The organism is Sphingomonas sp. FG14 (assembly GCF_057809675.1).
The window spans coordinates 340,438-396,945 of record NZ_JBMDKK010000001.1; the positions used below are offsets into that span (position 1 = coordinate 340,438).

Genomic DNA, 56,508 nt, shown 5'->3' on the forward strand with positions numbered 1-56,508 from the left:
GTTGCGCGATGCCTTTACGGAAGGCCAGTTCGAACTCCATTTCCAGCCTCAGATCGGCCTTGCCGATCGTCGGCTGATCGGTGCGGAGGCGCTGCTGCGCTGGCGGCATCCGGTGCGTGGGCTGCTCTATCCGCAATCCTTCCTGTCTGTCCTCGAAACCCATGCGCTCGCCTTCGAAGTTGGATCCTGGGTGCTCGATGAGGCATGTCGCTGCCTCGCCCAATGGCGCCGGGCAGGGGTTCCGGCGCTGAGGATCAGCGTCAACCTGTTCGCGGCGCAGCTTCGCGCCGGTACGCTGGTCGATGTCATCGACGACGCCCTTGCTCGGCACGGATTGGTGCCGGGGGATCTGGAACTGGAGATCACGGAGACCATCGTGCTCCGCCATGATGTCCGGATGCTGGAACCGTTGCGGGAAATCCATGCGCGCGGAGTGGGCATCGCGTTCGATGATTTCGGCACAGGCTTCGCATCGCTCAGCAGCTTGAAGGATTTTCCGCTGACGAGCCTCAAACTCGATCGCAGCTTCGTCCAGGATCTGGGCGCCGATCCGCACAGCGCGGCGATCGTGAAGGGTGTCGTGACGATCGGCCACAGCCTGGGCCTGAACGTGATCGCGGAAGGGATCGAGACTGGCGAGCAGGAAGCCCTGTTGCGCGAATGGTCGTGCGACGTCGGGCAGGGCTATCATTATGCGCGCGCTATTCCCTCGGGCGAATTCGTCGCGATGTTCGCGGAAGGGCGGAGTACCTCGATCGCGGATCGATAGCACGACCTGAGCCCACCGCACTCAATGGTCCAGTATATTGACAAGGGTGCGGATTGGGTGATGATGGCCGACGCAGCAAAGTCTGGGATGTCTGCGCGCCGGCCATCCGCGGGTATCTCTACTCGCCACGGATTGAAAATCCGTGGGCCGGCTATGACATCGCCGCCGATCGGCACCCACATATTTTCGACCAATGGCGTTTGTCGATACGCCTCTCGCGACACGTTGCCTCAAAATACCCGAAGCTGCGCGTGATCAGATGTCGGCCCTTGTCCTTTGTGCCGCGATGACGGCATGAGCATCAGCACAAGACTGGTTGACGAGGGGCGGTGATGACGAGACTGGATGCGAGCGGGTGCCTGATTGCGGTGGCCTCTGTCCTTGCGTTGGCGGCACCGGCCCAGGCCGCGTGCGGCATTGCCGGACAACCGGGTGCTCCAGTTTCGCGCGCGGCTCCGCGCGACGTTACCATCACCCGGGACACCTGGGGTATCGCGCATGTCGAGGGCAAGACCGACGCCGATGCGGTGTTCGGCATGATCTATGCGCAGGCTGAGGACGACTTCAACCGGATCGAGACCAATTATCTCGTCAATCTCGGCCGGCTGGCCGAGGCGGAGGGGGAAAGCGCGATCTGGCAGGATCTGCGCCAGCGCCTGTTTCTCGACCATGACGTGCTCAAGGCGGATTACGCCAGGAGCCCGCAATGGCTGAAGACGCTGATGATCGCCTGGGCCGACGGGCTCAACCATTATCTCGCCACGCATCCCGAAACCTGCCCGCGCGTGATCACGCGTTTCGAACCATGGATGGCGCTGTCTTTCTCGGAAGGCAGCATCGGCGGCGATATCGAGAGCGTGCCGCTGAGCCAACTCCAGGCATTTTACGAGGATCGCCCGATCCGGATGAGCGCGCTCGAACGCGGGCTGGTCTTTCGCGAACCGCAGGGATCGAACGGCGTCGCCATCGCGCCGAGCCACAGCAAGGACGGCAAGGCGCTGCTGCTGATCAACCCGCATACCAGCTTCTTCTTCCGTTCCGAACTGCAGATGAAGAGTGGGGAGGGGCTCAACGCCTATGGCGCCGCCACCTGGGGGCAGTTCTTCATCTATCAGGGCTTCAACGAAAAGGCGGGCTGGATGCACACGTCCAGCGGCATCGACAATATCGACGAGTTCGCCGAGACAATCGTCGAAAAGCCCGATGGCAGCCGCGCCTATCGCTATGGCAAGCAATTGCGGCCACTGATCACGCGTCCGGTGACTCTGTCCTACCGTGCGGCGGACGGAACGATGAAGCAGCGCGGCTTCACCACCTATGCCACGCATCATGGCCCGATCGTGCGCAAGGCCGATGACGGCAGATGGATCGCCTTCGCGCTGATGAACCGGCCGGTGGCCGCGCTCCAGCAAAGCTATCTGCGCACCAAGGCGCATGACTATGCCGGCTTCATGAAGGTGGCTGAACTCAAGGCGAATTCGTCGAACAACACGCTGTTCGCGGATTCGAAGGGCGAGATCGCCTATCTCCACCCGCAATTCGTGCCGATCCGCGACGACCGCTTTGATTATCGCAAACCCGTCGACGGCAGCGATCCCGCGACCGACTGGAAGGGGTTGCATGCGCTGTCGAGCCTGCCCCAGGCGGTCAATCCCGGCAATGGCTGGGTGTTCAACACCAACAACTGGCCATGGACGGCGGCGGGCGCGGACAGCCCCAAGGCCGAGGCCTTCCCGCGCTATATGGACCAGGTGCGCGAGAATCCGCGCGGCCCCCACGCCGAGCGGGTGCTTGCCGCCCGGCGCGATTTCACGCCGCAGACGCTGATCGATGCGGCCTATGATCCCTATCTGACCGCCTTCGCGCGCTTCCTGCCCAAGTTGATCGCCGCGTACGACCGGCAGCCGGATCCGAAGCTTGCAGGGCCGATCGAGTTGCTGCGCGGCTGGGATTATCGCTGGGGGCTCGATTCCGCGCCGACCTCGCTCGCGGTGTTCTGGGGCGAAGCCCTCTGGGCGAAGACCTCGGCGGCGGCGAAGGCCGCCGACATGACGGTGTGGGATTATATCGACGAACGCGCGACCGATGCCGAGCGGCTGGCGTCGCTCCGCGAGGCGGCGGATCGGCTGACCGCCGATTTCGGCGGCTGGCGCGTGCCCTGGGGCGAGATCAACCGCTATCAGCGCAATGACGGCGCGATCGTCCAGATTTTCGACGACACCAAGCCCAGCATCGCCGTGCCTTTCACGTCGGCGCAATGGGGCTCGCTCGCCGCCTTCGGGGCGATGCGTTATCCTGGGACGAAGCGCTATTACGGCACGCGCGGCAACAGCTTCGTCGCGGTCGCCGAATTCGGGCCAAGGCTGAAGGCGTGGGCGGTGAGCGCCGGCGGCGAAAGCGGCGATCCAGCGTCGAAGCATTTCGCCGACCAGGCGCAGCTTTATGCCGATGGCAAGCTACGGCCGGTCTATTATTATCCGGAGGATCTGGCGGGGAACATCGCGCGCCGATATCGGCCGGGGGAGCGGTAAACCCCCGGCGAGTCACCCCAGCGAAAGCTGGGGTCTGCCAACCAGATCGCGCATTGCTCCCTATGTCATTCCCGCGTGCGCGGGGATGACAGGCAGAAGGGTCTTAACCGATCATCCCGCCCAGCGTCCCCAGGTCGATATTCCCGCCCGAAACAACCGCGACGATCTTCCTTCCCGCGAATTCCGGCTGCAGCGCTGCGGCGATCGCGGCGGCACCGGCGCCTTCCACCACCAGGCGATGGCGCAGCGCTGTCTCCCGCACCGCCGTCGCGCATTCGTCGATCGAGACCACCACCGTGCGATCGATGAACCGCTCGATCAGCGGCCACATCTCTCCGAGCACGCGGAGCGAGCCGATGCCGTCGACGAAAGAGGCGGTGCGCTCGACCGCGACGGGCTCGCCCACCGCGAAGGCGGCGGTCAGCGGCGCAGAGGTTTCGACCTCGCAGGCGACGATCTCGACCTGCCGGCCCATTAGTTTCAGCGCCAGCGCGATGCCCGTCGAGAGTCCGCCGCCGCCGAAGGGGATGGTGATCGTATCGACATCGGCCCAGTCCTGCGCGATCTCCAGTCCGACTGCAGCATTACCGGCGATCACCGCCGCTTCGCTCACGGGATGGACGAAGGTCGCGTCCGCAATGCCCGCGTCGCGGGTTTCCATGATCCGCCACCATTCGGCAAAGTCATGGGCATGGACGGTGGCGCCCAGCCGTTCGAGCATCGCGAGCTTGGTCCTGGCCGCACTGTCGGGCACATGGACGTGAAGCGGCAGCCCATAGCGCCGCGCGGCAAAGCCCAGGCCTTGCGCGAAATTGCCGGCGCTTGCGGTTGCCAGCGTCCCTCCGCCGCCCTGCCGCGCGACATAAGCGGCATTGAGCCCGGCGCGCACCTTGAACGATCCGAAAGGTTGCAGATTCTCGGGCTTCAGGCGCAGGTCGCGATCCGCGCCGCCATCGCCCATCCAGGGCAGCAGCGGCGTGCGGATGATATCGGGCGCGATCCGCGCTGCGACCGCTTCGATATCGCCCAGGCCGAGCGCCGATATTTGGTCGGCGAGCGTCACTTCGCCTCGAACAGGCGCTTGAGGAACACCGTCTCCACCTCGCGGCGCAGGTCGTTATTATGCTTCTTCAGAAAGCCATGGCCTTCGTCCGCGAAGACGACGTACCAGGCATCGATGCCGTTGGCGCGGATCTTCGCGACCACCTGATCAGACTCGGACTTCGGCACGCGCGGGTCGTTGGCGCCCTGCATCACCAGCATCGGCTTGGTGATCTTGCCGACATTGGCCATGGGCGAGATCCGCGCGAAGACGTCGCGCATCTTCGGATCGCGTTCGTCGCCATATTCGGCGCGACGATTGTCGCGGCGATAGGCCTCGGTATTGTTCAGGAACGACACCCAGTCGCTGATCCCATAGCGTTCGACGCCGCCGACCAGCCGGTCCGAATAATGCGTCATCACCGCCAGCGACATATAGCCGCCATAGGATTGGCCGTAAACTGCGACGCGCTTCGCATCGAGATCGGGCTGGGTGCCGATCCAGTCGATCAGCGCGCCGATATCCTTGACGCTGTCTTCGCGCTTCTCGGCATTGTCGAGATTGAGATAGCGTTTGCCGTAACCGTCGCTGCCGCGGACATTGGGCAGGATCACGGTCGCGCCCAGCACATTGGCGAAATATTGCGCGCCATAATTCCAGATCGGGCGGGTCTGCGCTTCGGGGCCGCCATGGATATCCATGATCACCGGCGTTTTCGTACCGGCGGGAACATTGCGCGGACGATAAACGAAAGCGGGGATCGACAGGCCGTCGAAGGATTTGAAGCGCACCAGCGTCGGTTCGGACAAGGTCGCGGGATCGAGATCGCCCAGTTCCGAATTGGTCCAGCGAACGAGTTCGCCGCCCGTCACGTCCCAGCTCCAGACATCGCCCGCCGACGTCGCGTTGGTCAGGCCGATCGCCAGCTTGCCGCCATCGGGCGAGAATTTGAGCGCGGTGAGCACGCCGCGCGGCAGTTCGGGCTGGGGCAGGGCGCGCCGCGTGATCCGATCCTGCACGACGACACGCGAAAAACCGTCCTCGTTGATCGCATAGGCGAGCACGCGGCCGCCCTTGCTCAGCTCGTAGCTTTCGACGTCCCATTTGAGATCGGGAGTCAGCAATGTCTCGCGGCCGCTGGCGATGTCGATCTCGACCAGCCGGCGCGTATCGCTGTTGCCGTCCGAAATGGCGATGATGCTGCGGCCGCCGGGGAGGAAGCGCGCCTGTTCGTAACGTGCAGGCGCCGCCTTGGGCGCGATGCGGGTCGCCTTGCCCGATGCGATGTCGAGCAGGAACAACTGGCTCTCGCGATTGGAGATGCCGCGTGAGAAGAGCAGGCTGGCCTTGTCGGCCGAAATATCCTCCGGCCCGACATTGCCCGGATCGCGATAGAGCAGGCGTGGTGCGGCCGGGGCGGTGGGATCGGTGGCGAGCAGCGCGTAGCTGCCCGATCCCTTGGTCGCCTGTGCCCAGGCGAGCAGCTTGCCGTCGGCACTGAACACTGGCGACTGGTTGCGCGTGCCAGCTTCGGTCAGTTGCGCCGCTTCGCCCGTCAGGCCCTTGGCATAGAGCTGGAACCATTCGTCGCCGCCGGTATCGCGCGTCAGCACGAAACGGTCAGTGCCTGGGATGGTCGCCGCGCTCGCGACGGGCTCGGCGTAGAAGCTGATCTGCGTGCGGTCCGCGCCCGGCGCCTTGACGTGGTGCAATTGCTGGGTGGTGCCGAACCGCGTTGCGATCAGCATGCTGCCGTCGGGCAGCCAATCCTCGAACTGCGCGGCGCGGCTGTTCTGGTAGCGCTGTACCGCCGCCGTCACATCGGCAGGGATAGCGGGCACATTCTCGAGCGTCGCGGTGCCGACGTGGCGAACCCGCGGGGCAGTGGCCTGCTGGGCATGGGCGGCCATGGAAAAAACGACGGGCGCGATCGTGATCGAGCAGCGCAGCAGCAGTTTGAACATCGATGATTCCCTTGAGATGCCGGCTGATGAAGAGCAGCGACGCGGGGGGCGGTCAAGGGCGGTCGCGCTGGACATCGGTCAGCACCGGGCTCATCTCGCTCGGGCCTTGTCGCCATTGAGGAGAGTCGCGGAATGGCCGTCAAACGCATCGTCGCCAATATCGCGACCGGCGATCCCGCACATGCGGACGCTTTCTATGCCGGGATATTGGGGCTGGAGCTGGCGATGGATCATGGCTGGATCCGCACCTATGCGGGCGAAGCGTCGAGTCGCGCGCAGATCAGCTTCGCCAGCGAAGGGGGATCGGGCAGCACAGTCCCCGATCTGTCGATCGAGGTCGACGATATCGATGCGGTGATCGAACGGGTGCGCCAGGCGGGCATCGCCTTCGAATATGGACCGGCCGACGAACCCTGGGGCGTGCGGCGCTTCTATGTCCGCGATCCGTTCGGCCGGCTGCTCAACATCCTGATGCACCACGGCGGACAAGCTTAGCCCGACCAGGGGGTGGGATCTTCCTCCGCCGCGATCAGCGCCAGGCCATGCGCGATCGAGGTGAGTTCACCGCCGCTCATGATCGCATCGGCGCCGAAACGGCGGGTGAAGATGCCGCGGACGATCGGGGTGAGCGAGGTACCGCCGGTCAGGAAGACGCGGTCGATCTCGCTTTCGCGCGTGTTCGCGGCCGCCAGCGCGCGATCGAGCGTCGCCTCGATCTGCGTGACATCCTCGGCGATCCAGCTTTCGAAATCGGCGCGGTCGACATCGGTGTCGATCTCCAGCCCCGCGCCCGAAAAATGGAAATGCGCCGTGTCGTCGGTCGACAGCGCCCGTTTGAGCCGGCCGACGGCATCGTAGAGCGGATAGCCCAGCTCGTTTTCGATCACCGCGATCATCCGGCCGATCGCATCGCCATCGATCGCGCTGCGCTGGAGCCGGCGCAGTTCGTCGAGCGTGCGGCGGTTCCGCATCAGCGCCAGGCGTGACCAGTCGGCGAAATCGGCGAAATAGCCGCGCGGGATCTCCAGGATCTTGCCGAAGGATTGATAGGATCCACCCTTGCCGAGCATCGGCAGGATCAGCCGGTCGACGATGCGCTGGTCGAACCGGTCGCCGGCGATGCCGATGCCGGCATGACCCAGCGGCACGCAGCGCCGGGCGGCGCCGGGTTCGGCAAGCTGGACGATCGAGAAATCGCTGGTGCCGCCGCCGAAATCAGCGACCAGCAGCCGCGCGGGCTCGGTCAGTCGCGATGCATGGCCGAAGGCGGCGGCCAGCGGTTCGTAGACATAGTGGATCTCCGCGCCGAACTCAGCGAACATCGCGTCGTAGCGCTGCCGGGCGAGCGCCGGATCGGGCCTTGCGCCGGCATATTCGATGGGGCGGCCGACGACGACGCGGCCGGACTTTTCCTTGAGTCGCGTACCGGCATGCGCCCTGAACCGGTCGAGGAACAGCCGGCCGAGCTCCTCGAAGCGATAGCGCTTCTCGAACACCGACGCGCTTTCGAAATTCGCGCTGGCAGCGACCGATTTGAACGACTGAAGGAAACGGCTGTCCTCCGGATAGGCGAGATATTCGGAGATCGCCCAGGGGCCGGCTTCGACCGCCAGTCCGCCGCGCACATCCTCGTCATGCCAGAAGCACAGGGCGGAACGGAACACCGCGCCATCGGCTTCCGGTCCGTCGAATGTGACCAGTTCGGTGCCGCCGTCGCCCGTGGCGATCGCAGCCACGCTGTTGGTGGTGCCGAAATCGAGCCCGAGCGCGGGGCCGGCGGTGAAGCTTTGCATGAGGTCTCCGGATCGGCGCGTCGCTGCGGGGCCGCCGCCTATGCCGATGGAGGCGGGTTGGATGCAACCCCGTTGAGTTCGGCTTGGCCGGCGGCTATCCGAAGATTCCTCCGGAGTGTCCGCCCGTGATCCGTTAAGCCTCGCCCGGCCAGCCGCAAACGCCGTTTCTGTGCCCGGGCATCGCCTTGCCTGATCATATCGTCTTCGCTGAACTGCGAAGATCGGACACGGAACATCTCATATGCCATCAGCTTCCATCGATATCGCGGCGCACAACCGTGCCGCCTGGGATCGCCTTGCCTCACAGGATTGCGACTGGTCGCGTCCCGTCGGCACCGAAACGATCGCGGCCGCGCGCCGCGGTGAATGGTCGATCCGTCTGACGCCGTCGCCCTTGCCGCGGGACTGGCTCGGCGATGTCGCCGGGCGGCGCATCCTGTGCCTGGCGTCGGCGGGTGGGCAGCAGGCGCCGGTCCTTGCCGCCGCCGGCGCGGACGTGACGGTGTTCGATGCGTCGGAACGGCAGCTCGATCAGGATCGGATGGTCGCGGCGCGCGATGGGCTGTCGCTCAGCGCGATACAGGGCGATATGCGCGATCTGTCACGTTTCGGCGACGGCGCTTTCGATATCGTCTTCCATCCGATCTCGAACCTCTATGTTCCCGATGTACGGCCGGTCTGGCGCGAATGTTTCCGGGTGCTGGCGGAGGGAGGCCGTCTGCTGTCGAGCTTCTACAATCCCGTCGTCTTCGTCGGTGATCGTGATCCGAGCCATGCCGAAGCGGGCGTCATCCGCCCGTGCTTCAAGATCCCCTATGCGGATTCCAGCGATCTGGACGAACGGGCGCTTGCCGCGAAGCTGGCGCGGGGCGAGGCGCTGGTGTTCGGGCACAGCTTGGCCGATCAGATCGGCGGGCAGATCGCCGCCGGTTTCGTCGTCGATGGTTTTATCGAGGACATGCAGCCCAATCCGCGTTTCCTGATCGATCGTTATTTGCCGACCTTCATCGCGACGCGCGCGCTCAAAGTTCCATCAGATCGCGACCGATGACGAGGTTGCCCGAGAAATAGGGGCGCACCGCATCGCGCCAGACTTCCTCGGCGACCTGCGGATAGCCGCCGGGCACGAAGTGCGAGAGCACCAGCGTCTTGACGCCGGCCTCGGTCGCGATGCGGCCCACCTGTTCGGTGGAGGTATGGCTTGCGAGCAGGTGAGCGAGCAATGTCTTCGCATTGCGTTCTCCCGCCGCCATCGCTTCGAGCGAGGGCAGGTGCATCACTTCATGGACGAGGATATCCGCGCCCTTCGCCAGTGCGACCAGATTGGCCGAAGGCGCGGTATCGCCCGAGATGACGATCGAGCGATCGGGGCAGTCGAAGCGATAGGCGAAGGCGGGGCTGACTGGTGGATGCGGCACCAATGCCGCGGTGACGCGCACATTGTCGTCCTGCATTACCGGCCCGTCGGCGCGGATCTCGTGCGGCACGATCAGCTTTTTCAGTGAGGTACGCCCCTCGTCCGCCATCCGTGTGCGGATATCATAATCGTTGAGCGCCAGGAACTGCCGCGTCATCCGCTTGAGCGGCGGCGGGCCATAGCTGTCGACCGGCTTCGCCAGCGTGGTCGACCAGGCGAGCATCAGCAGATTGCCGTAATCGGCATTATGGTCAGAATGGTGATGGGTGATGAACACCGATCGGATGCTGTCGAGGCTGAGCCCGGCAAGGATGAGCTGGCGGGCGACGCCATTGCCGCAATCGACGATATAGGTCGCGTCGCCGACGACGATCGCGGTCGAAGGGGCCGCGCGATTGGGCTTCGGCGTGGGGCCGCCTGCCGTGCCGAGCAGGATCAGCCGGGATCGTCGGTTGTCGGTGGCGGCGGCATTTGTCGCTGCCAGGGATAGCAGGCCCGCCGCACCAAGGCCGAGCAGGTCGCGCCGGTTCATGAGGGATCGGGGATCGTTCATCGCATCACCGTTGCGGGCGGACGCGTTTGCGTCAACCATGCCGATCCCCGGATCACAGGGAGAGCCAGAATGAACGACCAGACGAAACGGCATTTCGGCAAATTCAGGGGCGTGGTGATCAACGCGATGGATCCGCTGGCATCGGGCCGGGTGCAGGTTCAGGTGCCCGATGTCGGCGGCGTCGATATACTGGGCTGGGCGATGCCATGCGTGCCCGTGGCCGGGCCGCATGCGGGTATGATCGCGCTGCCGCCCGAAGGGGCATCGGTCTGGGTCGAGTTCGAGCGCGGCGATCCCGACTACCCGATCTGGACGGGCGGATTCTGGAGCGGCCCCGCCGAGATGCCGGTGGCGGGCGCCTCGTCCCCGGATTTCAGACTGGCCGTCGTCACGCCGCAAGGCGCCTCGTTCCTGATCAGCGATGCGCCGGGGACGGCGGGCGGCATCGCGCTGCGAAGCGGCGGTGCGTCGCTGGTCGTCAACGAGAGCGGCATTCATATCCAGAATGGCAAGGGCGCCTCGATCACGCTGGTCGGTCCCAATGTGTCGGTCAACAATGGCGCGCTGGAAGTGATCTGATGAGCCGTCCCGCAATCACCACCGGCGCGATCCTGATGTGCCCGCACGGCGGATGGGCATCGATCATGAGCGGGACTGCGCGCGTACGTGCGGACGGCGCACCGATCGCGACGATCGGCGATGGTTTTCCGGTTTCGGGATGCGCCAATGTGGAGCAGCCGTGCATCAGGATCGAATGGCTGGTATCGGCGACGCGCGTGCGCATCGGCGGGCATCCGCCGATCCTGCAGGGCAGCACGGGCCTGGCGCTTTCAGCCGAGGGGAGCGCGGGTTCCTCGATCAGGGTTTCGAACCAGGCTCGCGTGATGATGGGCTGAGGCCGCCGGTCGGGAGATAATTCGTTTCGAAGACGAAATAGAACCCATTTTGGTTGCTTTTCTGCGGGATTGCATATCCAACATTAACCCTATCGCAAGCCCGTCCGCATAGTTTTGCGGGCGTTATGAGTGGCAAAGCGATGTTTCGGATGAAGCCCCGTCGCCGGGATCGGATCGCCAAGGTTGCCGGCCCGGCTGCGGACGGTTTCAAATGGCGAGATCTTGTGCCTGCCGCCGCATTGCTTTTCGTGGGCCTGATCGGCCTGGCCGCCGCGACTCTCAAGCCGACGGGACAGGACGGCCAATATGCCGTCGTCGCGCCGCCCTGGTACGATCTGCCTGAAACGCTGGCGCTGATCCGTACCGCCAATGGCGGGATCGTCGATGCCGGCGGACCGGACAATATGGTGATCGCGCAGTCCGACGATCCAGGTTTTGTCGATGCGGCCTATCGGGCGGGGGCCTGGGCGGTGATCGATCCGATGCGGCTTCGCGGCTGTGTTGGTTTCAGGCCGGCATCGGCGCCGGCACAGGGGGGATGATGTCAGAACTCGACAAGCTTCGCACGCGCTTCGCGCGCTTCCTTGTGCCACTGCTTTGGCTGCATGTGCCCGTGCTGGCGATCACCGCGGCAATCGTCGACCGTTCCGTGCTTGGCGCGGCACTGGCGGGCATATTGCTGGCCAGCTCCTATCATTTCGCGTGGTGGCGCGGGGGCATCGCGCCCGCGAACCGCTATTTGTCGGCGATCGCGCTGATGGGGGAGCCGGCGCTGCTCGTCTATCTGTTGTCAGGCAATCCGTGGCAGATGGACATGCACATGTACTTCTTCGCCATGCTGGCGTTGACGATCGCATGGTGCGATCGGCGTGTCATCCTGGTCGCCGCCACGGCGGTGGCGATCCACCATCTCGTGCTCGATCTGCTGCTGCCTTCGGCGGTGTTCCCCAACGGTAACGACGTGCTGCGCGTGGCGCTGCACGCCGGGATCGTCGCGTTCCAGACGGCGGTGCTCGTCTGGCTCAGCGACATGTTGGTCGAAAGCTTCGATCGCATCAGCACGATGCGCGACGAGATCATGGCGAAGAATGTCGCGCTTGAGGAGCGGACGCACGATGCCGAGGCGGCCAGCCGGGCGAAGAGCATGTTCCTGGCCAATATGAGCCATGAGATCCGCACGCCGATGAACGCCATTCTCGGTTTCTGCCATCTGGCGCTACGCACCGAATTGACGCCTCGGCAACAGGATTATGTCTCCAAGATCAACGGAGCGGGAGCCTCGCTGCTGAGGTTGATCAACGACATCTTGGATTTCTCGAAGAACGAAGCGGGCAAGCTGGAGCTGGAATCACGCCAGTTCGATATGCGGACGTCGCTCGAGAACCAGCTCCATCTCGTCGATGCCGACGCGCGGGCCAGGAGCGTCACGGTTCGCTCGATCATCGACAATGCGGTGCCTGCCCGCCTGGTTGGCGATGAACTGCGTTTCAACCAGGTGATCCTGAACCTGGTGAGCAATGCCATCAAGTTCAGCGAGAACGGCACCGTCACCGTGTCGGTCGGCACGTCGGCGCAGATCGGCAATGCCGTGACGCTGGAGGTATCGGTTCGTGACACCGGGATCGGCATGACGCCCGAACAACAGGCGTCGCTCTTCAATTCCTTTACCCAGGCCGACAGCTCAACGACGCGCCGTTTCGGTGGCACCGGCCTTGGGCTGGCGATCAGCAAGCAGATCGTCGAATTGATGGGCGGCAGCATCGCCGTCGAAAGCCGATTGGGCGAAGGCAGCGTCTTCAGCTTCACTGTCGAGATGGTGGTGGGTGACGCGTCGGCGACGCCGGCAATGCTGCCCACGCAGACCATCGCGGCGCTGCGCGTCCTGATCGCCGACGACAATCCCGCGTCGCGCCAGATCTTGGAGGAAATCTTCGCATCCTGGTCGATGCCGGTCGATCTGGTCGCATCCGGAGCGGAGGCTCTCGGCGCGATCGAGACCGCGACGGCGGCGGGCGAGCCCTATGATTTGGTCTTGCTCGACTGGAAGATGCCTGGCCTGGACGGCATGGAGACGGTGAAGGCGATGCGGGACAGCGAACGGCTGACCAGTCTGCCCGTCGTCCTGATGGTGACCGCTTATGGCAATGACGAGTTCAGAGCCGAAGTGGAAAGGGCGGACATAGCGGCCTTCCTCGCCAAGCCGGTCGAACCGACGACGCTTCTTGAGACCATCACCGGTCTGTTCGCGGGAGAGGATTCCAAGCCTGCGGAAGCCGTCGAGTCTTCGGATACGGTGCCGATGGTGTCGCCGGCATTGCGCGGGCTGCGTGTGCTGTTGGCGGAGGATAACGACATCAATCGTGAGATCGCTGTTGAGCTGCTGAGCGATGCCGGACTGGTCGTCGATGTCGCGGAGAACGGCAGGATCGCCTGCGAGCGCGTGGACGAGGCCGCCGGCCACTACGCGGCCGTGTTGATGGATGTGCAGATGCCGGAGATGGACGGGATGGAGGCGACGGTCAAGATCCGCCGCCGCTGGACCGCCGAAAGCCTGCCGATTATCGCGATGACCGCGCACGCCTATGAGGCCGAGCGGCAACGCTGCTTCGATGCGGGAATGAACGATCATATCGCCAAGCCCGTCGACCCCGCAATGCTGGTGCGCACGCTCGATCGCTGGTTGAAGCCGGGCGCTATCCTTTCAGGTGAAGCACAGACGGCGGTAGTCGCCGCGACGGAGCCGGTTGCCGAGCTTCCTGATACTTTGCCGCCTTTCAATATCGAGGCCGCGCTCCGGCGGGTCAACGGCAAGCGCGTCCTGCTGCGCAAGCTGATCACGGGCTTCGGTGACGGTTTCGCGTCCACGGTTTCGGATTTGCGCACGCAGATCGCCGGTGGAGCACTGATCGAGGCAAGGCGGCTCGCGCATACGCTGAAGGGCACGGCAGGTTCGCTGGAACTGGTCGCGGTCGCGCAGGTTGCGGCTGAAATCGAGGCGGCTATTGCTGCCGACATGCTCGACGGGCTCGGGCCTTTGCTGATGCGGCTGGACGAACATCTCTCACCGGCAATCGCCGCCGCTGCCAGCTTGTCGCCGGTAGGATCGACTGCCGCGCCTCAGGACGCGGCCGTGATCGACCCGGCCGCCGTGGAAGCGGCGCTGACCGATCTGCGCGGGCTGGTGAAGCGGCGCAGCCTGGGTGCGCGCGGCGGCTTCGAGCGCTTTGCCCAAGCGAGCGGGATGGCGGCTGAAACGATCCGCCTCCATCCGCTCAAGGCCGCGCTCGACGCACTCGATTATGACCGGGCAGCGGAACTGCTCGACGCGGAAACCGGCGATACCGCGAAACAGGGCCGGCCCGAATTGCAGGAAACACTTTCATGACCGACGTCATCATGACCCGGAAAGCCGTGGTCCTCATCGTCGACGACGAGATTTCGAACATCGAGATCATGAATGCCGTGCTCGAGGACAGTTACGAGATCTGCTTCGCGACATCGGGCGAGCAGGCGATCGAAACCGCGCGCACGGTATTGCCCGATCTGATCCTGCTCGACGTGCTGATGCCCGGCATGGATGGCTATGAGGTCTGCAAGACGTTGAAGCAGGATCGGCTGCTCGCTGATGTCCCGGTGATCTTTACGACCGGGCTCGACGATCAGGATGCCGAGGCGCGCGGGCTTTCGCTGGGCGCGATCGATTATGTCACCAAGCCGATCCAGCCGGTCATCCTGGCGGTGCGTGTCCGCAACCATATCGAGCTCAAGCGCCTGCGCGACCAGCTTGCCGAGATGGCGGTGACCGATGCGCTGACCGGGCTCAGCAATCGCCGCCGTCTCGAACAGGCGCTGGGTGTCGAGACGGCGCGGCTCGCGCGTTCGGAGGACTGGCTGTCGGTGATCATGCTCGACATCGACTTCTTCAAGGCGTTCAACGACACTTATGGGCATCCGGCGGGGGACCGCTGCATTGCCATGGTTGCTTCTGCGCTCAACCGTGCGGTGCGCCGCGCTTCCGATCTCGCCGCGCGCTATGGTGGCGAGGAATTCGCCTGCGTGCTGCCGGGCGCCGATGCCGATGCGGCGATGACGGTGGCCAGGGAAATCCAGGCGCAAATCCAGTCGCTGGGCATTCCGCACACCCAGTCGAAGGTGAGCTCGTGCGTGACGGTCAGCATCGGCATCGCGACCGCGCGTTGCCGCCCCGGCATGACGGCCGATCTCTGGATCGGCAACGCCGATCGCCAGCTCTATCTCAGCAAGGCGACCGGCCGGAACCGGATCGTGGGAGAGACTTTCCACGCGGTTCCGGTCGCGGCGGAAAAGGGCTTTCGGCTCGTCTCCGAGCGGGGCATTTGATACGCGGCGGCAGATGAGCATCGCTCATCTGCCGCTGATGTTCGGTTAGCGCACCGATCCGCTGGCGGGCAGGGCAATCGCGGCATTGCTGCCGAGCGCGAGCGAAACGACCGGAGTTTGCGCGGCGCCATCGGCATGGTCGAGCGTCAGCGTCGCCGCCATGCGCTTGCCCGCCTTGTCCTTGAGGATCGCGGTCAGGCTGGCCCAGCCCTTCGTCGTTTGCAGCACGCCCAGCCGGTCGGCGGTCCAGACCGTCCGAGATTTCACGTCGGTCAGCTTGATCGTGCCGGTGGCATAGGCCTGACCCGCGCGCTGATCGGCTTGGATGGAGACGGTATAGTCCGCGGACTTGGCGGTCGCGGTCATGCCGCGCGCGGCGCTCACTGCATTCATCGGACGGCTCGGCATATGCGTGTCGCGTAGCAGGACCGCGCCCGATTTCGCTCCGGTGGCGGCGCCATCGACAAAACTCGCGACGCCGTTGACGATCACGTGGCGAATGCCGTCTGAGGGGAGTGTCGGCTTGTCGAAGGTGGCATGGTCGCGCACCGTTTTCGGATCGAACAGCGTCACGTCGGCGCGCATGCCCGGCGCGATGCGGCCGCGATCGACCATGCCGATGATGGCGGCGGGCAGCGCGGTCATCTTGCGCACCGCATCCTCCAGCGTGATCGCGCCGGTATCGCGGACATAATGGCCGAGCACCTTGGGGAAGCTGCCATAATAGCGCGGATGGCCACGATTGGTGATTGCCGCGCCACAATCGCAGGCGACGGCGGTGTCGGGATATTTCAGGAAGGTGATCACGTCATCTTCCAGCCCGAAAGTCATGTTGGCGCGGACAAAGGGTTCGCGTTCCAGCGTACGGAGCACGGCTTCACCAGCGCCGATCTTCTCCTCGGCCATGATGTCGGTCAGTCGCTTGTTGAGATCGGGCAGGGCGATACCTTCGGCGCCGCCCAGCCGCGTCGCCATCGCATATTCCGCTGCCTCGACGAGCTTGGGGCGGATCGCCGGATCCTTGAAACGGGCAAGCATCGCATCGCGCCCGCCATCGGCGGCCCAGCCGGGGACGAGAAAGGCCTGGAGCGCGGTCTGGCCGGCGAGATAGGGATAGATGTCGATCGCGGTCCAGGCGCCGCGCGCAGTGGCGGCGGACACCATCTTGAGCACATTCGCGGCATTGCCGCGTTCCTTGCCCGCACTCTTGATGTGCGTGATCACCGGCACCAGCCCGGCCTGCTCCGCGACGGAAACAGTCTCTTCCATGCCCTTGAAGGAACTGAGGTTATCCTCCGGGCGCAGCCGGTCGTGATTGGGGAAGTTGGTCCGCCACGGCTTGGCGACCGAGACGATGCTGATCACTTCCTCGGGCCTGGCATAATAGGCCGGGCGATAGTCAAGGCCGGAGGATACTCCCCAGGCGCCGGCCTTGAGGTTCTTCTCCAGCGCGGCGCGCATCGATGCGATCTGCGCCCCGGTCGGTCGCAGGTCGCGATCGCCCATCGCATCACGCCAGACCGCGTTGAAGCCGGTATAGGCGCCGATATTCTCCGCCAGCCCCTTGGACGCATAGTCTGGAAGCTGCTTCGCGATATCGCTGCCGCCGCCGCCATCGGCATTGATCATTTCGGTGGTGACGCCCTGGGTCAGCATGTTGACCGCGGTCGAGACCGCATCGGGTTCGGCATGGCTGTGCAGGTTGATGAAGCCGGGCGAGACCACCAGCCCCGCCGCGTCGATCGTCTTCACCGCCTTGGCCGGTCCGATATCGCCGACCGCGACGATATGCCCGTCATCGATCGCGACGTCACCGCGATAACCGGGCAGGCCGCTGCCGTCGACGATCGTGCCGCCCTTGATGACGATGTCGTATTCGGGCGTATCCTTGGCCATCGCCGGCGCGGCGAATGCTAGCACGGCCGCTGACGACAGGAACGAGAGAGTCGCGATCGAGCGCATGGTTGTTCTCCTGATCATTGTTTTGCCGCTCCACCCTGTGAACCCAGCCACGCTTGCGCGACCTTCCAGTAAAGCTCGTTCGCGCCGCCATCGGTGTTGGTGAGCAGCACGATCGACGTTCCGTCATCGGGATAGGTGTAGAGCATGGCGTTGAAGCCGTTGATCGCGCCGCCATGGCCGATCAGGCGGTGGCCGTCGCGCGTGCCCACGCCAAGGCCCAGGCCGTAATCCATCGGCGCCCGGCCATCGGGGCCGGGCTTGCGCGCCTGGCTGGTCAGGCGCCCGTCCTTGAGCTTGGCGGGCTCGATCATCAGCGCCAGGCTTTCGGGCTTCACCACCTTGCCGGCGAACAATGCCTCGTGCCAGCGCAGCATGTCGGTCGCCGTCGAGCGGATCGCGCCCGCACCGCCGGAAACGCTGACGGACAACGCCACCGGATAGGCGAGCTTGCCGTCGCGCAGGCCATAGCCCTTGGCGCGACGCGGCACGATCGTGCGCTCGTCGTCATAAACGGTATCGGTCAGCCCCAGTGGCTTCACGATCATCTCGTCGAGCGCGACCGCATAGGGCTTGCCCGTCAGCTTCTCGACGATCGCGCCCGCCATCACATAGGCTGAGTTGTTGTAGCGATACTCGGCGCCGACCGGGAAATCGGTGAGATTGTCCTGCCCCGCGATATACGACACCATCTCTTTGGTGTCGTGCTCGCGCCAGCCGCGCGATCCCATGAAGACCTTGTCGGTATAGCTGTGGATGCCCGATGTGTGATCGAGCAGGTGGCGGACGGTGATGCCGTCCGCCTTCGGGAAATCGGGGAAATATTTGCTGATCGGATCACTGAGCGAGAGCTGGCCGCGCTCGACCAGCATCATCAGCATCGCGCTGGTGAACTGCTTGGTGATCGATCCGATGCGGAAGATCGTGTCGGGCTTCACCGCCTGATCGTCTTCCAGGTCGGCCATGCCATAGCCTTTGATCAGGACGATCTTGCCATCCTTCATCACGCCGACCACGCCGCCCGCGAGCTTCTGGGTGGCGAGGCTGTCGGCCATCACCTTGTCGATCGCAGAGCTATTGATCGCCGCCGCCGCGCGGGGCGCGCCCGCCAAGGCAGGCGCAGGCAGGACCTGCGTCATCAATAGCAATAGAGGCGCGGCGCCCAGCCAGCGCGCGATCTTTCGATTCCTCATGTTCTTGTCCCTCCCAACCCCGCCGGCATGATTCGCCATATCGGAAAGTGTGAAATCCTGATCAGGATGTTTCAACCTGAATGGGCTCTTGGCAAGAAGAAAAAGTTGCAGAAGAAACGAATTCTGGCCAAGCGCCTATCGCTGGAACGCGAACTCCACCGCCCGGCCGATGGCGGGCCAGACCGAGATGCCGTGCCCCTGATCGGCGAAGACCGCATAGTCCGCCACTTCATATCCGGGCGCGCCCTTCACCGCCTTGAGCCGGGCGATCAGATCGCCCGCATTGGCGACCATGTTGGATCGGGCGATCATCGCCGCCACGGTCGCCGCATCCATGCCGGGGATCGGCGTCCTGGGCGGCGTGCTTTCTTCCGACCCCATGGTGACAAGCACCCTTGGCGTTGCCTTGCCGGTCTTCACCGCCTGGACGAACGCGGCTTCACCCGCCAGCACGACGCGATTGCTCCACCAGATCGACGGGCTGGCGATGATGAAACTGCGATAGGCCTGCGGCCGGGTGAACAGCGCGCGAAGCACCGCCAGTCCGCCCAGCGAATGGCCGAACAGCGCCTGGTTCGATGCATCGATGCTGGTCAGCTTGGCGATGCGAGGTTTCACATCGGTCTCGATCGTCTGGAGGAACTGATCGAGGCCGCCGACATTGGCGGAGTTGTAGGGCGATGGACCCGATGGAGATTGCGCGGCGAGTTCCGCATCGGTCGCGGGCAAGGTCAGGTCATAGGGCCGCTCGCGCGATCGTGCGCGCGGCAGCGGATCCATCGCCGCCTGCGCCGGGTTCGGCGGACCGCGCCGTCGTTCGGAATCGGCGATGAATTCGGCGCTGTCGGGATAGCCGATGCCGACCACGACGACGTCGGTGGCATTGCCGTTCACCCGAACGGCCTCGGTCATGCTGCCGAAATAGCTGTTCCCGTCGAAGATATAGATGACGCGGTAGCCGGTGGACGGCGGCGGCCGCAGCGGGAGCGCGACATTGAGGCGATAGCGATGGCCGTTCACCGAGGAGACGAAGTCGATCACGCGCGTATTGGCGATCGTCACTTCCGTTGGCAGCGGCTGTTGTTGTGGCTGGGCCTGTTGCGCTTGTGCCGCTGCCGCCACGGAAATGCTTCCTAGAGCAATGCCGGTGATCAGGCCCGCGATCCGCTTCATCTTCACCCCTTCGACTCGTTGCGGGGCAGACCGTGCAATTCCGGTCGGCGATATGCAACCGCAGCGGCGGATGCGACGCGCAAGCCCATTGCGCACCGCGGGACGACGGGCCAATGTCCCGGCGATGGTCCGGTTCCTTCTTCGATTGCTCGCGATGGTTTCGGCGGCGGGCATGTGGCTCATGCCCGCCGCCGCGCAGGAACGCGCGCCGCTGGTGCTGGCGGCGGCGAGTCTGCAGGAATCGCTCAGCGAAGCGGCCGATGCCTGGGCGGCGCGCGGCAATGCGCGCCCAGTGCTGTCCTTCGCCGCATCTTCGGCGCTGGCGCGTCAGATCGGATCGGGCGCACCGGCCGACCTGTTCATCTCGGCGGACGAACCGTGGATGGACGATGTCGCGAAACGCGGACTGCTGCGGCCACGCACTCGGATCTCTTTCCTGGCGAACCGGCTGGTGCTGGTAGCGCCGGCGGCGCGCCCGGTGCGGCTGACGATCGCGCGCGGCTTTCCGATCGCGCGGGCGCTTGGCGGCGGGCGGCTCGCCATGGCCGATCCCGATACCGTGCCGGCGGGCAAATATGGTCGTTCGGCGCTGACCGCGCTCGGCGTCTGGCCGCAGGTACAGGCGCGGGTGGCACGGGCCGAGAATGTTCGCGCCGCGCTGGCGCTGGTCGAGCGTGGCGAGGCGCCGCTCGGCGTGGTCTATGCGACGGATGCGCGTGCCTCGCGCCGCGTGGTGGTGGTCGGCACATTTCCAGCCGCCAGCCATCCGCCGATCACCTATCCCGTGGCGGCGCTGAAGTCCGGACGCAATCCGGTCGCCACGGAGAGATTCCGCCGCTTCCTGATCTCGCGCGACGGCCGGGCGATCTTCGCGCGCTACGGCTTCGTGTCACGCTGATCGCCGGACCATGTCGTCCTTCCTTGCCCTCACGCCCGATGACTGGGAGATCATCCGGCTGTCATTGAAGGTCAGTCTGGTCGCGGTGGCGCTGACCATGCCGATCGCGTTCGGCCTGGCCTGGGTCCTGGCGCGGCTGCGCTTCCCCGGCAAGCTGCTGCTGGACGGCCTGGTCCATCTGCCTTTGGTCGTTCCGCCCGTCGTGACCGGCTGGCTGCTTTTGCTGGCGTTCGGCGCGAACGGCCCGGTGGGGCGGTGGTTCGCCGAATGGCTGGGCATCGAATTCATGTTCCGCTGGACAGGGGCTGCGCTGGCCGCCGCGGTGATGGCGCTGCCACTGATGGTGCGCGCGATGCGGCTGTCGATCGAAGCGGTCGATCCGCGACTGGAGGGCGCGGCGCGGACATTGGGCGCCACGCGCTGGCGCAGCTTCCTCACCATTACCCTGCCTTTGTCGTTGCCCGGGGTGCTGGCGGGGGCGGTGCTGGGTTTCGCCCGATCGATCGGAGAGTTCGGCGCGACGATCACCTTCGTTTCCAATATTCCCGGTGAAACCAGAACCTTGCCGATCGCGATTTATTCGGCGTTGCAGGTGCCGGGCGGCGAGGGGACGGTGACGCGGCTCGCGGTCATCTCCGTGCTGCTGTCCCTGGGGGCCTTGATCGCTTCGGAGGCGCTGTCGCGCCGCGCCGGGGCGGGGCGGGGCGGCCATGTCCTTTGAGATTTCGATCAGCCGCAGGCTCGGCGACGGCCTGATCGCGCTCGATCTGGAGGCTGGCGATGGCGTCACCGCATTGTTCGGTCCGTCGGGCGCGGGCAAGACGAGCATCCTGAACATGGTCGCCGGATTGCTCAGGCCTGATCGGGGCCGGATCGCGGTGGCGGGGCGGATCCTTTTCGATGCCGATGCCGGGATCGATCTACCCCCCGAACAGCGCAGCGCCGGCTATGTGTTTCAGGATGGCCGATTGTTCCCGCATCGCCGGGTGCGCGCGAACCTGCTTTACGGAACACATCTCGCCACGCCGGCGGCGCGGGCGACCGGGCTCGATCTCGCGCTCGACGACGTCGTCGCATTTCTCGGCATCGGCCATCTGCTCGACCGCTGGCCACGCACGCTCTCCGGTGGAGAAGCGCAACGCGTCGCGATCGGCCGTGCGCTGCTTGCCTGTCCGCGCTTCCTGCTGATGGACGAGCCGCTCGCATCGCTCGATGCCGCGCGGCGCGACGATATCATGGCGGTGATCGAGCGCGTCCGCGACGAATTCGGCCTGCCGACGCTCTATGTCAGCCATGATCGCGCCGAGGTCGAAAGGCTGGCGACGCGGATCGTCGTGATGCCGCAGCGAGACGGGACATGAAGGAACTGATCCGGTTCCTGCTGGCGCCCTTGCCGGCATCGATCGCGGCGGCGTGCATATCCGTCGCCACCGGAGCCTATCCCTGGCCGCTGTCGATCGTGATGCTGGTTTGCTTGCTGCTTTATGCGGCGCAACTCGTTTTCGGCTTTCCCATTCGTGTGCTGCTCATCCGCCAGGCCCAGCGTTCGGCGGCAAGCCATGCGATCGGCGGGTTCGCGATGACCGCGATCCCGGCCGCACCCTATGCGATCTGGGGCATGGCGGAGCATGGCCAGACCTTGACGTCCGCCGCCGTCTTCTTCTGGCTGATGGGCTGCTACGGTGCGCTGACCGGGTTTACCTACTGGCTTCTCGTACGGGGTGAGCTGCGCCGGCGGGCCTGATCGTTTCGTGGATCAGGTCTCGATGGTCAGATGGCCGATCGCCCGGATCGGGGAGAGACGTTCGCGAACCGCCGATGAGGATGGGACGCCGGTGACGCGGACGATCGCGGCATGGGCGGACGGGCCGATGCGCCAGACATGAAGGTCGGTGATGCGGGCATCGCCCGGCGCTTCCACGCGCGTGCGGATCTCGGCGGCGAGCGCCGGTTCGGTGCTGTCGAGCAGGACATGCGCGCTGTCGCGCATCAGCGACCATGACCAGCGGGCGATGACCGCAGCGCCGACCAGCCCCATCGCCGGATCGAGCCAGACCCAGCCCAGATAGCGCCCGGCCAGCAGCGCTGAGATCGCGAGCAGCGATGTGAGTGCGTCCGCCAGGACATGGAGATAGGCGGCGCGCAGATTATTGTCCCGTCCATGATGGTGATGGTCGTGGTCGTGACCATGCGCGTGGCCATGATGGTGATGCGCGTGCCCGTCCGATAGCAGGAGGGCGCTGATCAGGTTCACCGCCAGTCCGGCGATGGCGACGATGGTCGCTTCACCAAACGCGACGCGCGCCGGTTCGGCAAGGCGCATCGCCGATTCCACCGCGATGCCCAGCGCGATCAGCCCGAGCGCGAGCGCCGAGGCGAAGCCGGCGAGATCACCGATCTTGCCCGTGCCGAAACTGTAGCGGGGGTCGGCGACATGGCGGCGGGCATAGCCATAGGCGATCGCCGCGATGCCGAGTGCGCCCGCATGGGTGGCCATATGAAAGCCGTCGGCAAGCAGCGCCATCGATCCCGTCGCATAGCCGGCGGCGATCTCCGCGACCATCATCAGCGCGGTGATCGCGACCACCCAGGCGGTGCGTCGCGCATTGCGATCATGCGCGGCGCCCAGAAAGTCATGGCCGTGATCGGCAAAGATGGGGTGGAGCGCGGGGCGTGGGTCAGCGGACATGGCGGCGCAGCAGCACGGTGAGTTCCTCGGCGGCGGCGGCGCGCTCCGCATCGGAGAGGCCGGGCGCCGCGACATGCGCCTGAAGGTGATCCGCGACCAGTTCGTCCATCAGCCCTGCCACCGCGCCGCGCACGGCGGCGACGAGATGAAGCGTTTCGGCGCAGCCGGCATCGGACTGGACTGCGCGTTCGACCGCGCCGACCTGCCCCGCGATTCTTTTGATCCGGGCGAGGATGGCATCCTTGTTCTTTGATATATGCATAGGATAGGGGGGTATCCTATATTAGCCTGGTCGACAAGACCGGCTCACGTCGCGATTTCCCGCGCTGAAAATATCCTGGCGCCTGGCCCTTGCAATCAATGATACAAAGTATCATCTGCCGGGCATGCGACGGAACGGTATCGGACAAGGCTGGCTCGACGGCCTCTCGATAGGGGCTTCGGCATTGTGCCTGATCCATTGTCTGGCGCTGCCGATCCTGATCGCCGCATTGCCGGCGCTCGCGCGCGCGCTCGATCTGCGCGAGGGTTTCCATCTGCTCGTGCTTGCCGCCGCCATCCCGACCAGCGCCGTCGCATTGATGGCCGGGCATCGCCGTCACGGCGCGCTCGTGCCCGTCTTCACCGGCATCGCCGGGCTCGTGCTGATGATGATCGGGGCGCTCTTCACCAGTCGCGCCGCAGCCGAAACCGCGCTGACCGTCGCCGGCAGCCTTTTGCTCGCGAGCGCGCACATCGCCAATTGGCGCCTGCGCGCTCGCGTCACGGGTTAAGCCATCAAGGCTGCTTGTCGAGCGAGATCCAGTGCGTCAGCGCGTTGCGCACGCGCTGATTGTCGCCGTCCCCCGCTGCGGTCGCCGCGCCGTTGAGCGTGGTGCCATGCAGCTTGAGCGCGAGATGGACCGAATAGCTGTAGCGCAGCGTCTCCGGGTTCGGGATGCGCGCATTCAGGTCGCCGTCGAAAAAGCCCTTGTCGAAGCGGGCGCGTGAAACGATCGTCGGCAGTTGATCGCCGAACTTCGCGCGGATCAGGCCGTCGGGTTGGAAGGTCAGTTCGACGGGCATGTCCTTCGCGGAGGTGTGCAGCGTGCCTTTCCAGGTGCCGACAAGCTCGGCCGAGGGGGTGAAGGCGGGCGCCTTGGGTTCTTCGGTCGGGATCGGGGTGGGCTTCCAGCCGGGCAGCACCACGGCGGCGATCTTGTCCGCGATGATGCGGGGGGCCGGGCTGCTCGAATTGGCCAGCACGACGATGGCGGTATTGCGATCGGGGAAAAGCTGCATCAGCGTCGCGACGCCCGCCATGCCGCCCGAGTGGGAAACGATGCGATATCCGTCCTTGGTGCGCGTGCCGAAGCCCAGGCCATAGGCGCTGCCCTCGTCGCGTATCGCCTGGGGGTCGACGCCGCGATGCATCTCTTCGATCGATGCGTCGGAGAGGATCGCCTTCTGGCCCGAAAGATGATCCTTCAAATGAAAGCCGGCGAAGCGGATCAGGTCGTGCGCGCTCGAATAGACCGCAGAGGCGCCGGGATGGTCGAATTCGTAGAAGGGCACCGGTTCGCCGTCCCGACCGTAACGCATTGCCGCGAAACGCTCGAGCCCGGGGCCGATATCGACCGATGTGTGGGTAAGGCCAAGCGGCACGAACACCTCGCGGCGCATGAAGTCCGCATAGCTGACGCCCGAAACGCGGCTGATGATCGCATCGAGCACGCCATAGCCGAGGTTGGAATATTGATAGCGTTCGCCAGGCGCGGTGAAGAGATTGCCATAGGTCTGGATCGTGTAGTCCATGGGCGGGCGGGCGACGGGCTCGTCTTCGTAGAAGAACTGGTAATGGAGCGGCAGGCCGGCGGTGTGTCCGGCGACGCGGCGCACCGTCGCGTCGCGCGCATCGCCGACGCGCGCGGTGAGCTTTCCCGCGCCCAGATAGTCGTTGGCCGGCTTGTCGAGATCGACCTTGCCGGCCTGCACCAGCGTCATCAGGCCGGTCGCGGTGATCGGCTTCGAGATCGACGCGAGCGAATACATGGTGTGTTCGTCGGCCGCGATCCGCTTTTCGCGATCGGCCCAGCCAAAGCCTTCCTCCCAGACGATCTTGCCGTCCTGCATCACCGCGACCGCGATCGAAGGAACCGATTTCTCCTCGATCTGCTCGCGGATCGCGGCGCGCACCGTATCGAAGCGATCGGCCTGGGCCGGCGTCGCGGCTCCCGTCAGCACCAGCGCGCCCAGCACCGCGCGCGTCATCGTCAGCGTCATGATATCTCCCCTCGCTCTTTCGAGCGCCTGTTTCGAATTTCGGAATTGATTCGCCAATTATGAAAACTGCAATCCCGCATGGAAAAGCGCAACGGAAATGCTAAGGATGACCGATCAACGCATCACTTCAATAAATGACAGGGGGAAGATCCGTGCCGATCCGATCGCAGACATTCCGGGGATTCATCGCGGCGACCTTGCCCGGCATGGCGATGATCGCCGCGCTTCAGCCGGCGGAGGCTCAGGCGCAGGGCAAGCGCATCTTCATCTCGATCGACATGGAGGGGATCGCGGGCGCGGTGACGCCTAACCAGATCAGCGGCACGGGCATCGACTATCAGCGCCAGCGCAAGATCATGACCGACGAATTGCTGGCCGCGATCGCGGGCGCGCGTGAAGGCGGCGCGACCGAGTTCGTCATCGCCGATGCGCATGGCGACATGCAGAATATCCTGATCGAGGAATTGCCCGCCGATGTTCGCCTGATCCGCGGCAGCCCGCGACCCTTGATGATGATGGAGGGCATTCAGAACGGCCGCTATGACGGCGCGATCTTCATCGGCTATCATTCCAGTGCCTCCAATCCACGCGGCGTGCGTGCGCACACCTTCTCCAGCGCGCGCATCTCCGAAGTGAAATTGAACGGTGTGCCGGCCTCCGAAGGATCGATGAACGCCGCGCTCGCCGCCCAATATGGCGTACCGGTGATCCTGGCGACGGGTGACGACGCGGCGGTCGAGGAACTCGCGCCGGTCATTCCCGGCGCCGAGACGGTGGCGGTCAAGCGCAATATCGGTTTCCATGCCGCCGAAAATCTCGTCCCGGCGGAGGCGCAACGGCAGATCCGCGCCGCCGCGACCAAGGCCGTCCAGAAGAGCGCGCAGATCAAGCCAGCCAAGGCCGCGCAGCCCGTGACGATCGACCTGACCTTCCATTTCTATCGCCCCACCGAACTTCTCGCCTATCTGCCGAATGTCGAGCGCACCGGCGCGCGTTCGGTGCGCTGGAAATCGGCAGATATGGCATCGGCTATGAAGTTCATGGAATTCGCCATGTCGTATAATGTGGAACTGCAACCCTGAATTGATTCCGGCCGATCGGCGCCAGGCCTTGCTGTGCAACGTCAAGTCGGCCGGCGCCGTCGCCACCAGAGCAGGATACCGGTGAGGCAGAGCGCTGCGGTCGTCAGGCCGGCCACGAATATCGCGATCCGGCCGGCCATGCCGAACGCCTTTCCCGAATGCAGCGGATATTGCCAGGCGAAGAACAGGTCGCCCGCGCTTTCGCCATTGTCGTGCCGCTGCCCGACGACCTGCCCGTCGGACATGCGGATATAGGTCCAGAGCCGCCCCATCCCGTCCAGGTCGCGCGGATCGAAGCTGCGCACGCCATAGACCCCCTTGCCGGGGATCGGCGCGACGCTGTCGACCGGTCCGGCGCCATATCGGCGTGCGATCGCGGCGGCATGGGCGATGCCGATGGCTCGGGCGGCCGGGGGCTTGTCGGCGAACGCATAATGCAGCCGTTCCGATACCGGGGAGAACAGCCGGACGGCATCGCGGCTTTCCTCCTGCCAGGTCAGGCAGCCGCCCGTCACCGCCAGCGCCAGCGTGACGGGATAGAGCCACATGCCGGGCGCGCGGTGCAGGTCGAACAGCCGGCGCAGCCCGCGCCCCTGGACGAGAAAGGCCGAACGCAATGCCGCCAGTCGCGGCACCGCGAGCAGCGCGGCGGGGATGTGATCGATCACCCAGAGCAGCGAGACCAGCCCCAGGAACCATGCCATGGCCGGGCCCAGCATCAGATCCATATGCAGCGCGTACAGGCTGTCCATCAGATGGCGGCGATCGAACGCCGGCGATCCGCCGATCCGCCAGCCGAGGAGCCCTCCGCTTTCCGGATGCGCGAACATCTGCACCGGCGCGCAGGTGCTGTCGGTTCCGAGCAGCATGATGGTATCGCCTGGCTGGTCCGGCAGATCGACATAACGCACGGAAAAACCGGGCAGCGCAGCGTGCGCGGCGGCAAGCGCCGCGTCGGCGGCGTGCCCGGTGCCCGCCGACGCGACGGACACCGAATACCAGTCCGAATTGAGCCAGCGATCGAGTTCGTCGTAGAAGACGATCGCCGAACCCGTCAGCGACAGGACGAGCAGCCACAGCGCGGCGAACAGGCCGAACCAGCGGTGCCACAGGCGCAGCAGCCGTCGCGGCGACACCGTCCGGCGCGCGGCGGACGCCATGATCAGAAGCGGACCGAAACCGTCAGCCTGATATCGCGCCCCGGTTCGCGCACGCCGACCACGCCCTCATAATCGGGGATGCCGCTGTAATCCGCCACGCTCGAATGCGCGCGGTAGCGTGTGTCGAACAGATTGTAGACGCCGGCGAGAAGAGTCAGCCGGTCGCTGCCCAGCGGCTGCCAGCGGCCGAACAGATCGACGACGGTATAGCCGGGCTTGTCGACCAGCTGCGTCGTCGGGATCCAGCCGATCTCGACATTGCGGTGAAGCACTTCGATGTCGTTGAGGTCGTTGTAATGCGTCACGCTCGCCTCGAAACCGAGCGTGTCCGACGGGCGATATCCCAAAGTCAGGTTCCAGTTGTCGCCCACCGACGTGCCCAGGCCGATATGCTCATAGCCTTCGACCGGATGGCCGTTGATCCGCGATCGATAGTGGTTGAAATAGGCGTCGATCGAGAACGGACCATGGCTGTAACCGGCGCGCAGTTCGATGCCATTGGCTTTGAACTTGCCGATATTCTCGTAATAATTGGGGGCCTGGGGTGCCGGGCCGTTGCCGATCTGGTCCAGGATCACATCGTCGATCACCATGTCGTAATAGACCGCAGATGCGCGGAATCCGTCGCGATCGAACGCCGCGCCGGCCTCGTAATTGTCGACGCGTTCGGGGCGTAGCCCGGGCGCGAGCGCGATCCGGCCGGGGCGCTTCTCCAGTGTGAAGGCGTCGCCGATTTCCTTGCCGCGAAACGCCTGGGCGAAGCTGGCATGCAGCGTCAGGCCATCGGTCAGTTCGTAACGCAGCCCGGCATTGACGCTGATCCCGTCGCTGTCGGTGGCATTGGCATAGGTCACCTGCGTCAGATCATAGGCGTCGTAGCGCGCGCCGACGCTCAAGGTGAGCGGATCTGCGATGCGCCAGTGATCCTGTATATAAAGGCCGAAAACGGTGCCGGTCTCGACGAAGCGGCCGATCGCCGGATCCCACGCCCAGGGCCCCCACACCGAGGCATCCTCGAGATAGCGGCTCTCGACGCGGTCGTCGCGATATTCGGCGCCCGCGACAATGTCGTGCTGGCCCTGGCGGAAGCGGCCGCGAATATCGAAGCCGTAACTGCGGATCGCGGCGCCATAAAGGCCCCAGCGATCGTAGCGATCCTGCACGAAGCGCGAGCGCGTCCAATAGCCCGTCGCTTCGATGTCCACGCCCTTGCCGGCGTCCAGTCCGTAATTGAGGATCGCGGTCTGTCGCTTCGCCTTGGCGGGAAACAGCGGATCGCTTGCCAGAACCGGCCAGTTGGGTCGCTGGCCGAACGATGCCTGCTCGTTGCGCTGTTCGTAGCTTGCGGAGAAGCGGTGGCGTCCGCCCAGCGTGCCGCCCAGCTTGACGAAGCCGAGCTTCTGCGTGGCGGCGGTGCCGTAGAGCGTCTCGCCGCCGCCGTCCTTCATATTCTCGCGGTCGACATGCGCATAGGATGCGATGATGCCGAGATCGTCGGTGAGCCGGCCGAACACGGTTGCCGAAAGCTTGTAGCCGTCATTGCTGAACCAGCCGGCCTTGGCGATCGCGCCCACCGACTGGCCGGGCTTCAGCAAATCCTCCGCATCGCGCGTGCGGAAGCGGATGGCGCCGCCGATCGCACCGAAGCCCGATGTCGCCTCGCCGGCACCGGCCTTCACGTCGACAGTCGCGAGCAATTCGGGCTCGATCGAAACCCGGCCGATATGGTGGAACAGCGTGCCGCGCTGCGGCGCGCCGTCCACCGTGACGTTGAGCATATTGTCCTCGAGCCCGCGCACATAGATCTTCTGCGCGATCCCGACCGAGCCGCCGACCGCGACCGAGGGCACCTGGCGGAACAGATCGCCCAGATCATTGGCCTGGCGGAACTCGATCTGTTCGCGATCGATCTCCACATCGGTCAACGCGCCGACGACGACGATCTGCTCGTCCGCGCCACCGGTGTCGCTCTCCATGGGCATGTCGACGGCGCCGGCCAGCGGCGCCGGCGCCGCGCGCATCGCGGCGGCTCGTGGGGCCGGGCGAGGTGCCGGCGTTTGCGCCATGATGCGATAGCCGCCGCGTCCGTCGGGCCGGGCCGAAAGCCCGGTGGATGTGAGCATGCGGGAAAGCGCCGCCGCGGTCGTGAAGTCCCCGCGCAATCCGGTGCTGTGCTTGCCGCGCACCAGTGCGGGATCGACCGAGACCACGGTGCCCGCCTGGCGGCCGAGCCGTGCGAGTGCGGATCCCAGCGATCCAGCCGGAATGTCGAATGCGCGCGATGCCTGTGCGGCCTGCGCGGTGGCGGGCGCCCCCGCTGCCGCGAGAGAAGCGGTGGCGAGGACGGCCAGCGCCGCCCCGCGCATCGAGATCGAAACCATGGAAATCCCCTTGAAAACGGACCTGTTCGCAAGGTGGGACGGATGACGCCGGAAAAGGGGACAGGCTGACGGCGAAAAAGATGGAAAAAAGATCAGCGTGCACTCACCAATACGTCGCCATCGGCGTTCTGCGACACCGCGATGCCGGCGGTGCCGGCAATCGCCGCGAGTGCCCGCGGTGCGTCGGCCAGCGGGTAGCTGCCCGTCACGCGGACATGCGAAAGTGCCCGTGCATCGAACCGGACCGGTCGTCCGCGATAGCGGTTGAGTTCGGTCAGCACCTCGACGAGCGGTCGATCGTCGGCCTCCAGCCAGCCGCGCGTCCATGCGGCTGCCTGATCCGCATCGACCGCGCCGAGCCGGGTGACTCGTTCGGCACCGATCGTGGCGCGTTGCCCCGGAGCGAGCGTGACGCAATCGGAGACGTTCGTCGGCGAGGTGGCGCAGGCGCGGACGTGCGATTCCACCACCGTCACCAACGTGCGATCGCGGACGCGCTCGACGATGAAGGCGGTGCCAAGTGCCGTAACCGTGCCGTCGCGGGTTTCGACCTGGAAGGGGCGGGCGGCATTGGCGACAACCGTCGCCATGATCCGCCCCCGGAACAGCCGGACATGGCGGGACGCCGCAGCGTCATCGATGTCGGCGGCGCTGTCGGTATCGAGCATCACCGTCGATCCGTCGGCCATTGCTACGTTGCGCAGTTCGCCCGCTATGGTCTGGTGATCGGGGAAGAGGGCGCGGCCCGCGAAGCTCGTCGCGCCGAACCAGCCCGCCACCATGATCGCGCCCAGCCCCAGCAGGCCGCCGGCCAGCCGTCGCGTCGCTCCGCTTCCCTGCGATTGCCGCGCAGCGCGGGTGAGCGCTGTGCGCTCGATCGGATCCAGCCCGTCGAACCGGCTGTCGAATCCCCGCATCCGGTCGAAGGCCAGGCGGTGGCTGGCATGTTTCGCGCACCAGGCCTCACACGCATCGCGTCGTTCGGCGGTCACGGTATCGCTGTCCAGTTCGGCCACCCAGCGCGCCGCCTGGCGGATCACGGCGGCGCTGGGCCGTTCGATCGCTGCGTCGCGCATGTCAGGTGGGATACGCGAATTCGTAGCAGGCGGCATAGGCCCGCGCGATATGGCGCTTCACCGTGCGTTCCGAAACGCCCAGTTCCTCAGCGATCTCCGCATGGGACAGCCCGTCCACGCGGCGCAGCAGGAACGCCACGCGCACTTGTGCCGAAAGCGCGCCGAGCAGCAGCATGATGCCGTCGAGGAGCTGGGTCGCGGCGGCGATACGTTCGGGCGTCAGATCGTCGGTGTCACCGTGCATTTCGGCATGGGTGTCGAGATAGGCGCGCTCGATCTCGCGGCGGCGGACATCGTCGATCAGCAACCGTCGCGCGATCACCGCGAGATAACGACGGGGATCGGTGAGCGCTTCGGCCGGGCGTCGCTCGATGATCCGGCAAAACGTGTCCTGCACCAGATCCGATGCGCGATGCGGGCAGCGCGTCCGCCGTCGCAACCAGCTTTGCAGCCAATGGCCATGCGCGGCATAGACGCCGCCGATATCCAGTGCTGCCACCCGATCACTCATTTGTCAAAGCCGTCGCCATATCTAAGCATCGCATGGCTTCGGTAACGAAATTGCGAGTCGTTAGCAATTCATTGTGATGGGCTGATCGACAGATGTGCCTTCAACGCAAGCCTGCGGCCATGGCTTCGAATGCCATCAGCCAGTCAGTCTGGGCGGCCGTGTCTGGAACCGGTGTTCCCCGTGCGCGCGTAATCGCAGTCAGCGCATCGGTTGCCGCCATGCCGTCGAGAACCAGCACCGCGCCGGCGACGAGCGAAGACCTGCCGATGCCGGCCCGGCAATGGATGGCAACCGAGTCTCCCGCATGAAGGCGGGACAAGAGCGCGTTTGCAAAGGCTCTCGCGTCGAACATCTCGGGCACGCCCCGATCAGGGATCGGGAAAGAGAAAAATTCGATACCGTGCCGGCCACATAGGATCGGTTCCTCACGAAGCTCGAGGTCGAACACTTCATCCCGTTCAAGAAGGCTCGCGACCGTGGTGACGCCGGCATTGCGCCAGCCGGCGACTTCGTCCGTCAGCCAATCACCTGCGCGCGGGCGCGCCATGATCGCCAGGCGCCGTCGTCGAGGCGTGTCGATCCAGAAGATATCGGAGAGCAACAGCTTGGGTCCATTTCTGCTTGAGCCGGATATGGATAAGGTGTGTTATCGTGTTTGCCTGGCGCGCAGCAGCGCCAAGAGGGCGGTGGCAGCGATCACGATCGCCGCGCCTGCGAACATGCCGATCGACCCCCAGGGGTGAAACGCGTCGCCGGGATCGACCGGCCCGAAAAGCCAGTCCGGAGCGACAACGACCATCGGAAGCACGCAGAGTACGGCCCAGCCGAAAAGCCATCCCCGCAGCACGGCGGCGACGCAGAGCGCGGCCCAGGCGAGAAAGGCGAAGAGGCCGGGGTGAAGACCAACCAACCAGGCAAGGTCGGGCGCGATGAAGGGAAGCGCCAGCAGGGCGGCGAGCCATGTCGTCATGGTCGTGCCGCGTGTCGAACCGGCGCGGGCGTCGGAACCAGCCATCCTGTCCCTCCTGCGCGCGAGCCTAGCGTCGGCGAATATTTTCGCAACCATATGGCTATGCTGGCGAAGGGAGATTGAACTGCGCGTCGCGCGGCGGATACTGGATGGCGGACCGGCGCAGGAGGGACCATGCCGAGCATAAGCTATCGCGACGATTATGATGCCGATGCGGAACCGGTTGCGGCGGCGATCCGCGCGCGGCGCGGCGGGCAACTGCTCAATCTGGACCGGATGTTGCTGCACAGCCCAGGCATCGCCGCGGGCTGGAATGCGCTGATGGGGCAGGTTCGCGCGAGCCCCGCCATTTCGTCCCTTCATCGCGAACTGGCGATCTGCGCTGTCGCACGCATCAATGGCGCCGATTACGAATTCCATCATCATCGCGGGCCGTTCCTGGATGCCGGTGGCAGTCAGGCGCAACTCGATGCGCTCGATGACGTGGCGAGGGCCGCTGCGAACCACATCCTGTTCGATGCGGCTGAGTGCGCGGTGTTGGCGCTAGCCTATGAGAGTAGCCGCAATGTCGGGATCGATGCCGTGACGATGGATGCACTGCGGCGGCATTTTCCCGAACCCGCCGCAACCTTCGAACTGGTGATGGTGGTCGCTTCGTACAATATGGTGTCGCGGCTGCTTGTCGGGCTCGGAATCGAGCCGGAAAGTTGAGGCGCTCCAGCCATTTCTCCGATCATCAAATCATTGACGATCGAGGTCCTCTCGGGCCTAATCGGGTGAAATGGCGGGGCGGGGGGTTTTATGCGTAAGAGCTTTGTTCGGGCCGGAGCGATGGCGCTGCTGTTCGCGCCGGCCGCCGCCCAGGCCGCACCGGGCGATCGAGGTGCCGCCGTCACCGCGGTGCCGGCGCGCGCGCTGCGCTCGCCGGGCGGAGACCGCGCGGTCTGGCTCAACGAGGAGCGCAATGGCCTGTGGCTGGTCGAGCGCGATGTCCAAAATGGCGGATGGAGCGCGCCCAAGATCGCCTTCACCATCCGGGGCGGCGTGCGCAATCCCGTCTTTTCGCCGGACGGCATGGCGGTGGCGTTCGAGAATCCGCGCGGCGGCCACGTCACTGGCGGCTATGTTTCGGCACGCCAGACCGAATGGAGCTATATCGCGACCTTCGATTTCGGCAGCCGTCGCATCGCGTATCTGGAGCCGGCCTTTGCGCGCGACCTGGATCCGCGCTGGTCAGCGGATGGGCGACAGATCTCCTTCACGCGCAAGGCGGCAGGGCGGGCCGAGGCCCGGCTGACCATCGCACGGCCCGGTGCGGAACCTCCCGCTTCCACGCCGGCCCGTTATCCCGGCAGCTTCGCGATCGAAGCGGTGCTGGGCGCGCCGCTGGTCTATCAGCCCCAAGCCTCGGGCGATGGGCGCTCGATCGCCTATGTCGCGCGCGAAGGCCGCAAGCGCGCGATCTATTTCAAGCGTCTCGGCGAACCCGCACGCGCGGTTGCGGTCTATCCCGACGATGACGGGCAGGAATTGTCCGACGTCGCGCTCAGTCGCGACGGCAGGGTGCTCGTCTATGTGCGCGGCGGTCCGGTCAACAACAAGGGAGAGGTGCCCAATCCCCGATCGACGACGCAAGCACCGTCGCGCCAGATCTGGCGTGTCCGCACCGATGGCGGGGCATCGCCCGAGCTTCTGGGAACGGGTGAGGATCCGCAAATCTCTCCCGACGACACACGCATCGTCTGGAGTGCCGAACGCGGGCTGGTAAGCACGCCGTTGACGGGGGCTCTCGGGACGGGTGAGTTGCTGTTGTCCGGTACGGTCGCCAATCCGCGTTTCTCTCCCGATGGCCGGCGACTGGTCTTCGAGCGTGCCGGCCATATCGAATTGTTCGACCTGACCACGCTCGACCGGCGGACCGTGACGAAACCCGCCGATGCGGTCGATGCCGGTCCGGTCTGGTCGCCCGATGGCGCAAATGTCGCCTTTCGCCGCGTGGTGGGCAAGCAGCCGACCTTTCTCGGCATCGGCTATGAAGGGCCTTATGTTTCGGCCGAACCCTGGTCGATCTGGAGCAGCAGCGGCGATGCCGGCGGGGAAGATCTGGCGCCGCGCCGGCTGTGGCAGGCGCAGCCCGGCATGGGCTCGGCCTTTTACGGGCTGACCCAGGACGCGACCAATACGGGCGTTCGCGCCGACCAGCTTTTCTGGTCGCGCAGCGGCCGGATCGGCTTTGTCTGGGAACGCGACGGCTGGCGCCATCTTTACGCGGTCCCCGAACGCGGCGGCGATGCCGTGCTGCTGACGGCGGGGGACGGAGAGGTCGAATCCGCCGCACTGTCCCATGACGGTCGCAGCCTGGTCTACAGCCACAATATCGGCGATCTCGACCGGCGGCATTTGTCATCGGTCGCGCTGGACGGTGGCGCTCCCCGCCAACTGACGACAGGCAACGCAAGCCAATGGGGCGCGACGCCGCTTGCGGACGGGCGGCTGGCCTATATCCATGCCGGCTGGGCCGATCCGCCGCGCGTGACGATCCGCGACGGCGACGGCGACGGCCGCAGCGCGGCGGAGGCGCTGCCCGCCATTCCGGCCGACTATCCTGCGAAAGCGATGGTCGAACCGCAGGCGGTGAGTTTTCCGGGCACCGATGGCGAGATGGCCTATGGCCAGCTTTTCGTGCCGCGCAAACCGCGCGGCTGCGGCGTCGTCTATGTCCATGGCGGCATCCGGCGGCAGATGCTGCTCGGCTATCATTATATCGACGCCTATTCGAACCTGTACGAGATGAACCAGTATTTCGCGGATCGCGGTTGCGCGGTGCTCTCGGTCGAATATCGCAGCAGCATCATGCGCGGCCACGCCTTCCGCAACGCGCCCGGCTGGGGCGATGCCGGCGCCAGCGAATATAAGGATGTGCTGGGCGGCGCGAACTATCTGAAGTCGCGGGCCGATCTGAAAGTGGGCAGGATCGGCATCTATGGCCTGTCGTGGGGCGGTTATCTGACCGCGCAGGCACTGGCGCGCAATTCGGATGTGTTCGCGGTCGGGTTCGACATGGCGGGCGTGCATGATTTCCTGAAGGGCGGATATCCGCATTCGCCAATGGCGCATGCCGGTAAATGGACCTCACCCGTCTATATCGCCGCGGGCGACGACGACCGGAATGTCGATTTCAACCAGTCGATGGTGCTGGCCGACCTGCTTCGCGCCAAACGGCCGGACGTGAAGATGGTCGAACGCGTCATCCCCAACGAGACGCACGACATGTACCTGACCTTCGAGACGCTGACCGACCTGTATCGCGAAGGCGGGGAATTCATGCTCGACGAACTGATCGGGGCGAAGGGGCAGGATTGATATGCTTGCGGCCCAAAAAATCCGTTCGGGCTGAGCCTGTCGAAGCCCTGTCCTTCTTCGGCGCTGCTGCAAAGAGAAAGGACGAGGGCTTCGACAGGCTCAGCCCGAACGGATGGCAAGGCTCCCAGCACGTCTGCACGATCTTTCCACATCCCGCACATCACCGCTCGACCTGAGCCTGCCATTCCCGTCGCGTCGCGGCTCAGGGAGGTCGGCAATGCGTATCGTGCTGGTCAATGTACCCCATCCCGCGATCGGCAGCCGCATCCCGCGCGAACAACTCCCGCCTCTCGGGCTGCTGAGCGTGGGCGGGCCGCTTATCGACGACGGCCATTGCGTGACGCTGATCGACGGTGAGTTCGGCCCCATGCCGATCGCGGACCTGGCAAGGGCGGTGACGCGGCTCGCGCCCGATGCCGTGCTGTTCGGCCATTCGGGCTCTTCATCGGGCCACCCCGTCATCGCGCGCGTCGCGGCGATGGTGGCGCGGGCATTGCCCGCCGCGCGCATCGTCTATGGCGGCGTCCACCCGACCTATTTCTGGCGAGAGGTGTTGCGCGACGAGCCCCATGTCCATGCGGTCGTGCGGGGTGAGGGGGAGGAGACCGCGCGCCGGCTGATGCGCGCGCTCGACCGTGGCGCGCCGCTGGACGATATTCCCGGCATCGCCTTCCGCCGCGACGGCGTGCCCGTCGCGACCCCGGCCGCGCCCGTGATCGCCGATCTCGACGCCTATCGGGTCGGCTGGGAACTGATCGATCATGCGCGCTACAGCTATTGGGGCGGGAAGCGCGCCGTCGTCATCCAGTTCTCGCGCGGTTGCCCGCATCTGTGCACCTATTGCGGCCAGCGCGGATTCTGGACGCGCTGGCGCCATCGCGATCCGGTGAAGCTGGCGGTCGAGATCGCATATCTGCACCGCGTCCACGGCGTGGAGGTCTTCAACTTCGCAGACGAGAATCCCAGCGCCGGGCGCAAGGCCTGGCGGGCCTTTCTCGAGGCGCTGATCGCCGAGAATGTCTGCGTGACATTGGTCGGTTCCACCCGCGCCGACGATATCGTCCGCGATGCCGATATCCTGCATCTCTACAAGCAGGCTGGGTTCGAGCGGTTCCTTCTCGGCATGGAGAATACCGACGAAGCGACGCTGAAGCTGATCCGGAAAGGCGGCACCACCACCGCCGATCGTGAGGCGATCCGGCTGCTCCGCCGACACAATATTCTGTCGATGGCGACCTGGGTCGCCGGGTTCAGCGATCAGGGCGATGCCGATCTGTGGCGCGGGCTGCGTCAGTTGATTTCCTATGATCCGGACCAGATCCAGGCGCTGTACGTGACGCCGCATCGCTGGACGCCCTATTATCGCGAGGCGAAGGACCGCCGCGTCGTCCAGCCCGACCGTACCCGCTGGGATTACAAGCATCAGGTGCTCGCGATGGAACGGATGCCGCCATGGCGTCTGTTCCTGTGGGTGAAGGCGATTGAGGCGATCGCCCAGCTCCGCCCGCGTTCATTGCGCCGTTGGGTCTGGAACCCCGATCCCAGGATCCGCCACGCGATCCGCTGGTATTACCGGATGGGCAGGCGCGTCTGGATCCACGAGATCATCGGTTTCCTGTTCCGCGACGCGCGACGCGATGACGGCCGCACCGTCGAGGATCATTTCGGCGAGACCCAGGATCATGAGGAGGAAGCATCCTCGGTGCTCCGGCGCGCACGCGCGGCTTCAGCGATCGATGCGCCGCTTCATTCGATATAGGCGGCCAGGTTGGCGAGCGTGGAGTTCATGCCTGCCTGGTGATCCTTGGGGCTGATCCCGCCCGGCACATTCTCGCAGGCGATCGCGACTTCGGTGCCGCCCGGCACCGGCGTCAGGCTGGTGGTGATCTTCATCGTGCCGGCGAAAGCGGGATCGTCCGATTGGAAATCGACCAGTTCGACGATGCGCCGGCCCGGCACCAGCTCGGCGAAGCGCCCATCGACAATGTCGGTATCATTCGAACTCTTGCCATGCGCCGATCCGGCATCGTCGTAGGTCAGCGTCATGCGATAGCTGCCGCCCTCGCGCGCGTCGAAGCTATCGAACCGGCCGGTCATGCCCGCGGGCGGCCGCCAAACCGCCAGCGCCTCCGGATCGACAAACGCCAGCCAGATCGCCTCGGGCGTCGCGTGGATGATGCGGGATGCGCGGTCGATCCGCTGCGGATCAGTCATAGTCGAGTTTCGGATACCAGTCGCCGCCGCGCCCCTCCGGCGTGGTGTCGAGCAAGGTCCAGAGCGGATCGAGATCGGGGGCGCCACGCGGATCCTGCCCCGGATCGGCCATGTCGCCGCCGATCTCGCCGCTCCAGAAATGGCGGATCGTGCCGTCGCGCCGCGTGAAGACGGTATAGCCGGGCATGTCGGCATCCTCCGCGCTCACATAGGCGCGCGTGAAATCGCCATCGCCGTCCGAATAGACTTTGAGTTGGTTCCAGCCGCGTTCCCGCTTGGCCGCCACCAGCCGTTCGATCGGCGATCGCGCGACCATCGCCAGCGCGACGCGTTGCTCGATATCGGGCACCTTGCCCTCCAGCGATGCCATGAACGACGTGCACATGGGGCAGGGGCGCTCGCGCTGCGGACCGAACATATAGCTGTAGATGACGAGGCTATCCCTGTTTCCGAACAGGTCGCGCAGCGTCACCGATCCGTCCTCGCCCACGAAGCGATAATCCCTGGTCACCTCGCCGCCGGCCGGCAGCTGGCGACGCTGTTCGGCGACGCGCTCGATATGGCGGCGCAGTTCGATCTCCTCCGCCAGCAATGCATTGCGCGCCGCCCGATATTCGGCGCTTTCGTTGGGAAATTGCGCGGTGTTGCGTGCGGCCAGCGCCCGCGCCGGGGTGAGGGAATCTTCTGCCGGCATCATCCGCTCCTGAGGTTTGTCTTGATAAAAGTTGATATCAACGTGATTTTCGGCTGTCAAAGCCGACGGTTGCGCAATGCGATCATCGGCACCAACGGCGCGGTCGGCGGCAGATAGAACGCTCGGCTTCGATTGTGGTGCCGGCGGCCCCTCTGGCGCTGCTGATCGTCTCGGGCTAACCCGATGCTTCGATCGATCAGCAGGAGAATGGATTGTGGCTGGAGGGAAGTATCGCGCCGAAACACTGGCCTTGCACGCGGGCTGGCGCGCTGATCCGACGACGGGCGCGGTGGCGCCGCCGATCTTCCAGACGACATCCTATCAGTTCCAGAGCGCGGAGCATGCCGCCAACCTGTTCGCGCTCAAGGAACTCGGCAATATCTACACCCGCATCGGCAATCCGACGATCGATATCCTTGAGCAGCGCATCGCGGCGCTGGAGGGTGGTGCCGCGGCGCTGGCGGTTTCGTCGGGTCAGGCGGCTTCGGCCTATTCCATCCAGAATCTGGCGCGCGCCGGGGACAATATCGTCAGCGGTACAGACCTCTATGGCGGCACCTACAATCTCTTCGCCAACACGCTGCGCGACATGGGGATAGAGGTCCGCTTCGTCGATCCCGCCGATCCCGAAGCTTTTGCGCGCGCCACCGATGATCGCACGCGCGCTTATTATGTCGAGACCCTGCCCAATCCCAAGCTGGTGGTCTGCCCGATCGCGGAGATCGCCGCCATCGGCCGGCCGCTCGGCATTCCGCTGATCGTCGACAACACCGCCGCGCCATTGCTTGCCCGGCCGCTCGATCATGGCGCGGCCATCGTCGTCTACTCCACCACCAAATATATCGGCGGCCATGGCACCTCGATCGGCGGCATGATCGTCGATGGCGGCAATTTCGACTGGGAAGCCTTCCCCGATCGCCAGCCGCTGCTCAACACCCCCGATCCCAGCTATCACGGCGCCGTCTGGGCGCAGGCGGCCAAGCCGCTCGGCCCGATCGCCTATATCCTGCGCGCCCGCACCGTGCTGCTGCGCGATCTCGGTTCGGCCCTGTCGCCCTTCAACGCCTTCCAGTTGATCCAGGGTATCGAGACGCTGGCGCTGCGCATGCCGCGCCATTGCGAGAACGCGCTCAAGGTCGTCGAGTATCTCGCCGGGCGCAGCGACGTCACGCGGGTGATCCATCCCTCGCGCCAGACCGGCGAGCAGCGGGCGCGGGCGGACCGTTATCTGACCGGCGGGCTGGGCGCGTTGCTTGGTTTCGAACTGGCAGGCGGCGTCGAAGCGGGGCGCAAGTTCATCGACGCGCTCAAGCTCTTCTATCATGTCGCCAATATCGGCGATGCGCGCAGCCTGGCGATTCATCCGGCATCGACCACGCATTCGCAGCTCTCGGCTGAAGACCAGGTCGCGACCGGAGTTTCGCCCGGCTATGTGCGGCTGTCGATCGGGCTCGAGCATATCGACGATATTCTCGAGGATCTCGCGCAGGCGCTCGACGCGGCAAGTTAGGCCCTGGGCAATCCGTCATTGCGAGTGATGCTGCGCACGCCTGTTAGCGCAGTGCCATTGGGTTTTCTCGGAGCTTTGCCTTCGCAAGGATGACCCGACTCCGCTGAATCCGCTTCCCGGGGCGTCAATTCTCACGCCCTGGCAGCACTGATTCCGAGTCGTTCGATGCACGTGGCGCGCCTTCGGCCACGTCCCTTTTCGGGGCGGGGACCGACCGGCGCGCACCCGTTTTTCCTCCGATACGGAAATTTCGGCCGAAATTGAGGGGTAGCGGCTTTGCCTGCGTATTGATGTTACCGGCTGCGACCTTCTGGTTTGAATATAACTATTTGAATTAAAACAAAGAATATGTATTGACCTGTATATACAACCAATGCTCTCTGCTGGAAATCACAACAGGAAACAGGGGGTATTGTCATGAGGATGAGAACGGCGCTGCTGATCGGAGCGGCATCGATCGTCGGCATGTCGACGGCTGCGACCGCGCAGTCGAGCCAGGCCGTGAACGCGGAGGGCGAGCCGGCGCAGGTCAGCGACATCGTCGTGACCGGATCGCGCATCCGCCGCCCGGACCTTGCCGGGGTCGGTCCCGCCACCGTCGTCTCGGCAGAGCAGATCGAGAATACCGGCCTCACCAATATCGAGACGGTGCTGCAGCGGCTTCCCGCCAATGCCGGTTCCGCAGGCAACCAGACGTCCGCCTATTGGACGGGCAATGGTTATGGCACGGCGCAGGTCAATCTGCGCGGCCTCGGCATCAAGCGCACGCTGGTGCTGCTCAATGGCCGCCGTCTCGTCGCGGGCGGCACCGGTGCCAACTCGTCGCCCGATCTCAACATGATTCCGGTCGTGGCGCTTTCGCGTAGCGATGTTCTCAAGGACGGCGCATCCGCCATCTACGGCGCGGACGCGATGGCTGGTGTCGTCAATCTGGTGACGCGAACCGATTATGAAGGGCTGGGCATCAATGCGCGCTACGGCATCAGCGAGCGCGGCGATGGTTCGGACTTCACCGCCGATCTGATCTGGGGCATCCGCAACGATCGCGGCGGTTTCATGGCGGCAGTCACCTATCAGAAGACGAGCGCCGTCAACATGGCCAGCCGTGCGCCCTGTTCGCTGGCAGAAACGACGCCGGGCAAGCTCGCATGCGTGAACAGCGCCTCCACCGTTGGCGGCCGTGCGGTGTTGCCCAATGGCCAGCAGATCAATTTCAATCAGGTGCCGGGTGGCAACGGCAATTTCTACGAGCCCTACGGCGCCGCCAAGCACAATTTCAATTCGGCGCCGTTCCTCAATGCGGTCAGCCCGATCGAACGCGTCAGCACCGCATTCTTCGCGGATTACGACCTGACCGACGGCATCGAGGCGTTCGGCGAATTCCTCTACACCGTCCGCAAGTCCAACCAGATCGCGACGCCGGGGACGCTGCGCAATCTCTCGATCGCGGCAAGCAATCCCACCAATCCGACGGGGCAGAATATCGTCCTGATCCAGCGCCGGCTCGCCGAACCCGGTCCGCGCCAGTTCTTCCAGGAAACCGATACCTGGCAGGGTACGCTCGGCTTGCGCGGCAAATTCTCCAACGACTGGACCTGGGAAGTCGCGGGAAGTTTCGGCCGCAACACCGCGGTCGATGGTTCCACCAATATCGCGAATCTTGAACGCGTCGCCAACACGCTCGATACCGGCAAATGCAGTCTGGCCGCCGGCGCCGCGATCCCGTGCGGCGACTATCTCGGCTTTGGCGACCTGACGCCGCAGGTGCTCGACTATATCCTGTTCACCTCGCGGGATCGTGGCGGCAACGAGCTTGCCACCGTCACCGCCGACCTGACGGGCAGCCTGTTCGACCTTCCGGCCGGCGCTGTCTCGTTCGCGACCGGCGCGGTCTATCGCAAGGAAAAGGGCTGGCGCGATCCCGATCCGCTGACCGTGCTCGGCGTCGCCAACACCAACCAGCAGGATCCGATCTCGGGCTCGAGCACCGCCAAGGAGGCGTATCTTGAATTGTCGGTGCCGGTACTCGCCAACCAGCCCTTCTTCAAGGCGCTGACCCTGGACGGTGCAGTGCGCTATTCGAACTACGACCTGTTCGGCGGCGACTGGAACTACAAGCTGAGCGCGGACTGGGTGATCGATGACGGCTTCCGCCTGCGCGGCACCTATGGCACGGGTTTCCGCATTCCCAACGTGCCCGAACTGTTCGGCGGCGTATCCGAAGGCAATCTGACGACGACCGATCCGTGCAGCCGTTATTCGACGAGCGGCAATGCGACCTTGATCGCGAATTGCCAGGCGTCCGGCGTTCCGGCCAATTATGTCCAGCTTGGCACGACGATCCTGACCACCGCCGGCGGCAACCAGAATCTGAAGCCCGAAAGCTCGACCACCTGGACGATCGGTACGGTGATCCAGCCGAAGAATCTCGTGCCGGGCCTGTCGCTGACCGCCGACTGGTTCGATATCGACATCAAGGATGCGATCCGCGCGATCCCGGGCTCGACCAAGCTCGCGGTCTGCTATGCCAGCGCCAATCTCTCGAGCGAATTCTGCGACGATTTCACGCGCAGCCCGCTGACCGGCGAAGTCACCTATCTGTCCGCTCAGCCGATCAACACCGGTCGCGAGCGGATGAGCGGGCTCGATCTCGGCCTCGTCTACAGCCACATGATCGGCGATGTCGCGGTTTCGCTCGATCTCAACGCGACATGGCTCCGGAAATATGTGGTCCTGCCCTTCGTGGGCGGAACGCCGATCGATTTCGACGGGCATATCGGCGGCGGCAATGGCGGCTATCCGAAATGGCGCGGCTATGGCGTGCTCACTGTGGAGAAGGGCGGCATCAGCGCGACCTGGTCGACCCAGTGGATCGGCAAGGCGACCGACTTCAATGCGGCACGCACGGATATCGGCTACAGGACGCCGAACGTCTTCTATCACAATCTCCAGCTTGCCTTCGAAATCGACGGGAAGACGCGCTTCCAGATCGGTGCGGACAATCTGTTCGACAGGAAGGCGCCCTATATCAAGAGCTTCACCGATGCGAACACCGACACCATGACCTATGATCTGCTCGGGCGCCGGTTCTATGTCGGTTTCCGGACCGCGTTCTGAACGGGACGGGCATCGTGGCAAAAATTCGCTGGCCGCTGGTTGTACGGCGCACGCACAAATGGATCGCCCTGTTCGTCGGCATCCAGGTCGTTTTGTGGACCTTGACCGGCTTCTACATGGTCGTCGTCCATATCGATACGATCCATGGCGATCACCTGGTGCGGGCGCCCGCTGCCCGCACCTATGATCTGGCCGCGCTGGTGCCGCCCTCGCAGGTTGCGGCGGCAGTGCCCGGGACATCGGAAGTCCGTTTGCAGCAATGGCTCGATCGAACCGTCTGGCGTGCGCAGACGCCGGAAGGGCCGGTGCTCTACGATGCGGGCAATGGCGCACGGCTGGCGCCGCCCGACGAACAGGCGATCCGCGAACAGGCGCGGCGGATCTATACCGGCAACGGCGAGATCGTCTCGGTCAAGCTCCTGACCGAGGCGCCACGCGAAATGCAGGCCCGCAAGCCGCCTTATTGGCAGGTCGAGTTCGCCGGCTGGAACCGGCCGACCCTGTATCTGCGACCGGAGACGGGTGAACTCATCTCGCGCCGGCACATGCTGTGGCGTGTCTTCGATTTCGCCTGGATGCTCCACATCATGGACTATCGGGATCGCACCGACGTCAACAATCCGCTCCTTCGGGTCGCAACCTGGAGCGCGTTCGCAATGGCGCTGAGCGGCGCCTGGCTGCTGCTCTGGTCGTTCTCGGGTCGCCGGAAAAAGAAGAAGGTCGCGGCATGAAACGCATTCGCTTCTCTCCCCTGTTCTTTCGCCGCGTCCACAAATGGGTGGGGCTGATCCTGGGGCTGCAATTCTGCCTGTGGGCGTTGAGCGGCGCGGTGATGGCGCTGCTCGACAAGGACGCGGTCGGCGGTCACGACATGGCGATGGCGCATGTCCACCCGCTGCCCGCCGATACCGCCTTCATCGCACCGGCCAGAATCGCGGGTGTCGGCGCGGTGTCCGGCATCTCGCTGCGCGATCTTGCGGGCCGGCCGGTCTATGAACTGCACACGGCCGGCGGCATCCGGCTGGCCGATGCTATCGACGGCAAGCCGGTCAGGATCGACGCCCGCCTTGCCCGAACGATCGCCACGATGATGAACGATGCCCCCGTCCGCAATGTCGAGGCGCTGGCGAAACCCAATCTGGAGGCGCGCGATCATGCCGGGCCGATGTGGCGGGTCAATTTCGCCGACGCAGCCAACAGCAGCGCCTATGTGTCCATGGATACTGGCCGTTTCCTGGTGATGCGGGGCGATACGTGGCGGACCTGGGATTTCTTCTGGATGCTCCATAATATGGACTATGTCGGGCGGAAAAGCTTCAATCACCCGCTGATCATCTTCGTCGCCTTCGGCACGCTCTGGCTGTCGGGCACGGGTTTCTATCTGCTGTTCAAAAGCTTCACCCGCACCGATTTCCGCTGGCTGCGTCGGCGCAAGCCGCGCGCGAAACCGGCAGCGGCGGGATAGCAGGTTATCCGTTCGGAACCTCGTTCGGAACCTCGAAGGATGCGGACAGTTCGAAGCGGCCGCCGGGATGGGTGAGCCAGGCATGGGAGGCGAGGCGCCCGCGGCTCCAGGTCTGGCGCGTCAGCACAAGCACGGGCTCGCCTTCGTTCATCCCCAGCAGGCCGCGGGTCCTCAGATCGGGCATCGTCGCCTGCACGCGATGCGCGACGCGTTCGAGCGGGGCGACCCGGGTCAGATATTCGTTCGGAGTCGTCCGCGTGAAGTCCATTTCGGCATAGCCGGGCGCGACCGACGCCAGGACCAGGCGTTCCTCGAGCTGGATCGGGAATTCGGCTTCATGATGAACGATGGTCGAATGGAAGATGCGCGTCCCGACCGGCACGCCGAGCAAAGCCGCGGTTTCCGGTGTCGCCCGTTCCGCCTCGTTCCGGATTACCCGGGCGCGATAGTCGTGGCCGCGTGCGCGGATCTCGTCGGCGATGTTGCGGATCTCGATCATATGCCCGATCGGCCGGGGTTCGGCGACGAAGGATCCGATGCCGGCGCGCCGCACCAGCAGGCCGGCTGCCTGCAATTCGCGCAGTGCACGATTTGCGGTCATCCGTGATACGCCGAATTGCGCGACCAGCTCGGCTTCCGAAGCGACGCGATCACCGGGCTTCAGCGACCCGCTGCTGATCGCGGCGGTGATCGCGTGCTTGATCGCGGCGTAACGGGGGGATGACGCTGCGCCGTCAGACCCGGTGATGGACGAAACGGACGTTGGCTCGACGCTCTTCATCGCCTGTCTATACAAGTCGAGCTCGATTCGACAAATTGCGGGGTGCAAAAGGTAAGTCCTGCCCCTGTCATTCCCGCGCACGCGGGAATCCAGCTATTCCGTGAAGCATCAGAAAGAAGAAGCTGGTTTCCAGCGCACGCGGCAATGACTGGAAAATGCCTCAGCGGCGCGCACCGTCATTGTGCCGGGCATAGACCTGCCGCCCACCGGGGCCGAAGGCGATGACGTCATAGGCTTCCGGGCGAACGCCGGGCACTTCCATGCCGGGTGAGCCCATCGGCATGCCGGCCACCGCCAGGCCGATGACGCCTTTTGGCCGTTGCTTGAGCACGCGCTTCATGTCGGCGATCGGCACATGACCTTCGAACACCATGCCGTCGATGATGGCGGTATGGCAGGACGACAGCGATTGCGGCACGCCGCGCTTGGCCTGGAACGCCGCGCGTTGCCGATCGTCGATAACGGCGACCCGACGGCCGAATTGCTGGCGGACCTGGGCCGCCCATTTCTCGCAGCAGCCGCAGCCGGGATCGCGGTGCATCGCGATATCTCCGGCCGCGATCGCGGCGGCGGGCGCGCCGAGCATCAGCAAGGCTGCGAGAAGACCCGATTTGCTCATCTTTCGCTCCGTCTCCTCAGAACCAGGCTCGTACGCCGACAACAAAACTTGTGTTCTCGACATCCTCGCCGGCAAGCCGCGCATAACGCGCGGTGCCGCCGACGCGGCGATCCCATGACACGCCGATATAGGGGGCGAATTCGCGGACGATCTCGTAACGCAGCCTCAGGCCCAGCTCGACATCGCTCAGGCCCGAACCGATGCCGCTTTTCGGCACGTCCTGCAGTGCGAAATCGAATTCGGCGCGTGGCTGGAGGATCAGGCGCTGGGTGATGCGCTGGTCGTAATTGCCCTCGAGCCGGGCGAACAGGTCGCCCTTGTCGGACAGGAACAGCGCGCCTTCGACTTCGAACCAGTAAGGGGCCAGTCCTTCGAACCCGATCGCCGCATGGGTGCGTGACGGGCCGGGGCCGATATCCTGGCGGACGCCGGCCTGGAGGTTGAAATAAGGGCCGATCGCGCGGCTGTAGAGCGCCTGCACCTCGGCATCCTCCACGCCCTCTCCGAATGCGCCTTCGCCCTCGGTCTTGACGATGAGCCGGTTGATGTCGCCGCCGAACCAGGCTTCACCGCTCCAGCGGAAGCCATCCTTGCCGCCGCGCACCTGATATTCGGCGAGATCGATCATCACCTGCGAGAAGCTGCCGCCGCCATGCTCTTTCCTCAGCGCCGTGCGCGATTCCGTCATCGCCTCGGCGCCCCACACGCTGTCGGCATAATTGGCGTCCGGAGCCGCCGGAGCGGGCGCGTTGCCGGCGGGAAGCGCGGTGCCGCCGGTTCCATGGGCGGGCATGGCGTCGTCCGCGGCCGGCTGCATCGCCGACATGTCATGTCCGGCGTGCGGATCGGGCGCCGGCGCCGCCGGTTGGGGCGTCATCTTGTGACCGGCATGTGGGTCGGTTGCCGGCGGAGGCGCGGCAGGCGCCGGCTGGGCTTCATGATCCCCATGGGCCGACATGTCGTGCGCGCTGTGATCCATGGTCTGCGCGGTGGCGGGCGTCGCGGCGATCGCCAGTGCGGCGGCCGAAAGCAGAAGGAGCGGCTTCATGCGCTTTCTCCCGTGCGGGGCCGAACCGTCACGACCTGCATCATGCCCGCATGCATGTGATAGAGCATATGGCAGTGGAACGCCCAGTCGCCGACCGCGTCGGTGGTGACGTCGAAGGTCACCTTGCCGCCGGGCTGGACCTGGACGGTGTGTTTCCTGGGGGCATATTCGCCATGCCCGGTCACCAGTTCGAAGAAATGGCCGTGAAGATGGATGGGGTGGCCCATCATCGTGTCGTTGACCAGGGTCACGCGGACGCGTTCATCCTTGGTGAAGGGGATCGGCGCCTTGACCTCGCTCAATTTCTCGCCGTCGAACGCCCACATATAGCGTTCCATATTGCCGGTCAGATGGATCTCCATCGCCCGGTCGGGCGCGCGCACGTCCGGGTTGCGATCCACCGCCATCAGATCGCGATAGACGAGCACGCGGTGGCCGACATCGGCCAGCCCCTGGCCGGGTTCGCCCGTGCGGTCGATCGGCATCGGCGAGATCGACTGGACGGTCGGCGTATCCTTGACGGTGGGCGCCAGCGACATGTCTCGCATCGAATGCTTCATCGCGGTGCCGCCGGTTCCGGTTGCAGCATCCGCAGGCGTGCAATGGCCCATCGCTGCATGTTCGGGCGGGCAGGCGTCGTCGCCGGCGGACGCCGTGCCATGATTCATGCCGCCCATGCCCATATCGGTCATGGTGGCGAGCGGGCGTTTCCTGAGCGCGGGCATTTCGGTTGCCATGCCCGCGCGCGGCGCCAGCGTGGCGCGCGCCAGGCCTGAACGGTCGATCGCCTCACCGATCAGCGTATAGGCGCGATCTTCGTCAGGTTCGACGATGACGTCATAGGTTTCGGCGATCGCGATCTGGAACTCGTTGACGGCCACGGGGCGAACGGGAAGACCATCGGCCTGGACGATGGTAAGCTTCAGCCCCGGTATCCGGACGTTGAAGGTCGTCATCGCGGAGGCGTTGACGAAGCGGAGCCGCACGCGCTCGCCTGGGCTAAACAGCGCGGTCCAGTTGTCGCGCGGGCCATGGCCGTTGACCAGATAGGTATAGGTCGATCCGGTGACGTCGCTGATATCGGTCGGGTCCATCCGCATCCGGCCCCAGGCGGTGCGTTCGGAGGCGGGCTGATCGTCGCCCTTGATCAGACCGGCGAGCGTCTGTTTCTGATAGTTGAAATAGCCGCCCTGCTGCTTGAGCTTGCGGAAGATCAGATGGGGGTGGAGCGGGCTGTGGTCGGACAGCACGATGACATGCTCGCGATCGGACCGGATCGGATCGACGCCAGCGGGATCGATGACGATCGGGCCGTAATGGCCCATCTGCTCCTGCAACCCGGAATGGCTGTGATACCAATAGGTGCCGGACTGGACGATGGGGAATTCATAAGTGAAGGTCGATCGCGGCTTGATACCGGGAAAGCTGACGCCGGGCACGCCGTCCATGTGAAAGGGCACGAGCAGGCCGTGCCAGTGGATCGAACTGTCCTCGTCGAGATCGTTGGTGACCGACAGGCGGACATTGGTGCCCTCGCGCAGGCGGACGAGCGGGGCGGGGATTGTGCCGTTGATGCCGATGCCATGGGTCTGGCGGCCGTCGACGGTGATCATCTGGTGCGCGATGCGCAGCGAGATCTCGGTTCCCGATACGGTGGGAAGCGGGCGGACTATGCCGGCCGAGACGGGCTGTGCCCATGCCGGAAACCACGCGGAGAGTGCGGCCGTGCCGCCGGAAAAGGCTGCGCCCCGCAAAAGCGTGCGGCGGTCGATACTCGTTACTGTCATTGGTCCTGCTTGTGATCTGTGGATGTTGGCCCCTATGCGATGATACGCGCGGCCAGCCCTAATCCCTCAATATTTCCGACAATTTCATCCGCGCGCGATAGACGCGCATTTCCACGGCCTTTTCGCTGATTCCCAGGATCTGCGCGGTTTCCGCCTGGCTCATATCCTCGATCGTCCGCAGGATCAGGGGCTCCTTGAGCGATGCCGGCAGCGTGCCGATCGCACGCATCGCACGATCGAGTTCCTGCGCGGCGCCGAGCGAATCGTCGATCGCGACAGTGCCGTCGGCGATCTCCTCGGTCTCGCTGATCGGCACGGCGAAGGCGAATAGCCGGCGCACGGCACGACGCCTGGCCCAGTCGCGGGATTTGTTGATGGCGATGCGCGCGATCCACGCCCGGAACGATCGCGTGCCGTCGTAACGGGCAAGCGCCGAAAAGGCGGCGACGAAGCTGTTCTGCGTCACGTCCAGCGCTTCGTCGGCATCGCCGATATGGCCGCGGACGAGCCGGTAGACCCAGTCGCGATGGCGGCGCATCAATTCGCCATAGGCGGATTGACGGCCATCCATGGCGATCACGGCCAGTTCCCCGTCCGTGCAGCCGGCAAGATCGGCGGTCACCTCTCCTTGGCCGTGAGGGCTTTCACCACCGCCGCATCGAATTTCGCGGCCTGTTCGGGGCGCAGTACGCCGCGCATCGCGAAGATATGCTCGAGCGTCTCCTTCTGGAGCTGGCCCATCGCCTCGTGTGACTGATCGACGGCTCCGGCGACTTTCGGGCCGTAGCCGCGCTCCGCCTCGATCGCGGCGGCCAGCCGGGCATTGTCGTCGCGAAGCTCCTGTTCCAGCGCCTGTTTGCGCACTGCGAAATGCTTCTCGATCACCTCGATCCGTGCATGCTGCTGCGCGTCCAGATCGAGCTGGCTGTGCAGCAGATCATGCAATTCATTCTCGACCGGCCGTTGCGGAACGACATATTCGCGGCCGATCACCACGCCGGCGACCGCGGCGGCGAACGCGATCAGCGCGATCAGTGCGATACGGCGATAATCCTTCACCGGGCGTTGCCGAGCAATGTCGAGGGTGCAAGCATTGGCGGCGCGCCGAGCGGCGAGATCGGCGCGGCCCTCACCTCGCCACCAGGCAGTGCCGATCCCGCGATGCCGACGACCAGCGCCATGGCCGCGGCCATCCCGAACGCCTTGCCGCTGAGCGCGGGCGTCGCCTGCGCGCGTTCGGCAAGCTCATCCATCACCGCCGCGTCGATGGCAGTCAGTCCGGGATGGACGGGGCCGTCGCGAAGCTGCGCGAGCATGACGTCGATATCGGTCAAGCGGAAGTCTCCAATGTCATATCGTTCATACGCGGCGTGCGCCGTTTCCCCTCGCGATCATGACGCAAATCGCGCCGTTCGGCCAGATCGCGTCAGGCGGGGCCTGTCGCTGCGGTCTGACGCATCTTCAATTCCATCAGGAAGCCGTGCAGCACTTCGGTCGAAAGCCCGTGGAGCATCAGCCGGAAACCGGCGCGCAGCGTCGAATGCGGCACCAGCGGGTGGCGGTTGTTGATCATCGCGAGATGCTTTTCCTCGCCGGTCAGCCGGGCGGCGTATAGGCCGACGGTCTCGTCGAGTTGCAGCGAATTGGAGGCGCGCCAGAAATCGCGATCGGTCAGCAGCATCGCATAGGCCGGCGTATAAAGCTCGATCGCGGTTTGCAGGTCGATCAGGTTGAGCCGCCCATGGGGCAGGGGATCAATCGCGATATCGTCGCTGATCGCAGAGAAATCGACCTGCGCGACCCGGCCGAGCACGGCGCCGCGGCGATCCATTTCCCGGTTCAATTGAATCAAGAAGTTGAAGATGTTCAGATCGTGTTTGAGGAACAGATTGTCCTTCACATCGTCGATCGTGCGCGGCGTCATCGGTTCGAGCGCCGGGTGGAAACCGGGCGTCGCATTGTCCGAGATGAAGCGCAGGATCTGCGCGCCCAGATGGAAATGGCGCAGGATCAGGCGGTCGGCGTCGGGCGTCAGGAAATGGCGCATGCCGAACGCGATCGAACGATGGAGCAGGCGCGGCGCGTGCGGCCAGCGGGGGGTGGTGGTGTGGACCAGTTGCGCCAGCACGATCGCGATCCGGGCGAGGGGACGGACGATCGGCAGCAGGAACTGCCGGCTGCGCGATGCCTGGTCGCGGATCAACGCGGCCTTTGCGGCGGGCGCAAAGGGCAGGGAGCGATCGAGCATCAGCGCCAGCCAGGGATCGGGATCGCGCGGATCATGGGATGCCGGATCCAGCCGACCGTCAGACATTGTCCAGTTCCTCGAGCTGGAGGCGATAGAGCCGGGCGACGATCCTGGCATGCCGCACAATGTCTCCGGAAACCGCCGGGCTGGTGACAGCCAATGTCAGTGCGTGATCGAACATGTCGAGATGCCCGCCGTCATTCTCGCCATGATAGGCAAGGAAGCTCGTCGCCTCCTCGCCAAGCCCGAGCTGTGCGCGGATGGCCAGCGCCCAGGGCGTCGCGAGTTTCTCGCCAAGTCCCTCGATCACGAACATCGCGCCGAGCATGCCGAGCGGATCGGGCCGCGACGCCGCCTGATACATGAACGCCGAAAGCGCTTCCGATCCGATATTCTTGGGCGCCGTGCGGATATCCTCCGCCTTGCCGCCGGCCGCGACGTAATTCTGCTCCAGCAGGCGATAGTCGCGATGCTCGGCAACCGCATGGCGCACGAACAGCGATCGCAATTCCTCGTGATCGGGGCCGAGATTGGATGCGGCGCGGCTGATCCAGCGGCTGCCCTCGACCACCTGCTGGCGCAGGTTGCGCAGCAGGCTGCGATACTCCTCGATCCGCAGTCGCCCGCTTGTCAGTCGCGCGATCACCGGCACCTGCACCAGCGCGCCTTCGAAATCGATCCAGACCTGCGCCAGGCCGCGATGCGTCGCCTGCACGAGCGCGAGGTTCGCGGGTTCATGGGGCGTATCGGTCATTCTCCGTCCTCCATCACCGTCATGCCGGCATAGGCCATGATGCACTGGCCGCTTTCGGGCACGGCGCAAACGATCCGCTGCCCGCCGCGCAGCCGGCCCGATCGCATCAGATCGTCGATCATCAGGAAGATCGCGGCGGCGCCGACATTGCCCTTGTCGTAGATATTGGCGAACCAGCGATCCTCCGGGATCATGCAGCCCGCGCGGGTGGCAAGCTTCACCATCTCCTCGCGCAGGCTGTGCGCGGAGAAGTGGCAAAGGAACCAGTCGGTCGTCGGCGGATCGATCCGCCCCTCATCGACCAGCCGCATGAACTCGCCCATCCACACCGGCAGCATGCGATGCAGCGCCTCGACATCCTGGCGGAGCTGGAACGCGCCTGCGCGCGCCGCTTCGCCCGCACTGTCATGCAGGCTCCAGGGCAGCAGCGCCCCGTCCGCGCCGCGCGCCGCACCACCCGTCATGCAAGGCTGGAAACGATCGGCGAACGAGCGCAGCGAAATCCAGTCGATCCGTAGCGACAGGCCGCGCGGGGCGGGGCGGTCCTCGATGAGCAACCCGGCTGCGCCATCGCTGAGCGTCCAGCGCAGGAATTCGGCATCGCCGGGCAATGTGCCGTCCGCCTGCATCGTATCGGTGCCCAGATAATGGCCGGGGCGGAAATAGCGGCTCGAGAATTCGGCGCCGACCACGATCGCGGCGCGATGCTCGCCCGCCGCGACCTGCAATGCTGCGGTCTTCAGCGCCATCATCGAACTGGCGCACACGCTTTGAAGGCTGGCCAGCTCGATCGGCGGCAGGCCGGATTCGGCATGGACGCCTGATGCCAGGCCGGGAACGAGCATGTCGTTCTGGGTGGTCGCAGTGGCGAGGAAACCGATCCGGCCCTTGTCCAGCCCGGCATCGTCGATCAGCGCACGCACCGCGCTGCCCGCCAGCTTCGCGACGGTCCAGTCGGACGTACCGTCGGGACGGATCGCATAATGGCGGTGGCGGATGCCGTTCTGGCGCAGGGTCAGGCGGCCGAACCGTTCCGCCTCGGGGGAGAGGCGGCCGATATAGTCGGCCATCTCATCATTCGCGATCGGCCTGCCCGGAAGGCATTGCGCGGTCGCGGTCACATAAACGGGTTGCATGTCGACAACTCCATGATCGTCCGACGAATCGCCGAACGATCTGAAGGTGTCATTTTATTGATCGATGTTCAATTAAAATATTATACGGTGTTCAATTATGAGCCATGCAACCGGAAATCCGCGCTGCGATAGGTGCGCACCGCGTTGCCGCGTTCCAGATCGCGGTGGCGGTTCCAGGCCGCCTTCCTGCCTTTCGTTTCCTCCCGCTCGCGCTGCTCGGAGAGGAGAAGTGCGAGCTTGAGCCGCGCCAGCTTCCGGTTGGCGAATTGTGACCGTTGATCCTGTGAGAATGCGCTCAGGCCGGTCGGCAGATGCGTCGCGCGCACGGCGCTGTCGGTCTTGTTGACATGCTGGCCGCCGGGGCCGGATGCGCGCATCGCCTGATAACGGATATCGGCGTCGCGAAGGCCGGCGCTGTCTTCGGCACCTGCCAGCCGGCTCACCCCGACGAACCAGTTGCGGCGCTTGTGCGTCGGCCTGAACGGGCTGGAGCCGACCCAGCGGATCGTGCCGGTGCGGGCAAGCGCGAAGGCTTCCGCGCCCGGCCCGCTCACGCTCAGCAATAGGGAGGAGGCCGGCCCCGATACCGGTTCCAGCACCCTGCATTCGGTGCCGGTAGCCGCCGCTTCTCGGCAGAAGGTGGCCGCCAGCGCGGAAACCACCCATTCGCATTCCTTCGGTCCCTGGCCGGATGACAGATGAAGCACGATATCGTTCATGCCCGCCTCGTCTTGTAGGTGATCAGCGGCCGCAGCGTGGCGACGATGTGGATCAGCCCGGCCTCTTCGAGATCGCGGACGACCTGATGGATGTCCTTATAGGCCTGGGGCGCCTCCTCGTAGATCAGGTCGCGATCCTCGCAGATCACCCGGCTGCCAATCCGCGTACGCTCCAGATCCGCGACCTTGAACCGCGCTGACAGCTTGGCCTTCGCTTCGCTGCGGCTCCATTTGCGGCCCGCGCCATGGGCCAGCGAATGGAGCGCTTCATCCGCGCGTTCGTCGCGCGGCAGCACCAGATAGGTCAGGTCGCCGCGCGATCCGGGAATGACGATGGCGCCCTTGTCGGCGGGCGCCGCACCCTTACGGTGAAGCCAGCCGCCCTGATGCGGGGTCACGCTGTTGTGGCAGATGTCGAGCCGGCGTTGGGCCCGCATGCCAAGCCGTTCGCAGATGCGTAACGCGATGATTTCGCGATTGAGTATCGCCCAGCGCATCGCGTCGTCATGCTCGGCAAGATAGGCTCGGCCCGATGGGCTGTCGGCTTCCAGCACTGCGGTTGTCGAGCGGGCGAGCTGGTTTTCGAGGATCGCATGACCCAGCCCGCGCGAGCCGCTGTGCACCATCAACAGGATGCGGTTTTGGTCTATCGCCAGCGCATCGAGTGCCGCGGAATCGTGGACGGTGTCGATCCGCAGCAATTCGGCAAAATGATTGCCGCCGCCGATGGTGCCCAGCGCTTCGCCGGCCAGCCCGGCGGGCAGGCCCGATCGATCGAGCATTGTACAAACATCGCCGGACCATGGCATCTCCAGGCCGTGCAGCCGGCGTTCGACGGCGTCGGGCCTGAACTTGCGCACCGCCAGCCCGGTGCTCCACAGGCCCATGCCGCAGCCGATATCGCTGCCGACCAGATGCGGATGGACATGGCCGGGCGACCAGAAAGCGGCGCCGACCGCGATGCTGCGGCCGGCGTGGAGATCGGGCAGGCCGACGACGCGCGCGATCCCCTCCAGCTTTGCCGAACGATGCAGTTGTTCGATCGCGACCGGATCGATCCAGCTTTGATCGGACGCGATGACGCTTATCCGCGCATTAGCCATGGTCCACCTCCGCGACCGGATGGTTCGCGAAAGGCGCGGCTCCGCGGCAAAGCGGGCGGGATGTGTCGGTAATCGAGAAATATGTCGCCGCGGCTGTGCCGCGGCAAAGAATCAGGCGAGCGTGTTTGCCCGCAAGGGACTTGCCCATGTGGTTCGTTCCTGAACATGACGGAATTCGAAAGTGGTGGTGCGATTTGCGTTTGCAGTCTGCATTTTACTCTCCTTTCCGTGCTCAAGGACGATGTCGATATTGACGGCCGGCCCAATAGATCAGGCAAAAGCTTCGATCAAGTCGGACTATTTTGCCAGCACGACAGGGCTTCCCCGTGCCAGATCTTCCTCGACGGGCGTGAAGGCCGATCGCGTGCCCGCCAGCATCGGCACATCGGTCGCGAAATAGGCGACGCCGGTGCCGCGTGCGCGGTCGATCCACAGGCCCGAGCGGAGGGCATAGGCGTCTCCGGCATGGCCGAGGCGGCGGGTGCCGTCGCCGAACGGGTCGTCGTGACATCCTCTCGCCCTGGTGGCGAGAAAGGTCACGGCAAGGCCATAGCTGCAATAGAAGCCGCCAAAGGGCGTGCCGGTCGAAGGATCGCTGCCGGTTTCGCCGTTCGGTTTTTCCGGATTTCCGTTGAAGGTCCAGAGCGGGCGTTCGAGCTGTGCGACCGAGCGTGGTGTCAGCAAGGTCACGCCATCCACCGTGCCGCGGCCGATCAGCAGCCGGCCGATCTTCGCCAGCCCGCGCGCCGAGATGCGCAAGCCGCCCTGCGGGGAGAAGATCGCGCCGTTGACGCCGGCGCGCCAGCGCGTCAGGTCGCAGCTTCCGTCGCTCGCCGGCGTGACGGGGCAGGCGGGCCGCGCGCCGCGATGATCGTCGCGAACCGGCTTGCCTGCACGGTAGAGCACCACGGCCCGCGCCGCCGCTGCGTCCGAGCAGCCCGCGAAATTATAGCATGCATCGATCCTGAGCGGCGTCAGCACCAGCCGGTCCATCAGCCGATCGAACCGTTCGCCGGTCGCCCGCTCCATCACGGCGGCGACCACCGGAAAATTGAGATTGGTGTAGCGGAAGAATGTGCCCGGTGAATGCGCCGCGTCCCAGGCCTTGGGGTCGGCAAGCACGGCGCGCAGATCGGCATCGAGCGGCAGGACATAGTCGACGCCATCGGTCAGCCCCGATCGGTGCGACAGCAGCAGTTTCAGCGTGATCGGCCGATCGGGAAAGGCGGGATTGCGCAGTTTCCAGCCGAGCAGCGCGGAGACATCGGCATC

At 65.2% G+C, this 56,508-nt stretch carries 53 protein-coding genes (2 of these 53 cut by a window edge); 22 read left to right on the plus strand and 31 right to left on the minus strand.

What is annotated here, in order from left to right:
- Both ACODTA_RS01620 and ACODTA_RS01625 read left to right on the plus strand, forming a co-directional pair.
- Window positions 1–769 carry the final stretch of a putative bifunctional diguanylate cyclase/phosphodiesterase gene (locus tag ACODTA_RS01620; RefSeq protein WP_489064058.1) on the plus strand. It extends 986 nt beyond the left edge of the window, so the window shows 769 of its 1,755 coding nt (coding positions 987–1,755); its start codon lies beyond the left edge, outside the window; it ends in the stop codon at window positions 767–769.
- Between the two features lie 332 nt (window positions 770–1,101).
- Window positions 1,102–3,300 (plus strand): penicillin acylase family protein, encoded by a 2,199-nt coding sequence (locus tag ACODTA_RS01625; protein ID WP_489064059.1) that lies wholly within the window; start codon window positions 1,102–1,104, stop codon window positions 3,298–3,300.
- A 103-nt stretch (window positions 3,301–3,403) separates the two neighbouring features.
- On the opposite strand, the gene ACODTA_RS01630 is transcribed toward ACODTA_RS01625, so the two are convergent.
- Window positions 3,404–4,363 carry a threonine ammonia-lyase gene (locus ACODTA_RS01630; protein WP_489064060.1) on the minus strand — a complete coding sequence of 320 codons (960 nt, stop codon included), beginning with the start codon at window positions 4,361–4,363 and terminating at the stop codon, window positions 3,404–3,406.
- The gene (locus tag ACODTA_RS01635; protein WP_489064061.1) at window positions 4,360–6,306 is read right to left on the minus strand and encodes a prolyl oligopeptidase family serine peptidase; all 1,947 of its coding nucleotides are present in this window, start codon (window positions 6,304–6,306) and stop codon (window positions 4,360–4,362) included. The genes ACODTA_RS01630 and ACODTA_RS01635 overlap by 4 nt, the downstream gene beginning before the upstream one ends.
- A gap of 132 nt (window positions 6,307–6,438) precedes the next feature.
- Here ACODTA_RS01635 and ACODTA_RS01640 point away from each other — a divergent pair, with 132 nt between their 5' ends.
- On the plus strand, window positions 6,439–6,801 hold the full coding sequence (locus ACODTA_RS01640) for a VOC family protein (protein WP_489064062.1): 363 nt from the start codon (window positions 6,439–6,441) through the stop codon (window positions 6,799–6,801).
- Here the strand turns inward: ACODTA_RS01640 and ACODTA_RS01645 are convergent.
- Window positions 6,798–8,099, minus strand: a complete 1,302-nt coding sequence (locus ACODTA_RS01645) for an Hsp70 family protein (RefSeq protein WP_489064063.1) — start codon at window positions 8,097–8,099, stop codon at window positions 6,798–6,800. The two genes, ACODTA_RS01640 and ACODTA_RS01645, sit on opposite strands and share 4 nt — an antisense overlap.
- Before the next feature lie 241 nt (window positions 8,100–8,340).
- On the opposite strand from ACODTA_RS01645, the gene ACODTA_RS01650 reads away from it, so the two are divergent.
- Window positions 8,341–9,150: a class I SAM-dependent methyltransferase gene (locus ACODTA_RS01650; RefSeq protein ID WP_489064064.1), complete on the plus strand. Its 810-nt coding sequence runs from the start codon at window positions 8,341–8,343 to the stop codon at window positions 9,148–9,150.
- On the opposite strand, the gene ACODTA_RS01655 is transcribed toward ACODTA_RS01650, so the two are convergent.
- The gene (locus ACODTA_RS01655) at window positions 9,122–10,069 is read right to left on the minus strand and encodes an MBL fold metallo-hydrolase (RefSeq protein ID WP_489064065.1); all 948 of its coding nucleotides are present in this window, start codon (window positions 10,067–10,069) and stop codon (window positions 9,122–9,124) included. The genes ACODTA_RS01650 and ACODTA_RS01655 overlap by 29 nt on opposite strands.
- Before the next feature lie 69 nt (window positions 10,070–10,138).
- On the opposite strand from ACODTA_RS01655, the gene ACODTA_RS01660 reads away from it, so the two are divergent.
- The 5 genes from ACODTA_RS01660 (at window position 10,139) to ACODTA_RS01680 (ending at window position 15,324) form a co-directional block, all read left to right on the plus strand.
- Window positions 10,139–10,648 (plus strand): phage baseplate assembly protein V, encoded by a 510-nt coding sequence (locus ACODTA_RS01660; protein ID WP_489064066.1) that lies wholly within the window; start codon window positions 10,139–10,141, stop codon window positions 10,646–10,648.
- The gene (locus tag ACODTA_RS01665; protein ID WP_489064067.1) at window positions 10,648–10,965 is read left to right on the plus strand and encodes a hypothetical protein; all 318 of its coding nucleotides are present in this window, start codon (window positions 10,648–10,650) and stop codon (window positions 10,963–10,965) included. The genes ACODTA_RS01660 and ACODTA_RS01665 overlap by 1 nt, the downstream gene beginning before the upstream one ends.
- Window positions 10,966–11,114: 149 nt before the next feature.
- Window positions 11,115–11,507, plus strand: coding sequence for a hypothetical protein (locus tag ACODTA_RS01670; RefSeq protein ID WP_489064068.1), 393 nt, complete (start codon window positions 11,115–11,117; stop codon window positions 11,505–11,507).
- Window positions 11,507–14,350, plus strand: a complete 2,844-nt coding sequence (locus ACODTA_RS01675; RefSeq protein ID WP_489064069.1) for a response regulator — start codon at window positions 11,507–11,509, stop codon at window positions 14,348–14,350. Before ACODTA_RS01670 ends, ACODTA_RS01675 begins: the two co-directional genes overlap by 1 nt.
- A complete protein-coding gene (locus ACODTA_RS01680; RefSeq protein WP_489064070.1) occupies window positions 14,347–15,324 on the plus strand; it encodes a diguanylate cyclase in 978 nt (325 codons plus the stop codon). The genes ACODTA_RS01675 and ACODTA_RS01680 overlap by 4 nt, the downstream gene beginning before the upstream one ends.
- 45 nt (window positions 15,325–15,369) lie before the next feature.
- Here the strand turns inward: ACODTA_RS01680 and ACODTA_RS01685 are convergent, their stop codons facing one another.
- The 3 genes from ACODTA_RS01685 to ACODTA_RS01695 all read right to left on the minus strand — a co-directional run bounded on the left by ACODTA_RS01685 (window position 15,370) and on the right by ACODTA_RS01695 (window position 19,649).
- A complete protein-coding gene (locus tag ACODTA_RS01685; RefSeq protein WP_489064071.1) occupies window positions 15,370–17,286 on the minus strand; it encodes an N-acyl-D-amino-acid deacylase family protein in 1,917 nt (638 codons plus the stop codon).
- 14 nt (window positions 17,287–17,300) lie between these two features.
- Window positions 17,301–18,476 (minus strand): serine hydrolase domain-containing protein, encoded by a 1,176-nt coding sequence (locus ACODTA_RS01690; protein WP_489064072.1) that lies wholly within the window; start codon window positions 18,474–18,476, stop codon window positions 17,301–17,303.
- 135 nt (window positions 18,477–18,611) lie between these two features.
- Window positions 18,612–19,649: an alpha/beta hydrolase gene (locus ACODTA_RS01695; RefSeq protein WP_489064073.1), complete on the minus strand. Its 1,038-nt coding sequence runs from the start codon at window positions 19,647–19,649 to the stop codon at window positions 18,612–18,614.
- A gap of 124 nt (window positions 19,650–19,773) precedes the next feature.
- On the opposite strand from ACODTA_RS01695, the gene modA reads away from it, so the two are divergent.
- Genes modA through ACODTA_RS01715 form a run of 4 tightly spaced genes read left to right on the plus strand, consistent with a single transcriptional unit; the run spans window position 19,774 to window position 22,291 of the window.
- Entirely contained in the window at window positions 19,774–20,547 is a 774-nt protein-coding gene (gene modA, locus ACODTA_RS01700) for a molybdate ABC transporter substrate-binding protein (protein ID WP_489064074.1), read from the plus strand.
- Between the two features lie 10 nt (window positions 20,548–20,557).
- The gene (gene modB, locus ACODTA_RS01705; protein ID WP_489064075.1) at window positions 20,558–21,268 is read left to right on the plus strand and encodes a molybdate ABC transporter permease subunit; all 711 of its coding nucleotides are present in this window, start codon (window positions 20,558–20,560) and stop codon (window positions 21,266–21,268) included.
- Window positions 21,258–21,908 (plus strand): molybdenum ABC transporter ATP-binding protein, encoded by a 651-nt coding sequence (locus ACODTA_RS01710; RefSeq protein WP_489064076.1) that lies wholly within the window; start codon window positions 21,258–21,260, stop codon window positions 21,906–21,908. The genes modB and ACODTA_RS01710 overlap by 11 nt, the downstream gene beginning before the upstream one ends.
- Window positions 21,905–22,291 carry a hypothetical protein gene (locus ACODTA_RS01715; RefSeq protein WP_489064077.1) on the plus strand — a complete coding sequence of 129 codons (387 nt, stop codon included), beginning with the start codon at window positions 21,905–21,907 and terminating at the stop codon, window positions 22,289–22,291. The genes ACODTA_RS01710 and ACODTA_RS01715 overlap by 4 nt, the downstream gene beginning before the upstream one ends.
- A gap of 12 nt (window positions 22,292–22,303) precedes the next feature.
- Here ACODTA_RS01715 and dmeF read toward each other — a convergent pair whose 3' ends face one another.
- Window positions 22,304–23,236 (minus strand): CDF family Co(II)/Ni(II) efflux transporter DmeF, encoded by a 933-nt coding sequence (dmeF, locus tag ACODTA_RS01720; RefSeq protein WP_489064078.1) that lies wholly within the window; start codon window positions 23,234–23,236, stop codon window positions 22,304–22,306.
- Window positions 23,226–23,498, minus strand: coding sequence for a metal/formaldehyde-sensitive transcriptional repressor (locus ACODTA_RS01725; RefSeq protein WP_489064079.1), 273 nt, complete (start codon window positions 23,496–23,498; stop codon window positions 23,226–23,228). Before ACODTA_RS01725 ends, dmeF begins: the two co-directional genes overlap by 11 nt.
- Before the next feature lie 124 nt (window positions 23,499–23,622).
- Here ACODTA_RS01725 and ACODTA_RS01730 point away from each other — a divergent pair, with 124 nt between their 5' ends.
- Window positions 23,623–24,009 carry a MerC domain-containing protein gene (locus ACODTA_RS01730; protein ID WP_489064080.1) on the plus strand — a complete coding sequence of 129 codons (387 nt, stop codon included), beginning with the start codon at window positions 23,623–23,625 and terminating at the stop codon, window positions 24,007–24,009.
- 4 nt (window positions 24,010–24,013) lie between these two features.
- On the opposite strand, the gene ACODTA_RS01735 is transcribed toward ACODTA_RS01730, so the two are convergent.
- Window positions 24,014–25,498: a serine hydrolase domain-containing protein gene (locus ACODTA_RS01735; RefSeq protein ID WP_489064081.1), complete on the minus strand. Its 1,485-nt coding sequence runs from the start codon at window positions 25,496–25,498 to the stop codon at window positions 24,014–24,016.
- A 152-nt stretch (window positions 25,499–25,650) separates the two neighbouring features.
- On the opposite strand from ACODTA_RS01735, the gene ACODTA_RS01740 reads away from it, so the two are divergent.
- Window positions 25,651–26,580 carry a M55 family metallopeptidase gene (locus ACODTA_RS01740; protein ID WP_489064082.1) on the plus strand — a complete coding sequence of 310 codons (930 nt, stop codon included), beginning with the start codon at window positions 25,651–25,653 and terminating at the stop codon, window positions 26,578–26,580.
- Between the two features lie 41 nt (window positions 26,581–26,621).
- Here the strand turns inward: ACODTA_RS01740 and ACODTA_RS01745 are convergent, their stop codons facing one another.
- The 6 genes from ACODTA_RS01745 to ACODTA_RS01770 form a co-directional block, all read right to left on the minus strand.
- Window positions 26,622–27,740: a PepSY-associated TM helix domain-containing protein gene (locus tag ACODTA_RS01745; RefSeq protein ID WP_489064083.1), complete on the minus strand. Its 1,119-nt coding sequence runs from the start codon at window positions 27,738–27,740 to the stop codon at window positions 26,622–26,624.
- 2 nt (window positions 27,741–27,742) lie between these two features.
- A complete protein-coding gene (locus ACODTA_RS01750; RefSeq protein WP_489064084.1) occupies window positions 27,743–30,121 on the minus strand; it encodes a TonB-dependent receptor in 2,379 nt (792 codons plus the stop codon).
- A gap of 92 nt (window positions 30,122–30,213) precedes the next feature.
- Window positions 30,214–31,197 (minus strand): FecR family protein, encoded by a 984-nt coding sequence (locus tag ACODTA_RS01755; RefSeq protein WP_489064085.1) that lies wholly within the window; start codon window positions 31,195–31,197, stop codon window positions 30,214–30,216.
- Window position 31,198: 1 nt separating this feature from the next.
- Window positions 31,199–31,708, minus strand: coding sequence for a sigma-70 family RNA polymerase sigma factor (locus tag ACODTA_RS01760; RefSeq protein ID WP_489064086.1), 510 nt, complete (start codon window positions 31,706–31,708; stop codon window positions 31,199–31,201).
- Window positions 31,709–31,808: 100 nt separating this feature from the next.
- Window positions 31,809–32,309 (minus strand): protein-tyrosine phosphatase family protein, encoded by a 501-nt coding sequence (locus tag ACODTA_RS01765; RefSeq protein ID WP_489064087.1) that lies wholly within the window; start codon window positions 32,307–32,309, stop codon window positions 31,809–31,811.
- Window positions 32,310–32,354: 45 nt separating this feature from the next.
- Window positions 32,355–32,723, minus strand: coding sequence for a hypothetical protein (locus tag ACODTA_RS01770; RefSeq protein ID WP_489064088.1), 369 nt, complete (start codon window positions 32,721–32,723; stop codon window positions 32,355–32,357).
- 129 nt (window positions 32,724–32,852) lie between these two features.
- Between ACODTA_RS01770 and ACODTA_RS01775 the strand changes: the two genes are divergently transcribed.
- The 3 genes from ACODTA_RS01775 to bchE all read left to right on the plus strand — a co-directional run bounded on the left by ACODTA_RS01775 (window position 32,853) and on the right by bchE (window position 37,800).
- A complete protein-coding gene (locus ACODTA_RS01775) occupies window positions 32,853–33,389 on the plus strand; it encodes a carboxymuconolactone decarboxylase family protein (RefSeq protein WP_489064089.1) in 537 nt (178 codons plus the stop codon).
- A 90-nt stretch (window positions 33,390–33,479) separates the two neighbouring features.
- On the plus strand, window positions 33,480–36,041 hold the full coding sequence (locus tag ACODTA_RS01780; protein WP_489064090.1) for a S9 family peptidase: 2,562 nt from the start codon (window positions 33,480–33,482) through the stop codon (window positions 36,039–36,041).
- Between the two features lie 217 nt (window positions 36,042–36,258).
- Window positions 36,259–37,800: a magnesium-protoporphyrin IX monomethyl ester anaerobic oxidative cyclase gene (gene bchE, locus ACODTA_RS01785; RefSeq protein ID WP_489064091.1), complete on the plus strand. Its 1,542-nt coding sequence runs from the start codon at window positions 36,259–36,261 to the stop codon at window positions 37,798–37,800.
- Here bchE and ACODTA_RS01790 read toward each other — a convergent pair.
- Both ACODTA_RS01790 and ACODTA_RS01795 read right to left on the minus strand, forming a co-directional pair.
- Window positions 37,788–38,255, minus strand: coding sequence for an SRPBCC family protein (locus ACODTA_RS01790; protein ID WP_489064092.1), 468 nt, complete (start codon window positions 38,253–38,255; stop codon window positions 37,788–37,790). The two genes, bchE and ACODTA_RS01790, sit on opposite strands and share 13 nt — an antisense overlap.
- Entirely contained in the window at window positions 38,248–38,949 is a 702-nt protein-coding gene (locus tag ACODTA_RS01795; RefSeq protein ID WP_489064093.1) for a DUF899 family protein, read from the minus strand. Before ACODTA_RS01795 ends, ACODTA_RS01790 begins: the two co-directional genes overlap by 8 nt.
- A gap of 214 nt (window positions 38,950–39,163) precedes the next feature.
- Here ACODTA_RS01795 and ACODTA_RS01800 point away from each other — a divergent pair, with 214 nt between their 5' ends.
- From ACODTA_RS01800 to ACODTA_RS01815, 4 genes are all read left to right on the plus strand, one after another.
- Window positions 39,164–40,459 (plus strand): O-acetylhomoserine aminocarboxypropyltransferase/cysteine synthase family protein, encoded by a 1,296-nt coding sequence (locus ACODTA_RS01800; protein ID WP_489064094.1) that lies wholly within the window; start codon window positions 39,164–39,166, stop codon window positions 40,457–40,459.
- Window positions 40,460–40,876: 417 nt separating this feature from the next.
- On the plus strand, window positions 40,877–43,576 hold the full coding sequence (locus ACODTA_RS01805; RefSeq protein ID WP_489064095.1) for a TonB-dependent receptor domain-containing protein: 2,700 nt from the start codon (window positions 40,877–40,879) through the stop codon (window positions 43,574–43,576).
- 14 nt (window positions 43,577–43,590) lie between these two features.
- A complete protein-coding gene (locus tag ACODTA_RS01810; RefSeq protein WP_489064096.1) occupies window positions 43,591–44,307 on the plus strand; it encodes a hypothetical protein in 717 nt (238 codons plus the stop codon).
- Window positions 44,304–45,041: a PepSY domain-containing protein gene (locus ACODTA_RS01815; RefSeq protein WP_489064097.1), complete on the plus strand. Its 738-nt coding sequence runs from the start codon at window positions 44,304–44,306 to the stop codon at window positions 45,039–45,041. Before ACODTA_RS01810 ends, ACODTA_RS01815 begins: the two co-directional genes overlap by 4 nt.
- A 4-nt stretch (window positions 45,042–45,045) precedes the next feature.
- Here the strand turns inward: ACODTA_RS01815 and hutC are convergent, their stop codons facing one another.
- The 13 genes from hutC to ACODTA_RS01880 all read right to left on the minus strand — a co-directional run.
- A complete protein-coding gene (gene hutC / locus ACODTA_RS01820; protein WP_489064098.1) occupies window positions 45,046–45,822 on the minus strand; it encodes a histidine utilization transcriptional repressor HutC in 777 nt (258 codons plus the stop codon).
- 160 nt (window positions 45,823–45,982) lie between these two features.
- Window positions 45,983–46,441: a DUF411 domain-containing protein gene (locus tag ACODTA_RS01825; RefSeq protein WP_489064099.1), complete on the minus strand. Its 459-nt coding sequence runs from the start codon at window positions 46,439–46,441 to the stop codon at window positions 45,983–45,985.
- A gap of 16 nt (window positions 46,442–46,457) precedes the next feature.
- Window positions 46,458–47,489: a copper resistance protein B gene (locus ACODTA_RS01830; RefSeq protein WP_489064100.1), complete on the minus strand. Its 1,032-nt coding sequence runs from the start codon at window positions 47,487–47,489 to the stop codon at window positions 46,458–46,460.
- Window positions 47,486–49,276 carry a copper resistance system multicopper oxidase gene (locus ACODTA_RS01835; protein WP_489064101.1) on the minus strand — a complete coding sequence of 597 codons (1,791 nt, stop codon included), beginning with the start codon at window positions 49,274–49,276 and terminating at the stop codon, window positions 47,486–47,488. Before ACODTA_RS01835 ends, ACODTA_RS01830 begins: the two co-directional genes overlap by 4 nt.
- 58 nt (window positions 49,277–49,334) lie before the next feature.
- On the minus strand, window positions 49,335–49,898 hold the full coding sequence (locus ACODTA_RS01840) for an RNA polymerase sigma factor (RefSeq protein WP_489064102.1): 564 nt from the start codon (window positions 49,896–49,898) through the stop codon (window positions 49,335–49,337).
- Window positions 49,895–50,335, minus strand: coding sequence for a periplasmic heavy metal sensor (locus tag ACODTA_RS01845; RefSeq protein ID WP_489064103.1), 441 nt, complete (start codon window positions 50,333–50,335; stop codon window positions 49,895–49,897). The genes ACODTA_RS01840 and ACODTA_RS01845 overlap by 4 nt, the downstream gene beginning before the upstream one ends.
- On the minus strand, window positions 50,332–50,610 hold the full coding sequence (locus ACODTA_RS01850) for a hypothetical protein (RefSeq protein WP_489064104.1): 279 nt from the start codon (window positions 50,608–50,610) through the stop codon (window positions 50,332–50,334). Before ACODTA_RS01850 ends, ACODTA_RS01845 begins: the two co-directional genes overlap by 4 nt.
- A gap of 92 nt (window positions 50,611–50,702) precedes the next feature.
- On the minus strand, window positions 50,703–51,590 hold the full coding sequence (locus ACODTA_RS01855) for a DUF6999 family protein (RefSeq protein ID WP_489064105.1): 888 nt from the start codon (window positions 51,588–51,590) through the stop codon (window positions 50,703–50,705).
- Window positions 51,583–52,278, minus strand: coding sequence for an iron-containing redox enzyme family protein (locus ACODTA_RS01860; RefSeq protein ID WP_489064106.1), 696 nt, complete (start codon window positions 52,276–52,278; stop codon window positions 51,583–51,585). The genes ACODTA_RS01855 and ACODTA_RS01860 overlap by 8 nt, the downstream gene beginning before the upstream one ends.
- Window positions 52,275–53,414, minus strand: coding sequence for a thiolase family protein (locus ACODTA_RS01865; protein WP_489064107.1), 1,140 nt, complete (start codon window positions 53,412–53,414; stop codon window positions 52,275–52,277). The genes ACODTA_RS01860 and ACODTA_RS01865 overlap by 4 nt, the downstream gene beginning before the upstream one ends.
- A 95-nt stretch (window positions 53,415–53,509) precedes the next feature.
- Window positions 53,510–54,133, minus strand: a complete 624-nt coding sequence (prfH, locus tag ACODTA_RS01870; protein ID WP_489064108.1) for a peptide chain release factor H — start codon at window positions 54,131–54,133, stop codon at window positions 53,510–53,512.
- Window positions 54,130–55,236: an RNA ligase RtcB family protein gene (locus ACODTA_RS01875; RefSeq protein ID WP_489064109.1), complete on the minus strand. Its 1,107-nt coding sequence runs from the start codon at window positions 55,234–55,236 to the stop codon at window positions 54,130–54,132. The genes prfH and ACODTA_RS01875 overlap by 4 nt, the downstream gene beginning before the upstream one ends.
- Window positions 55,237–55,533: 297 nt before the next feature.
- Window positions 55,534–56,508, minus strand: partial view of a serine hydrolase domain-containing protein gene (locus tag ACODTA_RS01880; protein ID WP_489064110.1) — the 3' portion only. 252 nt of this gene lie beyond the right edge of the window; only the last 975 of its 1,227 coding nucleotides appear in the window; its start codon lies off the right edge, out of view — the gene reads right to left on this strand; it ends in the stop codon at window positions 55,534–55,536.

Excerpts from the sequence above, each read along its gene's own strand:
- ACODTA_RS01625 (WP_489064059.1), top strand. The coding sequence starts at position 1,102 with ATGACGAGACTGGATGCGAGCGGGTGCCTGATTGCGGTGGCCTCTGTC.
- ACODTA_RS01635 (WP_489064061.1), bottom strand. The coding sequence starts at position 6,306 with ATGTTCAAACTGCTGCTGCGCTGCTCGATCACGATCGCGCCCGTCGTT.
- ACODTA_RS01640 (WP_489064062.1), top strand. The coding sequence starts at position 6,439 with ATGGCCGTCAAACGCATCGTCGCCAATATCGCGACCGGCGATCCCGCA.
- ACODTA_RS01645 (WP_489064063.1), bottom strand. The coding sequence starts at position 8,099 with ATGCAAAGCTTCACCGCCGGCCCCGCGCTCGGGCTCGATTTCGGCACC.
- ACODTA_RS01650 (WP_489064064.1), top strand. The coding sequence starts at position 8,341 with ATGCCATCAGCTTCCATCGATATCGCGGCGCACAACCGTGCCGCCTGG.
- ACODTA_RS01655 (WP_489064065.1), bottom strand. The coding sequence starts at position 10,069 with ATGAACGATCCCCGATCCCTCATGAACCGGCGCGACCTGCTCGGCCTT.
- ACODTA_RS01660 (WP_489064066.1), top strand. The coding sequence starts at position 10,139 with ATGAACGACCAGACGAAACGGCATTTCGGCAAATTCAGGGGCGTGGTG.
- ACODTA_RS01665 (WP_489064067.1), top strand. The coding sequence starts at position 10,648 with ATGAGCCGTCCCGCAATCACCACCGGCGCGATCCTGATGTGCCCGCAC.
- ACODTA_RS01670 (WP_489064068.1), top strand. The coding sequence starts at position 11,115 with ATGAAGCCCCGTCGCCGGGATCGGATCGCCAAGGTTGCCGGCCCGGCT.
- ACODTA_RS01675 (WP_489064069.1), top strand. The coding sequence starts at position 11,507 with ATGTCAGAACTCGACAAGCTTCGCACGCGCTTCGCGCGCTTCCTTGTG.
- ACODTA_RS01680 (WP_489064070.1), top strand. The coding sequence starts at position 14,347 with ATGACCGACGTCATCATGACCCGGAAAGCCGTGGTCCTCATCGTCGAC.
- ACODTA_RS01685 (WP_489064071.1), bottom strand. The coding sequence starts at position 17,286 with ATGCGCTCGATCGCGACTCTCTCGTTCCTGTCGTCAGCGGCCGTGCTA.
- ACODTA_RS01690 (WP_489064072.1), bottom strand. The coding sequence starts at position 18,476 with ATGAGGAATCGAAAGATCGCGCGCTGGCTGGGCGCCGCGCCTCTATTG.
- ACODTA_RS01695 (WP_489064073.1), bottom strand. The coding sequence starts at position 19,649 with ATGAAGCGGATCGCGGGCCTGATCACCGGCATTGCTCTAGGAAGCATT.
- modA (WP_489064074.1), top strand. The coding sequence starts at position 19,774 with ATGGTCCGGTTCCTTCTTCGATTGCTCGCGATGGTTTCGGCGGCGGGC.
- modB (WP_489064075.1), top strand. The coding sequence starts at position 20,558 with ATGTCGTCCTTCCTTGCCCTCACGCCCGATGACTGGGAGATCATCCGG.
- ACODTA_RS01710 (WP_489064076.1), top strand. The coding sequence starts at position 21,258 with ATGTCCTTTGAGATTTCGATCAGCCGCAGGCTCGGCGACGGCCTGATC.
- ACODTA_RS01715 (WP_489064077.1), top strand. The coding sequence starts at position 21,905 with ATGAAGGAACTGATCCGGTTCCTGCTGGCGCCCTTGCCGGCATCGATC.
- dmeF (WP_489064078.1), bottom strand. The coding sequence starts at position 23,236 with ATGTCCGCTGACCCACGCCCCGCGCTCCACCCCATCTTTGCCGATCAC.
- ACODTA_RS01725 (WP_489064079.1), bottom strand. The coding sequence starts at position 23,498 with ATGCATATATCAAAGAACAAGGATGCCATCCTCGCCCGGATCAAAAGA.
- ACODTA_RS01730 (WP_489064080.1), top strand. The coding sequence starts at position 23,623 with ATGCGACGGAACGGTATCGGACAAGGCTGGCTCGACGGCCTCTCGATA.
- ACODTA_RS01735 (WP_489064081.1), bottom strand. The coding sequence starts at position 25,498 with ATGACGCTGACGATGACGCGCGCGGTGCTGGGCGCGCTGGTGCTGACG.
- ACODTA_RS01745 (WP_489064083.1), bottom strand. The coding sequence starts at position 27,740 with ATGGCGTCCGCCGCGCGCCGGACGGTGTCGCCGCGACGGCTGCTGCGC.
- ACODTA_RS01750 (WP_489064084.1), bottom strand. The coding sequence starts at position 30,121 with ATGGTTTCGATCTCGATGCGCGGGGCGGCGCTGGCCGTCCTCGCCACC.
- ACODTA_RS01755 (WP_489064085.1), bottom strand. The coding sequence starts at position 31,197 with ATGCGCGACGCAGCGATCGAACGGCCCAGCGCCGCCGTGATCCGCCAG.
- ACODTA_RS01760 (WP_489064086.1), bottom strand. The coding sequence starts at position 31,708 with ATGAGTGATCGGGTGGCAGCACTGGATATCGGCGGCGTCTATGCCGCG.
- ACODTA_RS01770 (WP_489064088.1), bottom strand. The coding sequence starts at position 32,723 with ATGGCTGGTTCCGACGCCCGCGCCGGTTCGACACGCGGCACGACCATG.
- ACODTA_RS01775 (WP_489064089.1), top strand. The coding sequence starts at position 32,853 with ATGCCGAGCATAAGCTATCGCGACGATTATGATGCCGATGCGGAACCG.
- ACODTA_RS01780 (WP_489064090.1), top strand. The coding sequence starts at position 33,480 with ATGCGTAAGAGCTTTGTTCGGGCCGGAGCGATGGCGCTGCTGTTCGCG.
- bchE (WP_489064091.1), top strand. The coding sequence starts at position 36,259 with ATGCGTATCGTGCTGGTCAATGTACCCCATCCCGCGATCGGCAGCCGC.
- ACODTA_RS01790 (WP_489064092.1), bottom strand. The coding sequence starts at position 38,255 with ATGACTGATCCGCAGCGGATCGACCGCGCATCCCGCATCATCCACGCG.
- ACODTA_RS01795 (WP_489064093.1), bottom strand. The coding sequence starts at position 38,949 with ATGCCGGCAGAAGATTCCCTCACCCCGGCGCGGGCGCTGGCCGCACGC.
- ACODTA_RS01805 (WP_489064095.1), top strand. The coding sequence starts at position 40,877 with ATGAGGATGAGAACGGCGCTGCTGATCGGAGCGGCATCGATCGTCGGC.
- ACODTA_RS01815 (WP_489064097.1), top strand. The coding sequence starts at position 44,304 with ATGAAACGCATTCGCTTCTCTCCCCTGTTCTTTCGCCGCGTCCACAAA.
- hutC (WP_489064098.1), bottom strand. The coding sequence starts at position 45,822 with ATGAAGAGCGTCGAGCCAACGTCCGTTTCGTCCATCACCGGGTCTGAC.
- ACODTA_RS01825 (WP_489064099.1), bottom strand. The coding sequence starts at position 46,441 with ATGAGCAAATCGGGTCTTCTCGCAGCCTTGCTGATGCTCGGCGCGCCC.
- ACODTA_RS01830 (WP_489064100.1), bottom strand. The coding sequence starts at position 47,489 with ATGAAGCCGCTCCTTCTGCTTTCGGCCGCCGCACTGGCGATCGCCGCG.
- ACODTA_RS01835 (WP_489064101.1), bottom strand. The coding sequence starts at position 49,276 with ATGACAGTAACGAGTATCGACCGCCGCACGCTTTTGCGGGGCGCAGCC.
- ACODTA_RS01855 (WP_489064105.1), bottom strand. The coding sequence starts at position 51,590 with ATGTCTGACGGTCGGCTGGATCCGGCATCCCATGATCCGCGCGATCCC.
- ACODTA_RS01860 (WP_489064106.1), bottom strand. The coding sequence starts at position 52,278 with ATGACCGATACGCCCCATGAACCCGCGAACCTCGCGCTCGTGCAGGCG.
- ACODTA_RS01865 (WP_489064107.1), bottom strand. The coding sequence starts at position 53,414 with ATGCAACCCGTTTATGTGACCGCGACCGCGCAATGCCTTCCGGGCAGG.
- prfH (WP_489064108.1), bottom strand. The coding sequence starts at position 54,133 with ATGAACGATATCGTGCTTCATCTGTCATCCGGCCAGGGACCGAAGGAA.
- ACODTA_RS01875 (WP_489064109.1), bottom strand. The coding sequence starts at position 55,236 with ATGGCTAATGCGCGGATAAGCGTCATCGCGTCCGATCAAAGCTGGATC.